At 65.4% G+C, this 56,959-nt stretch carries 51 protein-coding genes, 1 tRNA gene and 1 riboswitch (1 of these 53 cut by a window edge); of the genes, 28 read left to right on the forward strand and 24 right to left on the reverse strand.

Translation table 11 applies throughout. The features are described 5' to 3' along the window. The 6 genes from HV773_RS22115 to pyk all read right to left on the reverse strand — a co-directional run. Positions 1-1,001 carry the 5' portion of an L-threonylcarbamoyladenylate synthase gene (locus tag HV773_RS22115; protein WP_129562752.1) on the reverse strand. It extends 52 nt beyond the left edge of the window, so only the first 1,001 of its 1,053 coding nucleotides appear in the window; it begins with the start codon at positions 999-1,001; its stop codon lies beyond the left edge, outside the window. A 13-nt stretch (positions 1,002-1,014) separates the two neighbouring features. Next, entirely contained in the window at positions 1,015-2,232 is a 1,218-nt protein-coding gene (locus HV773_RS22120; protein WP_129562753.1) for a 5-(carboxyamino)imidazole ribonucleotide synthase, read from the reverse strand. 185 nt (positions 2,233-2,417) lie between these two features. Further along, positions 2,418-2,936, reverse strand: coding sequence for a 5-(carboxyamino)imidazole ribonucleotide mutase (gene purE, locus HV773_RS22125; RefSeq protein ID WP_028217826.1), 519 nt, complete (start codon positions 2,934-2,936; stop codon positions 2,418-2,420). 30 nt (positions 2,937-2,966) lie between these two features. Continuing rightward, positions 2,967-3,857: a phosphoribosylaminoimidazolesuccinocarboxamide synthase gene (locus HV773_RS22130; protein ID WP_129562754.1), complete on the reverse strand. Its 891-nt coding sequence runs from the start codon at positions 3,855-3,857 to the stop codon at positions 2,967-2,969. Positions 3,858-4,084: 227 nt separating this feature from the next. Continuing rightward, a complete protein-coding gene (fba, locus tag HV773_RS22135; RefSeq protein ID WP_129562755.1) occupies positions 4,085-5,149 on the reverse strand; it encodes a class II fructose-bisphosphate aldolase in 1,065 nt (354 codons plus the stop codon). Positions 5,150-5,557: 408 nt separating this feature from the next. Then, entirely contained in the window at positions 5,558-6,994 is a 1,437-nt protein-coding gene (pyk, locus tag HV773_RS22140; protein ID WP_129562756.1) for a pyruvate kinase, read from the reverse strand. Between pyk and HV773_RS22145 the strand changes: the two genes are divergently transcribed. Continuing rightward, positions 6,993-7,337 carry a hypothetical protein gene (locus HV773_RS22145; RefSeq protein ID WP_129562757.1) on the forward strand — a complete coding sequence of 115 codons (345 nt, stop codon included), beginning with the start codon at positions 6,993-6,995 and terminating at the stop codon, positions 7,335-7,337. The two genes, pyk and HV773_RS22145, sit on opposite strands and share 2 nt — an antisense overlap. Positions 7,338-7,393: 56 nt before the next feature. Here the strand turns inward: HV773_RS22145 and HV773_RS22150 are convergent, their stop codons facing one another. Continuing rightward, positions 7,394-8,593, reverse strand: a complete 1,200-nt coding sequence (locus HV773_RS22150) for a phosphoglycerate kinase (RefSeq protein ID WP_129562758.1) — start codon at positions 8,591-8,593, stop codon at positions 7,394-7,396. A 501-nt stretch (positions 8,594-9,094) separates the two neighbouring features. On the opposite strand from HV773_RS22150, the gene HV773_RS22155 reads away from it, so the two are divergent. The 5 genes from HV773_RS22155 (at position 9,095) to HV773_RS22175 (ending at position 13,197) form a co-directional block, all read left to right on the forward strand. Then, a complete protein-coding gene (locus tag HV773_RS22155; RefSeq protein ID WP_129562759.1) occupies positions 9,095-9,289 on the forward strand; it encodes a zinc-finger domain-containing protein in 195 nt (64 codons plus the stop codon). A gap of 338 nt (positions 9,290-9,627) precedes the next feature. Beyond that, positions 9,628-10,653, forward strand: coding sequence for a lipopolysaccharide heptosyltransferase II (gene waaF / locus HV773_RS22160; protein ID WP_129562760.1), 1,026 nt, complete (start codon positions 9,628-9,630; stop codon positions 10,651-10,653). A 307-nt stretch (positions 10,654-10,960) separates the two neighbouring features. Continuing rightward, entirely contained in the window at positions 10,961-11,407 is a 447-nt protein-coding gene (locus tag HV773_RS22165; protein WP_129562761.1) for a nuclear transport factor 2 family protein, read from the forward strand. A 70-nt stretch (positions 11,408-11,477) separates the two neighbouring features. Then, the gene (locus HV773_RS22170; protein WP_129562762.1) at positions 11,478-12,551 is read left to right on the forward strand and encodes a hydrolase; all 1,074 of its coding nucleotides are present in this window, start codon (positions 11,478-11,480) and stop codon (positions 12,549-12,551) included. Further along, positions 12,544-13,197: a DUF2946 family protein gene (locus HV773_RS22175; protein WP_129562763.1), complete on the forward strand. Its 654-nt coding sequence runs from the start codon at positions 12,544-12,546 to the stop codon at positions 13,195-13,197. The genes HV773_RS22170 and HV773_RS22175 overlap by 8 nt, the downstream gene beginning before the upstream one ends. A 15-nt stretch (positions 13,198-13,212) precedes the next feature. Here HV773_RS22175 and HV773_RS22180 read toward each other — a convergent pair whose 3' ends face one another. Further along, entirely contained in the window at positions 13,213-15,084 is a 1,872-nt protein-coding gene (locus tag HV773_RS22180) for a M48 family metalloprotease (protein WP_129563392.1), read from the reverse strand. Positions 15,085-15,437: 353 nt separating this feature from the next. On the opposite strand from HV773_RS22180, the gene moaC reads away from it, so the two are divergent. Further along, positions 15,438-15,917: a cyclic pyranopterin monophosphate synthase MoaC gene (gene moaC, locus HV773_RS22185; protein ID WP_129562764.1), complete on the forward strand. Its 480-nt coding sequence runs from the start codon at positions 15,438-15,440 to the stop codon at positions 15,915-15,917. A 97-nt stretch (positions 15,918-16,014) separates the two neighbouring features. Here the strand turns inward: moaC and HV773_RS22190 are convergent, their stop codons facing one another. The 8 genes from HV773_RS22190 to recA form a co-directional block, all read right to left on the reverse strand. Continuing rightward, entirely contained in the window at positions 16,015-17,838 is a 1,824-nt protein-coding gene (locus tag HV773_RS22190) for a PglL family O-oligosaccharyltransferase (RefSeq protein WP_129562765.1), read from the reverse strand. Positions 17,839-18,011: 173 nt separating this feature from the next. After that, positions 18,012-18,701: a pilin gene (locus HV773_RS22195; RefSeq protein WP_269467299.1), complete on the reverse strand. Its 690-nt coding sequence runs from the start codon at positions 18,699-18,701 to the stop codon at positions 18,012-18,014. 183 nt (positions 18,702-18,884) lie between these two features. After that, on the reverse strand, positions 18,885-19,595 hold the full coding sequence (locus tag HV773_RS22200; RefSeq protein ID WP_129562768.1) for a TerC family protein: 711 nt from the start codon (positions 19,593-19,595) through the stop codon (positions 18,885-18,887). Positions 19,596-19,811: 216 nt separating this feature from the next. Further along, positions 19,812-20,693, reverse strand: coding sequence for a succinate--CoA ligase subunit alpha (gene sucD / locus HV773_RS22205; RefSeq protein ID WP_035532387.1), 882 nt, complete (start codon positions 20,691-20,693; stop codon positions 19,812-19,814). Between the two features lie 94 nt (positions 20,694-20,787). Next, on the reverse strand, positions 20,788-21,954 hold the full coding sequence (gene sucC / locus HV773_RS22210; protein WP_129562769.1) for an ADP-forming succinate--CoA ligase subunit beta: 1,167 nt from the start codon (positions 21,952-21,954) through the stop codon (positions 20,788-20,790). Between the two features lie 50 nt (positions 21,955-22,004). Further along, positions 22,005-22,697, reverse strand: coding sequence for a DUF2889 domain-containing protein (locus HV773_RS22215; RefSeq protein ID WP_129562770.1), 693 nt, complete (start codon positions 22,695-22,697; stop codon positions 22,005-22,007). 155 nt (positions 22,698-22,852) lie between these two features. Continuing rightward, positions 22,853-23,683, reverse strand: a complete 831-nt coding sequence (gene recX, locus HV773_RS22220; protein ID WP_129562771.1) for a recombination regulator RecX — start codon at positions 23,681-23,683, stop codon at positions 22,853-22,855. 61 nt (positions 23,684-23,744) lie between these two features. Beyond that, positions 23,745-24,821, reverse strand: coding sequence for a recombinase RecA (recA, locus tag HV773_RS22225; RefSeq protein ID WP_129562772.1), 1,077 nt, complete (start codon positions 24,819-24,821; stop codon positions 23,745-23,747). Positions 24,822-25,095: 274 nt separating this feature from the next. Here recA and HV773_RS22230 point away from each other — a divergent pair, with 274 nt between their 5' ends. From HV773_RS22230 to HV773_RS22245, 4 genes are all read left to right on the forward strand, one after another. Next, complete coding sequence (locus HV773_RS22230) at positions 25,096-25,842, forward strand: response regulator transcription factor (RefSeq protein ID WP_129562773.1); 747 nt, start codon at positions 25,096-25,098, stop codon at positions 25,840-25,842. A gap of 12 nt (positions 25,843-25,854) precedes the next feature. Next, entirely contained in the window at positions 25,855-27,423 is a 1,569-nt protein-coding gene (locus HV773_RS22235) for a sensor histidine kinase (RefSeq protein ID WP_129562774.1), read from the forward strand. A 289-nt stretch (positions 27,424-27,712) separates the two neighbouring features. After that, on the forward strand, positions 27,713-29,371 hold the full coding sequence (locus HV773_RS22240) for an MFS transporter (RefSeq protein WP_129562775.1): 1,659 nt from the start codon (positions 27,713-27,715) through the stop codon (positions 29,369-29,371). Between the two features lie 115 nt (positions 29,372-29,486). Then, positions 29,487-29,563 (forward strand) — tRNA-Met (locus HV773_RS22245). Between the two features lie 101 nt (positions 29,564-29,664). On the opposite strand, the gene HV773_RS22250 is transcribed toward HV773_RS22245, so the two are convergent. Both HV773_RS22250 and HV773_RS22255 read right to left on the reverse strand, forming a co-directional pair. Next, complete coding sequence (locus HV773_RS22250) at positions 29,665-30,678, reverse strand: sensor domain-containing diguanylate cyclase (RefSeq protein ID WP_129562776.1); 1,014 nt, start codon at positions 30,676-30,678, stop codon at positions 29,665-29,667. 113 nt (positions 30,679-30,791) lie between these two features. Further along, positions 30,792-31,508 carry a FadR/GntR family transcriptional regulator gene (locus HV773_RS22255; protein ID WP_227875419.1) on the reverse strand — a complete coding sequence of 239 codons (717 nt, stop codon included), beginning with the start codon at positions 31,506-31,508 and terminating at the stop codon, positions 30,792-30,794. A 144-nt stretch (positions 31,509-31,652) separates the two neighbouring features. Between HV773_RS22255 and dgoD the strand changes: the two genes are divergently transcribed. Both dgoD and HV773_RS22265 read left to right on the forward strand, forming a co-directional pair. Then, on the forward strand, positions 31,653-32,801 hold the full coding sequence (gene dgoD, locus HV773_RS22260) for a galactonate dehydratase (protein ID WP_175196721.1): 1,149 nt from the start codon (positions 31,653-31,655) through the stop codon (positions 32,799-32,801). Positions 32,802-33,102: 301 nt separating this feature from the next. Next, positions 33,103-33,402 (forward strand): hypothetical protein, encoded by a 300-nt coding sequence (locus HV773_RS22265; protein WP_129562778.1) that lies wholly within the window; start codon positions 33,103-33,105, stop codon positions 33,400-33,402. A 65-nt stretch (positions 33,403-33,467) separates the two neighbouring features. Here HV773_RS22265 and HV773_RS22270 read toward each other — a convergent pair whose 3' ends face one another. Continuing rightward, complete coding sequence (locus HV773_RS22270; protein ID WP_129562779.1) at positions 33,468-34,394, reverse strand: copper resistance D family protein; 927 nt, start codon at positions 34,392-34,394, stop codon at positions 33,468-33,470. Between the two features lie 609 nt (positions 34,395-35,003). On the opposite strand from HV773_RS22270, the gene HV773_RS22275 reads away from it, so the two are divergent. From HV773_RS22275 to HV773_RS22290, 4 genes are all read left to right on the forward strand, one after another. After that, positions 35,004-35,759 carry a c-type cytochrome gene (locus HV773_RS22275; protein ID WP_129562780.1) on the forward strand — a complete coding sequence of 252 codons (756 nt, stop codon included), beginning with the start codon at positions 35,004-35,006 and terminating at the stop codon, positions 35,757-35,759. Between the two features lie 20 nt (positions 35,760-35,779). Then, positions 35,780-37,075, forward strand: coding sequence for a cytochrome c (locus HV773_RS22280; RefSeq protein ID WP_129562781.1), 1,296 nt, complete (start codon positions 35,780-35,782; stop codon positions 37,073-37,075). A 108-nt stretch (positions 37,076-37,183) separates the two neighbouring features. Further along, on the forward strand, positions 37,184-37,804 hold the full coding sequence (trhA, locus tag HV773_RS22285) for a PAQR family membrane homeostasis protein TrhA (protein ID WP_129562782.1): 621 nt from the start codon (positions 37,184-37,186) through the stop codon (positions 37,802-37,804). Positions 37,805-38,070: 266 nt separating this feature from the next. After that, complete coding sequence (locus tag HV773_RS22290; RefSeq protein WP_129562783.1) at positions 38,071-39,726, forward strand: DEAD/DEAH box helicase; 1,656 nt, start codon at positions 38,071-38,073, stop codon at positions 39,724-39,726. Positions 39,727-39,832: 106 nt separating this feature from the next. On the opposite strand, the gene HV773_RS22295 is transcribed toward HV773_RS22290, so the two are convergent. Further along, positions 39,833-40,636 (reverse strand): ferritin-like domain-containing protein, encoded by an 804-nt coding sequence (locus HV773_RS22295; RefSeq protein WP_129563395.1) that lies wholly within the window; start codon positions 40,634-40,636, stop codon positions 39,833-39,835. Between the two features lie 685 nt (positions 40,637-41,321). On the opposite strand from HV773_RS22295, the gene HV773_RS22300 reads away from it, so the two are divergent. Next, positions 41,322-41,519 carry a hypothetical protein gene (locus HV773_RS22300; RefSeq protein WP_028217863.1) on the forward strand — a complete coding sequence of 66 codons (198 nt, stop codon included), beginning with the start codon at positions 41,322-41,324 and terminating at the stop codon, positions 41,517-41,519. Between the two features lie 247 nt (positions 41,520-41,766). Here HV773_RS22300 and HV773_RS22305 read toward each other — a convergent pair whose 3' ends face one another. After that, a complete protein-coding gene (locus HV773_RS22305; RefSeq protein WP_129562785.1) occupies positions 41,767-42,147 on the reverse strand; it encodes a hypothetical protein in 381 nt (126 codons plus the stop codon). Positions 42,148-42,415: 268 nt separating this feature from the next. On the opposite strand from HV773_RS22305, the gene HV773_RS22310 reads away from it, so the two are divergent. Next, entirely contained in the window at positions 42,416-43,102 is a 687-nt protein-coding gene (locus tag HV773_RS22310; protein WP_129563396.1) for an HAD family hydrolase, read from the forward strand. Between the two features lie 123 nt (positions 43,103-43,225). Here the strand turns inward: HV773_RS22310 and ribB are convergent, their stop codons facing one another. Beyond that, positions 43,226-43,945 (reverse strand): 3,4-dihydroxy-2-butanone-4-phosphate synthase, encoded by a 720-nt coding sequence (ribB, locus tag HV773_RS22315; RefSeq protein ID WP_129562786.1) that lies wholly within the window; start codon positions 43,943-43,945, stop codon positions 43,226-43,228. A gap of 171 nt (positions 43,946-44,116) precedes the next feature. Further along, positions 44,117-44,283, reverse strand: a riboswitch (FMN riboswitch). Positions 44,284-44,378: 95 nt separating this feature from the next. Then, a complete protein-coding gene (locus HV773_RS22320) occupies positions 44,379-45,233 on the reverse strand; it encodes a helix-turn-helix domain-containing protein (RefSeq protein WP_129562787.1) in 855 nt (284 codons plus the stop codon). Between the two features lie 416 nt (positions 45,234-45,649). On the opposite strand from HV773_RS22320, the gene miaB reads away from it, so the two are divergent. From miaB to HV773_RS22340, 4 genes are read left to right on the forward strand one after another with little or no spacing between them, the layout of a single operon-like run. Further along, positions 45,650-47,023 (forward strand): tRNA (N6-isopentenyl adenosine(37)-C2)-methylthiotransferase MiaB, encoded by a 1,374-nt coding sequence (miaB, locus tag HV773_RS22325; RefSeq protein WP_129562788.1) that lies wholly within the window; start codon positions 45,650-45,652, stop codon positions 47,021-47,023. Between the two features lie 29 nt (positions 47,024-47,052). Beyond that, positions 47,053-48,147: a PhoH family protein gene (locus HV773_RS22330; protein WP_129562789.1), complete on the forward strand. Its 1,095-nt coding sequence runs from the start codon at positions 47,053-47,055 to the stop codon at positions 48,145-48,147. Between the two features lie 47 nt (positions 48,148-48,194). Continuing rightward, a complete protein-coding gene (ybeY, locus tag HV773_RS22335) occupies positions 48,195-48,656 on the forward strand; it encodes an rRNA maturation RNase YbeY (RefSeq protein WP_129562790.1) in 462 nt (153 codons plus the stop codon). Positions 48,657-48,693: 37 nt separating this feature from the next. Next, positions 48,694-49,389 (forward strand): gamma-glutamylcyclotransferase, encoded by a 696-nt coding sequence (locus tag HV773_RS22340; protein WP_129562791.1) that lies wholly within the window; start codon positions 48,694-48,696, stop codon positions 49,387-49,389. Between the two features lie 45 nt (positions 49,390-49,434). Here the strand turns inward: HV773_RS22340 and bamE are convergent, their stop codons facing one another. Next, positions 49,435-49,833 (reverse strand): outer membrane protein assembly factor BamE domain-containing protein, encoded by a 399-nt coding sequence (gene bamE, locus HV773_RS22345; protein ID WP_160113461.1) that lies wholly within the window; start codon positions 49,831-49,833, stop codon positions 49,435-49,437. 319 nt (positions 49,834-50,152) lie between these two features. On the opposite strand from bamE, the gene HV773_RS22350 reads away from it, so the two are divergent. The 5 genes from HV773_RS22350 (at position 50,153) to gmhB (ending at position 56,919) form a co-directional block, all read left to right on the forward strand. Beyond that, entirely contained in the window at positions 50,153-51,046 is an 894-nt protein-coding gene (locus HV773_RS22350; RefSeq protein ID WP_129562793.1) for a CorC family transporter, read from the forward strand. 239 nt (positions 51,047-51,285) lie between these two features. Further along, the gene (gene lnt / locus HV773_RS22355) at positions 51,286-52,974 is read left to right on the forward strand and encodes an apolipoprotein N-acyltransferase (protein ID WP_129562794.1); all 1,689 of its coding nucleotides are present in this window, start codon (positions 51,286-51,288) and stop codon (positions 52,972-52,974) included. 227 nt (positions 52,975-53,201) lie between these two features. Further along, positions 53,202-54,209: a glycine--tRNA ligase subunit alpha gene (gene glyQ / locus HV773_RS22360; RefSeq protein ID WP_084225857.1), complete on the forward strand. Its 1,008-nt coding sequence runs from the start codon at positions 53,202-53,204 to the stop codon at positions 54,207-54,209. A gap of 16 nt (positions 54,210-54,225) precedes the next feature. Beyond that, positions 54,226-56,325 (forward strand): glycine--tRNA ligase subunit beta, encoded by a 2,100-nt coding sequence (gene glyS / locus HV773_RS22365; protein ID WP_129562795.1) that lies wholly within the window; start codon positions 54,226-54,228, stop codon positions 56,323-56,325. A gap of 30 nt (positions 56,326-56,355) precedes the next feature. Beyond that, a complete protein-coding gene (gene gmhB / locus HV773_RS22370; RefSeq protein ID WP_129562796.1) occupies positions 56,356-56,919 on the forward strand; it encodes a D-glycero-beta-D-manno-heptose 1,7-bisphosphate 7-phosphatase in 564 nt (187 codons plus the stop codon). Positions 56,920-56,959 lie beyond the last annotated feature (40 nt).

The raw sequence follows: 56,959 nt of genomic DNA on the forward strand, positions 1-56,959 counted from the left end.
ACGGCAATCCACTCGATGGTCTCCGGAAGCTTCTCGATGAGAATGCGCGAGACGTTCGCGCGGTCGAGCGCGCGCAGCAGGCCATAGAGCTCGCGCGCATAGGCCTGCGGCTCTTCAGGCGCGGCCACGAAATGCACGTTCGCAGCGCTCGCCCACGCCCCGGCGCGCGAACCGCGCGCCACCAGCGCCACCGTTTCACCCGCGTCGCGCGCAGCGGCGAGCAGCGGCTCCAACGCCTCGAACGGCAGCAGCGCGAGCGGCGTGCGCGGCGCGTAGTGCGCCTTGAGCGTACCCGACGCGCGCGGCGCCGTGGCGTCCGAGCCATCGGGCAAGCGCGGCGCCTCGCCCAGCACGCGCGCGATGTCGTGCGGGCTCACGTGTCCGGGGCGCAGCAGCGCCGGGAAGCCGCGCGAGAGGTCGAGAATCGTCGACTCGATGCCGACGTCGCACGCCCCGCCATCGAGCACATGCACGGTCGCGCCGAACTCGTCGCGCACGTGCTGCGCCGTGGTCGGGCTCACATGGCCGAAGCGGTTTGCCGAAGGCGCCGCGACGCCGCCATGGCCACCGCGCCGCTTCGAAAACGCGGCCAGCAGTTGCTGCGCCACCGGATGCGACGGGCAACGCAGCCCCACCGAATCCTGGCCGCCGCTCACCGCATCGGGAATGCGCGGATGACGCTTGACGATCAGCGTGAGCGGGCCGGGCCAAAACACATCGACGAGCTTCTGCGCGGCCTCGGGCCACTCGGCGGCCCAGTATTGCGGATCGCCGCCCGGCGGCAGATGCACGATCACCGGATGATTCGCGGGCCGGCCCTTCGCGGCGTAGATGCGCGCGACGGCTTCGGGGCTCGCCGCGTCGCCGCCGAGCCCGTAGACCGTCTCGGTGGGAAACGCGACCAGCTCGCCCGCGTCGAGCAATGCGGCGGCGGCTTCGATCTCGGCTGCGGTTACTGCGGTTACCGCAGTTACGTTAGGGCCTGGCTGCTGATCAGACATGATGCGGCCCGGCTCAGCGCGTGGCGATGTGCAACAGACGCGCACAATCGCGCGCGGCTGAGCGCGCCTCGTCGAGCGTCGGTGCGGTGAAGTTCACGTGGCCCATCTTGCGGCCCGGACGCGCCTCTTCCTTGCCGTACAGATGCAGTCGCGCCGAGGGCATCGCCGCGACCTGGTCCCACGGCGGCGTGACGGGCGCAGCGCCCTTCTGCGCCTTGGTCTCGCCGGCGCCCACGGCAAACCACACGTCGCCGAGAATGTTGAGCATCACGGCCGGCGAGTGCTGGCGCGTGTCGCCGAGCGGCATGCCGGTCATCGCGCGCACCTGCTGCTCGAACTGGCTCGTGGCGCACGCATCGACCGTGTAGTGGCCGGAGTTGTGCGGGCGCGGCGCCATTTCGTTGGCGACGAGCGAGCCGTCTTCGAGGATGAAGAATTCCACGCACAGCACGCCCACATAGCCGAGCTTCGCCGCGATCTGGATCGCAGCCTGCTGCGCCTGCTGCACGAGCGCGGCGCTCGCGTCGGGCGCGGGCACGATGGTGTGCGAGAGCACGCCGTCACGATGCACGTTTTGCGCGAGCGGGTACACCACGCTCACGCCGCTCACCCCGCGCGCGATCAACGCGCTCACCTCGAACTTCAGCGGCAGGCGCTTTTCCAGCACGCACGGCACGCCGCCGAGCGAGGCATAGGCCTCGCGCACTTCTTCGGCGTTGGTCACGCGAATCTGGCCTTTGCCGTCGTAGCCCATGCGTGCGGTCTTGAGGATGCCCGGCAGCACGGCGGCGAGCGCTTCGTCGCCGATGGCGTCCAGCGCCTCGCGCGACTCGATCACCACGTGCGGCGCGACCGGCACGCCCGCCGCCGCGATAAAGCGCTTCTCGGCGATGCGGTCTTGTGCGACGGCCACGCAGCGGCCGGCGGGACTCACGAAGGTCGACTTCGCGAGCGCGTCGAGGCTCGCCGCGGGTACGTTCTCGAATTCGGTCGAGACGGCCGCGCACAGGCGCGCGAGTTCGGTGAGCGCGGCCGGGTCGTCGTAGGGCGCGCGGATATGGCGGTCGGCCACGGCGCCGGCGGGGCTCGTCGCATCGGGATCGAGCACCGCGACGCGATAGCCCATGGCCTGGGCGGCAAAGCAGAACATGCGGCCGAGCTGGCCGCCACCCACCATGCCCAGCCATGCGCCGGGCAGGATCGGTGAAACCGGAGAGTTGTCAGGAGTCATCTTCGTGGTCGGTCGCGGCTGGCCGCGGCGCGCGGGGAAGGCGCGCGGGCCAGACCGAGGTTTAACGTCGCAACGCAAAGAGGCGGGAGCGCTGCCCCGCCTCTTCGCATCTCGACGATGTCACTTGCCTGCTTCGCAGCGAGCAGGTGCTGCATCAAAGCGCCGTAATCAAAACGGCGCCGCGTTCAAAGCGCCGGCAGCACCATCGCATGCGCCGCTTCGTTCTGGCGCACGCGGAAGGCCGCGAGCTTGTTCGCGTATTCGGGATCGGTCACGCTCAGCATCGATACGGCGAACAGCGCCGCATTGGCCGCGCCCGCCTCGCCGATGGCGAAGGTCGCGACCGGCACGCCCTTGGGCATCTGCACGATCGAGTGAAGCGAGTCCACGCCCTTCAGATACTTGCTGACCGCCGGCACGCCGAGCACCGGCACCGTGGTCTTGGCCGCCAGCATGCCGGGCAGGTGCGCCGCGCCGCCCGCGCCCGCGATGATCGCGCGCAGGCCGCGCTCACGCGCTTTTTCCGCGTACTCGAACATTTCGTCGGGCATGCGGTGCGCCGAAACCACCTTGGCCTCGTACGCGACGCCGAATTCCTGCAGGATCGCGACCGCGTGCTTCATCGTGTCCCAGTCGGAGCTGGAGCCCATCAACACGCCGACGAGCGGCGCCGCATGCTGGTGAGCCGTCTGAACTTCACTCATTGTGCTTCCTTCTTCCCTCTTTGCGCTGCTTTACGCGAGCTTCTGGCCCGTGAGGCGTTCGAGCGCCTCCTGATACTTCGCCGACGTCTTCGCCAGCACGTCGTCGGGCAGCTTCGGCGCCGGCGGCTCTTTCTTCCAGTCCTGGGTTTCGAGCCAGTCGCGCACGAACTGCTTGTCGAACGACGGCGGATTCGAGCCCACCTGGTACTGGTCGGCAGGCCAGAAACGCGACGAATCGGCGGTCAGCGCCTCGTCCATCAGATAGAGCTGGCCGTGGTTGTCCAGACCGAACTCGAACTTGGTGTCGGCGATGATGATGCCGCGCGTGGCCGCGTAATCGGCGGCTTCCTTGTACAGCTTGATCGAAATCTCTTTGATGGTGCGCGAGAGCTCGGTGCCGATGCGGCGCTCCATCTCTTCGTAGGTGATGTTTTCGTCGTGGTGGCCCATTTCAGCCTTGGCTGCCGGCGTGAAGATCGGCTCGGGCAGCTTCTGCGCGTTCTGCAGGCCCGGCGGCAGTTCCACGCCGCACACGGCGCCGGTTGCCTGATAGTCCTTCCAGCCGCTGCCGGCCAGATAGCCGCGCACCACGGCTTCCACGAGGATCGGCTCGAGGCGCTTGACCACCACGGCGCGGCCCTTGACCTGATCGACTTCGTCGGCGGCCACGACCGTCTCGGGCGCGACGCCCGTGAGGTGGTTCGGCACGACGTGCTTGAGCTTCTCGAACCAGAAGTCGGCCATCTGGTTGAGCACCTCGCCCTTGCGCGGAATCGGCTCGCCCATGATGACGTCGAACGCCGAAAGGCGGTCGGTCGTGACGATCAGCAGCTTGTCGTCGCCCACGGCGTAGTTGTCGCGGACCTTGCCGCGGCCGAGGAGCGGCAGCGAGCGGAGCGTGGATTCGTAGAGGGTAGACATCGTCGTGATTCGCTAAAAGGACAATCGAAAACGGGCAGATCCGGGCAATATCGCGGCCACGGATCGCGGAATCAGTCCCCGGCGGGGAGCCGGAATCTGAAAGTATTGCGAGGGTAAACCAAAACTAATCAGAAATCCCGGAAAAGCCCATCGCCGTTCCCCCAAAACAGGCGGAAACGGCGATGTTTTTACGACTTCAGGATAGCCGCGCCAGCGCGGCGATCCTTTTAGCGGACGATCTGCGCGAGTTCGCCCGACTTGTACTTTTCGGCGATCTTGTCGAGCGAGACCGGCTTGATCTTGCCAGCCTGGCCTTCGCAGCCGAACGCGAGGAAGCGGTCCACGCAGACCTTCTTGGCGGCTTCGCGAGCCGGCTTCAGGTAGTCGCGCGGGTCGAACTTCGACGGGTTCTCGAACATGTAGCGACGGATCGCGCCCGTGATCGCCAGACGAAGGTCGGTGTCGATGTTGATCTTGCGCACGCCGTGACGGATGCCTTCCTGGATCTCTTCGACCGGCACGCCGTAGGTTTCCTTCATGTCGCCGCCGAATTCGCGGATTTCCGCGAGCAGCTCTTGCGGCACCGACGACGAACCGTGCATCACGAGGTGCGTGTTCGGAATGCGTGCGTGGATTTCCTTGATGCGCTGGATCGACAGGATGTCGCCCGTGGGCTTCTTGGAGAACTTGTACGCGCCGTGCGAGGTGCCGATGGCGATAGCCAGCGCGTCGCACTGCGTGAGCTTCACGAAGTCGGCGGCCTGCTCCGGATCGGTCAGGAGCTGCTCGCGCGTCATGGTGCCTTCGGCGCCGTGACCGTCTTCCTTGTCGCCCTTCATCGTCTCGAGCGAGCCGAGCACGCCCAGTTCCGCTTCCACGGTGACGCCGATCGAGTGCGCCATTTCGACGACCTTGCGCGAGACATCGACGTTGTACTCGTACGAAGCGACCGTCTTGCCGTCGGCTTCGAGCGAGCCGTCCATCATCACGCTCGAGAAACCGCTGCGGATGGCTGCCATGCAGACCGCCGGCGACTGGCCGTGGTCCTGGTGCATCACCACCGGAATATGCGGATACGACTCGATCGCGGCTTCGATCAGGTGGCGCAGGAACGGCTCGCCCGCATATTTGCGCGCGCCTGCCGAGGCCTGCATGATCACCGGCGAACCGACCTGGCTGGCGGCTTCCATGATGGCCTGGACTTGTTCCAGGTTGTTCACGTTGAACGCCGGCAGGCCATAGCCGTTTTCAGCGGCGTGGTCGAGCAGTTGACGCATTGAAACGAGAGGCATTGTTGCTACTCCTTTGATTTAAAACGAATTGCTTCGTGCCGCCGGCCGTCTTATGCGACCGGTCGAGGATGGCCTGGCGGCCACCGCCCGCGCGCCAAGCTGCGGGCTCAATTGCGTGATTTTATCGCGAAGCCACTACGTTCCCGCCGCCAAAAAAACGAACTGGCATGAAATTAGCGTATCAGGACGTCAAATCGGCGAGAAGATGCAAAAAGAGTTGACAGCCCGCGCACTGCCTCGCCGTCGCGCGGGCCGCGAATACAGCAAAAAGCGGCTTGGATCGCGCCTGACTAGCACCTGATTGGCACCTGATTGGCACCGTTAAGATACCAATTAAATACCAGCATCAGGCGCTGATCCCTTGCCCGCGCAAACCTCGAAAATAAAGCGAAAAAATTCGCCGCGACTTTAGAAGACGTCGCCGACCCGCACGATCTTCAGCGTGTTGGTGCCGCCAGGCTGGCCCATCGGCTCGCCCACCGTCAGCACGACCATGTCGCCGCGCGCCGCGTAGCCCTTGCTCACCACTACTTCGATAGCCTGCTGGAGCGCCGTGTCGCGGTCGTTGCTGGTGTCCAGATGCAGCGGCGTGACATTGCGGTAGAGCGACATCGCCCGCTCGCTGCCGGTGCGCGGCGTGAGCGCGAAGATCGGCACATGGGTCCAGTGGCGCGACATCCAGAGCGCGGTCGAGCCCGAATCCGTAAGCGCGACGATAGCCTTCGCGCCCAGGTGATAGGCCGTGAACAGCGCGCCCATGGCGATCGACTGGTCGATGCGCGTGAAAGTGCGGTCGAGGAAATCCTTGTCGAGCTCGCTGTGCTCCGACTTCTCCGCTTCCACGCAGATCGCGGCCATGGCCTCGATGGTCTCCACGGGGTACTTGCCTGCCGCCGATTCGGCCGAGAGCATCACGGCGTCGGTGCCGTCGAGCACGGCGTTGGCCACGTCCGAGACTTCGGCGCGGGTGGGCACCGGCGCATGGATCATCGACTCCATCATCTGCGTGGCCGTGATCACGAGCTTGTTCGAGTCGCGTGCCATGCGGATCATGCGCTTTTGCAGCGCCGGCACCGCCGCGTTGCCCACTTCCACAGCGAGATCGCCGCGCGCGACCATGATGCCGTCCGACGAATCGAGAATTTCCTGCAGTGCCGGAATCGCTTCGGCGCGCTCGATCTTCGCGATCATCTTCGGCTTGATGCCGTAGGGCGCGCCCGCGATGTTCGCGAGCTGGCGCGCCATTTCCATGTCGGTGGCGTTCTTCGGGAACGACACGGCCACGAAGTCCGCGCCGAGCGACATCGCCGTGCGGATGTCCTCCATGTCCTTCGCGGTGAGCGCGGGCGCCGTAAGGCCGCCGCCCTGGCGGTTGATGCCCTTGTTGTTCGACAGGTCGCCGCCCACGCGCACGGTGGTGTGGATCTCGCTGCCGATCACGCGCACCACGTCGAGCACGATCAGGCCATCGTTGAGCAGCAGCACGTCGGCGGGCTTCAGGTCGCGCGGCAGATCCTTGTAGTCGAGGCCGACACGCTCGTCGTTACCCAGCTCGCACTCGGCGTCGAGGATGAAGGGCTTGCCCGGCTCGAGCGTCGTCTTGCCGTTCTCGAACTTGCCCACGCGAATCTTCGGGCCTTGCAGGTCGGCCATGATCGCGACTTCGCGGCCGGACTGGCGCGCGCATTCCCGCACCATTTCGGCGCGCTGACGGTGATCGTCCGCGGTGCCATGCGAGAAGTTCAGACGCACCACGTCCAATCCCGCACGGATCATTTTCTGCAGGATGTCCGGCGTGCTGGAAGCCGGACCGATGGTGGCAACAATCTTGGTGGCGCGATGCATGAGTCTCCTCGTCTGGATAGGACCGCTGGAAAAACCGTTGTTGCGAGATGTGCTGGCCGGCTCCAACGCCAATGCGGCGGGGCCGGAACGCGCACCGGTCAGACCCGGCGTCGCTTTCTTGGAGGGCTCGGCGCCAGTCGGCTGGACTGGCGCGGCGTTGCTTGCGCCGGTGTTGCCGGCGTTACTGATGTTCGTGCTCGCGAGCGGTGCAGGCTCGCGCTCTGGCGCGGCGGCGGGCGTCGCGTTCGTCCGCGCCTTGCCTGCGAGGGACGCTGCGCGCCCCTGCTCTTTTGCAACTTTCGCGGCCCCGGCTGCACCGCGCGGCTTGGCCGCACTGGCGTGAGGAGACTCGTTGGCGGCGGCCTTTGCCACCTTCCCGGCCGGGGCGCGCGGCGCCACTTAACCTGCCGCCCGGGTTTCGAGCACTTCCACGGCCGGCAGCTTCTTGCCTTCGAGGAATTCGAGGAAAGCGCCGCCGCCGGTCGAGATATAGCTGATCTTGTCGGCAATGTCGTACTTCGCAATGGCTGCGAGCGTGTCGCCGCCGCCGGCGATCGAGAACGCGCCCGAATTCGCAATGGCGCTCGCGAGCGTCTTCGTGCCGTTGCCGAACTGGTCGAACTCGAACACGCCGACCGGACCGTTCCACACCACCGTGCCGGCCTGCGCGAGCTGCGCGGCGAGCGCATTGGCCGTGACCGGGCCGATGTCGAGGATCATGTCGTCGTCGGCCACGTCGGCCACGTTCTTCGTCTCGGCCTTGGCCGTCGGCGAGAATTCCTTGGCGGTCACGACGTCGGTCGGGATCGGCACCGAGGCGCCGCGCGCACGCGCCGCTTCGATGATGGCCTTCGCTTCATCGACGAGATCGGCTTCGGCGAGCGACTTGCCGATCTTCAGGCCGGCCGCGAGCATGAACGTGTTGGCGATGCCGCCGCCGACGATCAACTGGTCGACCTTTTCGGCCAGCGACTTGAGGATAGTGAGCTTGGTCGAGACCTTCGAGCCCGCGACGATCGCCACGAGCGGGCGCTTGGGCGCGCCGAGCGCCTTGCCGAGCGCGTCGAGTTCGGCCGCCAGCAGCGGGCCCGCGCAGGCGATGCCCGCGTACTTCGCGATGCCGTAGGTGGTGGCTTCGGCGCGGTGCGCGGTGCCGAAAGCATCGTTCACGTAGATGTCGCAGAGCTGCGCCATTTTCTGCGCGAGCTCGTCGGAATTCTTCTTTTCGCCCTTGTTGACGCGGCAGTTCTCGAGCAGGACCACGTTGCCCGGCGCAACATTCACGCCGTTCTCGACCCAGTTCGCAACCAGCGGCACGTCGCGGCCGAGCAGCTCGGCGAGACGCTTGGCAACCGGCGCGAGCGAATCTTCAGGCTTGAATTCGCCTTCGGTCGGGCGGCCCAGGTGCGAAGTGACCATGACGGCCGCGCCGGCGTCGAGCGCCGCCTTGATGGCCGGCACAGACGCTCGCACGCGAGTGTCTTCGGTGATGTTGCCCTGGTCGTCCTGCGGCACGTTCAGGTCGGCGCGGATAAACACCCGCTTGCCCTTGAGCTTGCCTTCGGAAATCAGGTCGGAAAGACGCAGAACCTTGTTCATGGAGATTTCATCTTGATGGTGGGAAGGCGGTGGCAAAACGATGCGGGCGCCGAATGCAACGCGTGCCCGGGTGCCCTGGGTGACAGGGGTGACCGACACATGCAATCGGGGACAAAGGCGCGAGGGCGCGGCGCGGGATCCGCGCGGCTGCCCTCTGCCGGCCCTGTGACAGGCCGCGGCGCCGCTGCGGGTCGCTGCTCGGCGCCGGGCGCGAGGCCAGCATCGATTTGCGAGATCGGTATTTTAGCCGATAGCCAGGTTGATCTGAGCCGTGCATCGGCGAATGTCGCGTATTTGCATGACTGCCGCGCAGACCTTACGGGACCTTACAGCGCCAGCACATGCGCCAGCGAGCGCGCTTGCGGCGCACAAATGACGCTAAAATGGCACCCTTTGCCCCGCGCGCGCCCGAAGAGTTCGCGTTTGGGGCGTGCGGCGCGACAGCCGGCTGCCCCCGGCCTGTGCCCGATCGATACACCGGATACAAAGAGAATCATCCTCATGAGCGAACTCAAGGAAATGCCCCTGGTCGAGTTGACGGCCAAGGACCTGCCCGCGTATTGCCCGAATCCGTCGATGCCGCGCTGGAGCAATCATCCGCGTGTCTTTCTCGACGTGACCCACGGCGAAGCGAAGTGCCCTTATTGCAGCACGCGCTACAAGCTGCGCGACGGCGAGGTCGTGCACGGCCACTGACGGCTACTGTCGGCATGAAGCTGCACGGTTAGCGCGGTTCATGCGCACGGCCGTAACGTGAGGACGAGCGGCCCAGGCCGCCGCATTCCGGGCGCTCAGCGCCGCAGAAGAAGCCGTGCCAGCGAGAGCACCCGATGCTGCCCGCGCCGGCACGCGGCGTGCTCCTCGCGCCTGCCGCCACTGGTGCATCGTCCGCCACGCGGGCCGCTCGGGCGGCCCGCAGCCTTCCGGCGCGCTTGTCGCGCCGATCACCTAACCGCGTTTCGCGCGCACGCCCCGGCCCAAGGTTGCCGGACCGCGCACGAAATCCCTGCCCTTTTTCCGGACCCTGACTCCCGATGCGCCGCGCGCTGGTAATTGCACCGAATTGGATCGGTGACGCACTGATGGCGCAGCCGCTTCTTTCGCGGCTCGTAAAACTGCATCCGCGCATCGATATCGATGCGATTGCGCCCACCTGGGTCGCGCCCGTGCTCGAGCGCATGCCCGAGATACGCGACGTCTACGCCACCGACCTCGCCCATGGCAAGCTGCAGTTGCTGCGCCGCTGGCAGTTGGCCGGCGACCTGCGCGCAGAGCGCTACGACGCGGTCTATGTGCTGCCGAATTCGCTCAAGTCCGCGCTGATCCCGTGGCTCGCGAACATTCCGCTGCGCATCGGCTACACAGGCGAGAGCCGCTACGGCTTCCTGAACGTGCGCCACGCGAATCCGCCCAAGGACGAGCGCCCGCCAATGGTCAAGCACTACGCCGCGCTCGCCTACGCACCCGGCGCAAGCGTGCCCGAAGATCTGCCGCTGCCGCGCCTCGAAGCGGACCCGAACGAAGCCTCGCGCGTCTCGGCCCGCTTCAATCTCGACACGCGCGTGCCGTTGCTGGTGTTCTGCCCCGGCGCCGAATACGGTCCCGCCAAGCGCTGGCCGCCCGAGCACTTCGCGGCGCTCGCGCGCATGATCGGGCAGTCGTTCCCGTACACGCAGATCGTCGCGCTCGGCTCGCCCAAGGACGCCCCGCTCGCCCAGGCGATCGCCGACAAAGCCCCGAACGTGCGCAACCTGTGCGGCCAGACCGCGCTCGGCGAAGCCTGCGCGCTCATCTCGCGCGCAAGTGCCGTGGTCACCAACGACTCGGGTCTCATGCACGTCGCCGCCGCGCTGCGCCGGCCGCTCGTGGCGATCTACGGATCGACGGATCCGCGCCACACGCCGCCCTTGTCCGAGCTCGCAAAGGTACAATGGCTGCACCTCGAATGCAGTCCCTGCTTCGCGCGCGAGTGTCCGCTCGGGCATCTGAACTGCCTGCGCGAACTGAGCCCGGAACAGGTCTTCGACGATTTGCGCGGTATGCTGGTCGCCCAGCGCTAGCAGCACTGAACCCGGCGGCAAGCGCGCCGCGCGTGCCGCGCGCGGTTTCCCTTCGGCCCGCCCGCGGGCTGCCGGCGCCCGGCAAGCCTCACGCGCCTCATGGGCTTCGCGCCGTGGATGTGCGGCACGCCACTGACACCATGCATCAAGCGCGCGCCCAATTCAGGTATCGCGCAACGAAGCGGGGCGTCACAGGCCTGTCTCGCGACGGTTTCATGATGCGTCGGCGCACACCGACGCATCTGAATCGAAGCAAACGCCGAAGCCAATGCCAACCCGCGCAAGAAGCGCATCAGATCAACGAGCCATGCCACGTTTTGCCCACATCTTCGAAGCCGCCGCGGACACCCTCAACGCGTACTATCAGGCCGTCGCGGAGGTCAACATCGACGCGTTGATGGGCCTGTGGATCGACGAGGAGTTCGTGAGCTGCATCAGCGCCCAAGGCTCGCATCTGCACGGCCTGTCCGACATTCGCGTCGGTCTCGCCGCGGAGCTAGAAGCCGCGCCGGTGTCGATCGAGCCGCTCGACATCCGCGTCTACGACAGCCTGGGCACGGTGGTCTACGCCATCGTGGAGGCGCATCGCCCTGTGGATCCGAATGCGATTCCGGCGATGGTCTTCACAACTTATGTGATGGTGCATGAGCGCGGCGAGTGGCGCATCGCGCACATTCACGCGAGCCGTATGCCCGACGAAGCCGCGAGCCAGTTCTCAGCAAAACTGCGCCACGGCCAGGGCGCGCTGCATTGACGAAGGCAGGCGCGGTGCCAGCAGGACAGCGGTAAAAGCAAGGGCCAAGCGCGGTAGAAAGGGGACGGCCATGAGCACGACAAGCGAAAAAACGGCGCTACGGCGAACCGGCAACGAAGCGGCAAGACACCCTGCCGCGTCTATCCTGAACGGCGCAAGCGGCCACGCGCACGCGGGCTCGACCTACCAGGCGCCCTTCTGGCTGCCGGGCGCGCACCTCCAGACCATCATCCCCGCGCTGTTCTCGCGCCTGCCCATGCCCGCCTATCGGCGCGAACGCTGGGACACGCCCGACGGCGACTTCATCGAACTCGACTGGGCCGACGCGCCGAACGCGCCACCGAATGCGCCGCTGTTCGTGCTCTTTCACGGTCTGGAAGGCAGTTCCGGCTCGCACTACGCCCGCGCGTTCGCCGCTGCAGCCCATGCGCGCGGCTGGCACGCGGTCATCCCGCACTTTCGCAGTTGCAGCGGGCCGATGAACCTCATGCCGCGCTTCTACCACCTCGCCGACGCCGCCGAAGTCGACTGGGTCCTGCGCCGCCTCGCCGCGCGCCACGCCGGCCCGCTCGTGGCGGCGGGTGTTTCGCTCGGCGGCAACGTGCTGCTGCACTGGCTCGCGCAGCAACGCGAGGACGCAAAAATCGTGAGCGCCGCCGCCGCGATCTCGGCGCCGCTCGACGTGCACGCAGGCGGCAAGATGCTCGCGAACGGCTTCGGCATGGTCTACACGCGCAGCTTCCTGAAGACGCTCAAGGTGAAGGCGCTGCAAAAGCTCGAACAGTATCCGGGCTTGTTCGATGCGCAAGCGGTGCTGGCGACCCGCAACATGTACGAATTCGACGACGTCGTGACCGCACCGCTGCATGGCTTCAAGAGCGCGTACGACTACTACACCCGCGCGACGGTGCGCCCAAAGCTCGGCGAGATTGCCGTGCCCACGCTCGTCATCAACGCGCGCAACGACCCGTTCCTGCCCGGCGACGTACTGCCCGCGCGCCACGAAGTGAGCGCCGCGGTCGAGCTCGAGCAGCCCGAAGCCGGCGGCCACGTCGGCTTCATGACGGGGCCGTTTCCGGGCCGCTGCGACTGGCTCGCGCAGCGCGTGACCCGTTATCTCTCGCTCGGCTCGACTCATGGATGAAATCGTCAAACAGGCGCTCGCTCGCTGGCCCAATGTTCCCCATTGCACCGGCTGGTTGCTGCTCGACGCGCGCGGCCACTGGCGCCTGCGCGATGAAGCCGACCAGGCCCAGGGCGCGCCGGGCACGCCGATCCGGCATGAGGCGCTCATCGGCTTCATCAACCGCAACTATGCGCGCGACGCCAAGGGCCAGTGGTTCTTCCAGAACGGACCGCAACGCGTCTATGTCGAGCTCGAATACACGCCGTGGGTCGTGCGCCTCGCCAGCGCGAACGGCGGCTCACTGACGCTCGCCGATCAAGCGGGCCAGCCCTTCGAGCCGGCCGCCGTGTACGTCGACGAGCATGGCAGCGTGCTGTTCGAAGCCGCGCGGGAGTCGGCTGCGGAATCGATCACGAAATCGGCCACTGAAAGCGCCGATGCAGCCGCGGACCCGCATGCGCGCGTGGCCCTGCTGCACGATCACGATCTCGACTACTTCACGGAGCATGCGACGCTAGCCGAGGACGGCGAGAGCGGCACATTTCACTGGCGCGCCGACGCCGCGCTGCCCTTGCAGTCCATCGCGCGCGCGGAAGTGCCGGCACGCTTCGCTTTCGTACGGAGTCCGGAACAAGCGGAAAAGGCAGAAAAGGCTGCTGGCTGAGCCGGACCGACGCGCTCACCCATCGTCTTTCTCGTCCGCGCGCTCTTGCTTGTAGCGCGCCTCGAAATCGTGCAGGCGCGCATCGATCGTCGACAAATCGTAGAACCCCACCGACTTCATGTCGCGCGCTTCCTTGAGCTGCCGGATCGCCGACGGCCACGCGCCGTCGAGCGCGAACTTCTCCGCGAGCGCGCGCCGCTGCGTGAGCAGGTCGCCCAGCCCCGCGCTCGACTGAGCGAGATACTGCCACCATGCCCCCTCACGCGGCTCGGACTCGGTCTCGCGACGCGCGAGCATCTGCGCCTCCTTGAAGCGGCGCGCGTCGATCAGTGCCTGCAACAGACCGTCGGTGGCCGCATGCGACGCGGGCCACGCCGCATGTGCGGCCTGCGCGAGCCGCACCGCTTCGTCGGCGTGGCCCGCGCGCCGCGCGATCTCGGCGGCCAGCACGTCGAGGCTCGGCGAGCTGCGGATTTTGCCGCCCCCGCTGCTGCCCCCACGGCTGCCGTCCGCCGCCTCGAAGCGGGCGAACGACGCGCGCGCATTCGCAAGCGACGCCACCGCATCGTCGTAGCGCTCGACGCGCATTTGCGCATAGGCAATGCCATACCAGTTCGCCGCCACGTTGAGCGCGACGCGATCGTCGATCTCGACGCGCAGGCGCGCAATCTCATCGAGGTAGTCGCCGCGCAAACGGTCCTGGAGCACTCGCACGCGCGCGCGCACGAAACCGTATTCGGGCGACTGGCGCGGCTGCCGGTAAGCCGCGCGGCGAGCGCGATCCTCCATGTCGGCGATGCGCGAGATGGTGAGCGGGTGCGTGCGCGCGTAGGCCGGCACGCCAGTGTCGCCCAGCGACGCGCGTTCGAGCCGCTCGAAGAACGCCACCATGCCCCAGGGATCGTAGCCAGCGCCCGCCAGCAGCTTGAAGCCGACGCGGTCCGCCTCATGCTCGGCGGCGCGCGAGAAGCGCAACTGGCTGTCGACGGCGTAGGCCTGGCTGCCTATGGCGATCGCACTGCCGAGGTCGCCGCTGCGTGCCAGCACGCCCGCGAGAATGCCGAACAAAATGCCCGCGAGCGCGGCATAGCCCGAGCGCTCGTTCTGCGAAAGCATGCGCGCGATGTGCCGCTGGAGCACGTGGCCCATTTCGTGGCCGAGCACGGAAGCCAGCTCCGACTCGGTCTGCGTGGCCACGATCAGCCCCGTGTTCACACCGATGAAGCCGCCCGGCAGCGAGAACGCATTGATCTGCCCATCGCGCATGGCGAACAGATCGAAGTCCGGCCGATATCCGCCGATGAACTGCGCCGCCGCCGAAGCCGAAAGGCGCTCCGCCACCGAATTGAGATAGTCGTGCACGAGCCAGTCGCCGACGTAGTCGGGATCGCGCCGGATCTCGCGCATCACGCGCTCGCCGATGCGGCGCTCGGCCTGCGGCGTGAGCTTGCCGCCCGAGCCGTCGCCGAGGTCGGGCAGTTGCGGGACCCAGGCGGGCGTACGCGCACCGGCGTTGCCGCGTGCGCCCGAGATGCCTGAGGAGTCGGCGAATTGCCCTGATCCGGACGTGCCGAAACGGCTCTGCGCACCGCCATACGTGCCGAATACGCCCTGCGTGATCGAGGCTGGAATGGCGAAGCCGGCTTCATCGTCGAGCGGGCCGCTCACGAGCGCGGGCGCATTGGGGGCAAGCGTAGCGACGCCCGGCCTAGCGACGGCGCCCGGCCTGGCCGCCCCCGTGGCGGGCGCACTCGCCGCATGAAGATCGAGCACGGCCGCGCGCGCAGACGACGCCCCCGCCCCACCGCCCGGCGCCTGCGAGTGCGCTTGCGGCGTAACGGCGAGCGACGTGCACAACCACGCAGCAAGCAGCCGTTTCAGATGCATTGATGACAGGATCGAAGAATGCAGGACGCTGGCCTGGCGGCAGGAATTCATCTTGTGCCGCCTGCGCCGACTGGCCGATTGTAGCCCGGTGCGAGAGCCCCGGAAGCTGCACGATCCCAATGGAAGCGCAGCCGCAATAATGCGCGAGAGCCATCGCCGGGTCGCCACGCTCCGCGATCGACCGGATGCTCACACGGAGCCGAAGATCTTCTTTCGCTTAAGATATCGACGTGAAAGATTCACTCCGAGCTTACAATGCCAGAACCTTGGCGCAGCACCTGCCTCGATAGCAAATACACGGCACGTCGAGCAAAATCTTGCTAATTCGCGCCCCCATCACGAAAGAACCCACCATGCCTGAACTCACGCATTTCGACGCCGCAGGCGACGCGCACATGGTCGACGTCGGCGGCAAGGCCGAGACCCGACGCATCGCCGTGGCGAGCGGCACGATCCGCATGCTGCCCGCCACCTTCGCGCTGGTGCGCGACGGCAACGCGAAGAAAGGCGATGTGATTGGCATTGCGCGCATCGCCGCGATCCAGGGCGCCAAACGCACCTCGGATTTGATTCCGCTGTGCCATCCGCTCGCGATCACGCGCGTGAAGGTCGATTTCGTGCTTGATGACGCGCTGCCTGGCGTGCATTGCACGGCGCAAGTGGAGACGCTGGGCCGCACAGGTGTGGAGATGGAAGCGCTGACCGCCGTTCAGGTAGGCCTCTTGACGGTCTACGACATGTGCAAGGCGGTGGATCGCGGCATGACGATCACCGATGTGCGCGTGCTGGAGAAGCACGGCGGGAAGTCGGGAGATTGGGTAGCGGCGGGGTAATGCGAAGTCAAGGCGGAATTAAGGCAACGTCCAAACGCTGAGCGCGTTCGTTGGCCCGCGCAGCGGCGAGCCGGAGCTCAGCCGCCGCACCTGATAATCAATCGTCCGAATCGTCGTCCGCATCGTTCGATTCTTGCTGGACCTTCGTAGCCGGCATGCCGTACTTCTTCACCAGCGCTGCCTTGAAGCCCGCGAGCGCCGGCTCGCCGTCGCAAAGACTGTAGAGCGAGGCCATTTGCGTGGGCCAGTCATGCAGTTCCTGCGCAAAGATCTTCAGGCGCTCTACGGTATCGAACGCGCCATCCTGATTCCCATCGAGCGCCTGCAGCACCGCATAGCGGCGCAGCACGGTCTCGCCCGGCAGCAGCGCAATCGCGCGCTCGTGCGCGGCGAGCTTGGTGGCGAGATCCTGAGCGTCGATCGGCATGAGCGTCGCCATGCCGTAATTGCCCCACGCGCGGAACAGGAACGACGGCTGCGCCGCATATTCCTCGGCGGGACGCGAACCGTAGTACAGCACCTCGGCGCGGTTATAGTCGCGCACCACCGGCCACAGCGAGGCAATGCCGCCGAACACGAGCACTGCATAAACGGCGCGCGTGAGGTTCGGCGGCACGAAACGTAGCGGCTTCGTCTCCAGCAGGCCGAATACGAACATCGCGGGCAGCAGGAAGAACATGTACTGCTGCGGATACTCGACGAGCGCATGCATGACCAGCGCGCCAATCAACGCAAAACCGAAAATGCGCTCGGCCGTGTGCGGCGCACGCAGTGCGCGCACGAACCAGGCAACGAGCCCAATTACGACGATCGCGCAGCCCAGCACACCCGTCTTGGCGAGCAAGTCGATGAAGATATCGTGCGAGTTGTTGGCGATCTCGACGCCGCCCAGCGTGCGCGCGAGCTCGAACTGATGGATCGGGAAATCGCCCCAGCCCACGCCCAGCAGCGGATGCGTCTTGAACATCGTCCAGCCGTAGCGCCACAGCGCGATGCGCGGCGCGATCTGGCCGGCGTCCTTGAAGCGGTCGGCCGCCGACTGGTCGAGCAGCAGCCCGTAGTGGACGTTGGCCCAGCGCACGAGCCCATTTACGGCGAAGAAAATCACGAACAGCACGATGGGTACGACCCAGGCCCGCGCGTTGCCGACTCGCGCGCCCGCACCGCCCGCCTCGTCGTCGGCCCGCACGCCGCGCGTTGCGGACAGTGCCATCCAGAGCCCCGCGACGACGATCACAGCCATCTGCAGCCACGGGCCGCGCGACACGGTAAGCGCGAGGCCGCCTGAGTAGACGACCGAAAGCACGACCCACAACAGGACGTTCAGGCGACGCGTCTGCACGAGATACAGCGCCGCTGCCGTCGCGAACGCGATGTAGGTCGCGAGGTGGTTGGCCTGCGCCATGTTGCCGAACGGCCGCCGGTCGAACCGCACGTTGTAGGCAACGACGAGCGGCGTGACCTTCGTTTCGAGATGCAGCAGTTGAATGACCTGGCAGAACACTGCGAACAGGCCGCCGATCACGAGCGCCCAGGCGCCCCACACCATCGCCGTGCGCGTGAGGTTCACGCGCGTGATGCCATAGCCCGCGTGGACGGCCATGCAGGCGGCCAGCAGATAGCCCACGCCCAGCCAGTTCATCGACGGTTGCTCGATCGGCAGCGCGAGGGTTTGCACGACAAGCAGCAAACCGAAGGCGAGCGGCACAAGCGCGACCGCCGGCGAAGCAAAGTCGCGCGCCGGCCGCGCGGAGCGCACCAGCAACCAGACCCCGGCGCCGACCATCAGATACAGTGCCAGCGCCGTGAATTCGGAATAGAACGTGGGGATGGGATACGTGTGGACGACGACCGCATACGGCAGGATCAGTGCAACGGCCAGCAGGACGAACGTAAGGTAACGCGCAAAAGGAGAAGGCATGGGAATGGGGGGCGTCGGCAACCGGCGCACTATACAAAACTTTTCCCTCCCTGTGCGGAAGGTAGACGAATGAAATCCCCCGCATGCGCCAGACATCGCGCGCCGGACGCTCTCCCGGCGGCCGGCGCGCGAATTGTTGCCCCTCACGCGGGCTTCACAAGTACCTCACGCTCTCAAGCCCGGCACTCCGGCGGCGCGAGGTTGGCTGGCAGCGTAGCCGCCTCGACAGGCACCGGACCCACACCCGGTTCGCCAAGCGAAGAGGCCGACTTGCCGCCCGCGAAGCATTCCCAGGTGAGCGTGCCACCCTGCACGCTGCCTTGCGCGAGCGCCACGCGCGCAGTGGGCGATTCGGCGTTGTCGGGCACCGACGGTACGAGCACGATCGTGTTGCTGCCATCGGGCGCGATGCGCGTGGTGAACACCACGGTGATCTGCCCGGTTGTATCGTCCACCTTCACGGACTCTACGTTGCGCGTGGCCGGTGGCACCGTGTAGCCCGCGCCGAATGCATTGCCGCTTGCGGCGTTCTCGGCCACCGCAAGCCGCGCCGCGGAAGCCAGCGAGAGACCCTCGCCTACCCGGCTGCGCGCAAGATAGTCCTGATAGGCGGGAATGGCATACGCGGCGATCACGCCGACGATGGCCAGCACGATCATCAATTCGATGAGCGTGAAACCAGGCGCGGCCCAGCGTCTCGCAAGACGCACGAACGCGCGGCAGGACTGCACAAGCGAAGCTGCGGCGTGCGTGGCATGGGTGGCCAACGAATGCCGGGGCACGGCGGATGCGGCGGACGCCGCACACGGCCCGGCAAGGCGAGGCGCGCTCGGGCTGGAAAGGGATGGGGATACGGTCATCATCAGGGCTCCTGAAACGAGAAACGCCTGCTCACGAAACAGTGAACAGGCGCTTCGATCGTATCGGCGCCCCCGTTGGCGCAGCAGTCGGCCGGATGGCTTAGGCCCGGCGCTGTCGGAGTATCGGCTTGGGCGCCGGCCCTCGCAATGGTCCGGTCAGCGCCCGGCGGAACTCCGGCATGACGCTCAATGCGAGCCCTGCGCGCGCCGCTCATTGCGGCGCTTGAGCAGATGCCCGACCACCACCACCAGAATCGCGCACGCCACACTCATGCCATATTCGGCGGCGGGCGTATCGAGCAGCGGCCAGCGGTCTCCGGCCGGGTCGTTGATGATCAGCCCGCCCGCGATCCAGCCGAGCAGCGCCGCGCCCAGCGTCACCACCACGGGATAGCGGTCGAGCAGCCTGAGCACGAGCTGGCTGCCCCACACGATCAGCGGAATGCTCACCATCAGGCCGAAGATAACGAGCGCGATGCGGTGGCGCGGGTCGGCGGCTTCGGCCGCGCCCGCGATGGCCACGACGTTGTCGAGGCTCATCACCGCATCGGCGACGATGATGGTCTTGATCGCGCTGATCAGCTTGTCGGAGGGCTTCACATTGGCATGTTCGAGATGCGAAGGCGCGAGCAGGCGCACGCCGATCCACAGCAGCAACAGGCCGCCGGTGAACTTCAGATACGGCACGTTGAGCAGCACGACCGCAAAAGCGATCAACACGACGCGCAGCACGATCGCACCGACCGTGCCCCAAACAATGCCGCGCAAACGCTGCTGCGCCGGCAGGTCGCGGCAGGCGAGCGCGATCACCACGGCGTTGTCTCCGCCGAGCAGGATGTCGATGACGATGATCTGAAAAACAGCGCCCCAGTGGAGCGACGTGAAAAACTCAAGCATGAAAGCGGCGGAAAACCGTGAATGACTGCGACAAGGCGCGGCCGGCGGGAAAAACAGCCGCGCCAGAAAAAAAAGCGAGGGAGCCATGACTGACTTCCTCGCTTCTGTCCGGAAACCTCGTGAAAGGGTTCCGCAAGCATATCAAAAACCGCTGGCCACCCGCGCATCACAGCACACGCGGGCGCGCAGCCAATTTTGAAATTTACAGCATCGAAATTACAGAATCGACTTCAGCAGACGACCCATTTCCGACGGGTTGCGCGTCACCTTGATGCCGCAGCCGTCCATGATTTCCAGCTTCGCGTCGGCCGTATCCGCACCGCCCGAGATCAGCGCGCCGGCGTGGCCCATGCGCTTGCCCGGAGGCGCCGTGACGCCCGCGATGAAGCCAACCACCGGCTTCTTCATGTTGTCCTTGATCCAGTAAGCGGCGTTGGCTTCGTCCGGACCGCCAATCTCGCCGATCATGATCACGGCGTCCGTATCCGGATCGTCGTTGAACATCTTCATGACGTCGATGTGCTTCAGACCGTTGATCGGGTCGCCGCCGATACCGACTGCCGACGACTGGCCGAGGCCGAGCGCCGTCAGTTGGCCCACCGCTTCGTACGTGAGCGTGCCCGAACGCGACACGACGCCGATGCGGCCCTTCTTGTGGATGTGACCCGGCATGATGCCGATCTTCAGCTCGTCCGGCGTGATCGTGCCGGGGCAGTTCGGGCCGAGGAGCAGCGTCTTGCGGCCTTCGCGGCGCATACGGTCCTTGACTTCGATCATGTCGCGGACGGGGATGCCTTCCGTGATGCAGATCGCGAGATCGAGATCGGCCTCGACGGCTTCCCAGATCGCAGCGGCTGCGCCTGCGGGCGGCACGTAGATGACCGAAACGGTCGCGCCGGTGGCTTCCTTCGCTTCACGCACGTTCGCGTAAATAGGAATGCCCTCGAAGTCCTCGCCGGCCTTCTTCGGGTTCACGCCCGCGACGAACGCTTCGCGGCCGTTGGCGTATTCACGGCATGCGCGCGTGTGGAACTGACCGGTCTTGCCGGTAATGCCCTGCGTGATGACCTTGGTGTCTTTGTTGATCAGAATCGACATGTATTGACCTCTGTTCGTTTGGCGTCGCGCGTCGCGTCAGCCGGGGAAACCCAAGCCTCCGCGCCGGCACGATGCCACTCGTATCCGCTGAAAATTACTTGCCTTCGGTAGCCGCGACGACCTTCCGCGCAGCCTCTTCCATGCTGTCCGCCGAAATGATCGGCAGGCCCGAATCGGCCAGCATCTTCTTGCCGAGGTCCTCGTTCGTGCCCTTCATGCGCACGACGAGCGGCACATTCAGGTTCACGGCCTTCGAACCGGCGATCACGCCTTCCGCGATCACGTCGCAGCGCATGATGCCGCCGAAGATGTTCACGAGGATCGCCTTCAGGCCCGGGTTCTTGAGCATGAGCTTGAACGCTTCGGTGACCTTCTCGGTCGTGGCGCCGCCGCCGACGTCCAGGAAGTTCGCCGGCTCGCCGCCGAACAGCTTGATGGTGTCCATCGTCGCCATTGCGAGGCCTGCGCCGTTCACGAGACAGCCGATGTTGCCGTCGAGCGAGATGTACGCGAGATCGAACTTCGAGGCTTCGACTTCAGCCGGATCTTCTTCGTCCAGGTCGCGGTAAGCGACGATTTCCGGGTGGCGGAACAGCGCGTTCGAATCGAAGTTGAACTTCGCGTCGAGTGCGATGACCTTGCCGTCGCCGCTGACGTTCAGCGGGTTGATTTCGGCCAGCGACGCATCGGTTTCCCAGAATGCCTTGTACAGGCCTTGCAGGATCGCGCGAGCTTGCGGAATCGAAGCAGCCGGCACGCCGATTTTCGCGGCGAGGTCGTCGGCTTGGGCGTCGAGCAGACCGGTCGACGGCTCGACGATGACCTTGTGGATCAGTTCCGGATGCTTTTCCGCAACTTCTTCGATGTCCATGCCGCCTTCGCTCGAACCCATCAGAACGATCTTTTGCGACACGCGGTCAACGACGAGGCTGACATACAGTTCCTGCTTGATGTCGGCGCCTTCTTCGATCAGCAGACGGTTGACGCGCTGGCCTTCCGGACCGGTCTGGTGCGTGACGAGCTGCATGCCGAGGATCTGGCTCGCGTATTCGCGAACCTGTTCCAGCGACTTCGCCACCTTCACACCACCACCCTTGCCGCGGCCGCCCGCGTGAATCTGCGCCTTGACGACCCACACCGGACCGCCCAGCTCTTGAGCGGCCTTGACCGCGTCGTCCACCGAAAACACCGGGATGCCGCGCGGTACCGCGACTCCGAATTTCCGCAGGATTTCCTTACCCTGGTACTCGTGAATCTTCATGCGTGATTCCTTCAGTCTGAGAGTTGGAGTGAACTTCGATTCCGCTGTTGTTATTCATGCGCGAGAACGCCGGCCCTGCCCTCTTGGCTCAGGCCTGGGTCGTCGCGCACGCTGGAGGCTGACGCGCCACGCTCTATTGAACGCGGCACATGGCCATACCAGCGCGGATAAAACTGCTTCACCGCCTCGCCGTCGAACCGCAGCGCATGGCAGCGGCCGAGCTGGAAAGGCGGCTTTTCGCCGGCGGCTTCGCCGTCGGCGGTCTTGCTCGGTTCCTGCCCGGACTCTTCGCCGGGTGTTCCACTCGATACATCCCACACCGCTCCGACAAACGCCTGAATAGCGACGGTCGGCAACACGCCCAGCATTTCGGTGAGGTGCGTGCAACCGACCGTGCCGGCGAGCAATTGGCCCGCTTCGCGGCGAAAGTTCTTGAGGAGATTGAGCCCAATAAGGGCCCGATAGGCGGGATGAGCGTTCTGGCACTGACCGTCGTACGGCACCCAGTCGGACGACGCTTCAGCGTCGACGACGTTGAGCTTGCGATCGATCGTGATGCGGAGCCAGAGTTCATGGATCGGCAGACCGTTGGGCCGCACACCGGCGGCGAGTGGCACGTCGCGTGGCTTATGGTCGGTCAAGCACGCGTCGATGTCCCACAGGCCGTCTTCGCGCTCATAGGCGACCGCCCGGATAGCGCGCTGATGACGCAACTGGCGAGGCGCTGGCGAAGAAAGCGGCATGCTAGTAGAGGTAAGACCGGACAGGAAAACCGCTCGATTTTAGCATACCGAGTATTTGAGACAGCGATGAACCCACAGTGCCCGGCGGGGCTAGGCCACGGCTGATTTTTGAGCCGGCCGGATCAGTTTTCGGTCAGTTTCCTGTCGGTTTCCTGTTATTCGCCCTCGAAGCTGTCTTCGATGCCCTTCAAAATCTTGCCGATAATCGACATCGAAAAGCCTCGCGCGGCCAGAAAGCGCGCCTGACGCGCACGCTCGGCGGGCGTCTCGGGCAACTGGCCGTACTTCTTCTGCCAGACGGCGCGGGCCCGGGCGAGTTCCGTTTCGCGCAATTGCGCGTTCACTTCTTCAATGAGTTCGTCGCCCACGGCATGACGCTTGAGTTCGCTGACGATGCGCCCCGCCCCCACTCGCGCGGCGCGGCGGTACACGACGCTTTCCGCAAAGCGCGCGTCGGAGAGCCAGCCTTCGCGTTCGAGCGCGTCGAGCAGTGCTTCGAGCTCGTCGGCGTTTTCGGTGAAGGGCATGAGCTTGCGCGAAAGCTCCGCGCGGCTGTATTCGCGGCGCGAGAGATAGCCGAGCGCACGGCCCTTGAGGGAGCGCTCGGGGCGCTGCCTGCCAGGCGCTTCGTTCGTGCGTGAGTTTCGCGAGTTTCTCGAAGCGCGTGAGGTGGAGGTGCGCTCAAAGCGGTCGGTTTGAGGCTCGGCCTCTTCGTGCTGCGCTCCGCGACCGGTTTCGTTCGGCGCTTCAGGCGATCCTTCTGCGGGCGCATCGAAAAATGCCTCGAACGGCACTTCGAATACCGCCCCGCCGCCATCGTGCAGATCGTGACGGGGCTCTGAATGCGCAAAGCCGCGAGCGCTCGCATGAGCGTCGCGGCTTTGGGTGTCGGTACGTGGCGAGCCAACGCGGCGCGTGATGCGCCGTGCGTCACGCGGGTGTTCCGCCTCGTCCGAAGTAGAAGGCGTTGATGCCTTATGCGGCATCGAAGCGGACCCACCCTTGCGCATCACGGTCGTGCTGACTCTCTGGTGCCGACTTCGGGACTTATTCTTCGCCCGCGACTTCGACTTCGCCGGAGTCGTTGACGCCGTCCGGCATCGTGCTCACGCCGAGCGATTCGCGAATGCGGTTTTCGATCTCGCGAGCGATGTCCGCATTCTCGCGCAGGAATTCGCGTGCGTTGTCCTTGCCCTGGCCGATGCGTTCGCCGTTATAGCTGTACCACGCGCCCGCCTTGTCCACGATCTTGGCCTGCACGCCGAGGTCGATGATTTCGCCCTGACGCGAGATGCCTTCGCCATAAAGAATGTCGAATATGGCTTCGCGGAACGGCGGCGCAACCTTGTTCTTGACGACCTTCACGCGCGTTTCGCTGCCGATCACTTCGTCGTTCTTCTTGATCGAACCGATACGGCGAATGTCCAGACGCACCGACGCGTAGAACTTGAGCGCGTTGCCGCCCGTGGTGGTTTCCGGGTTGCCGAACATCACGCCGATCTTCATGCGAATCTGGTTAATGAAGATCACCATGCAGTTCGTCTTCTTGATCGTGCCGGTGAGCTTGCGCAGCGCCTGCGACATCAGACGCGCCTGCAGACCCGGCAGCGAGTCGCCCATTTCGCCTTCGATTTCGGCCTTCGGCACGAGCGCCGCGACCGAGTCGATCACGATCATGTCGATCGAGCCCGAGCGCACGAGAGCATCCGTGATTTCGAGCGCCTGCTCGCCCGTGTCCGGCTGCGAGATGAGCAGTTCCGGCACGTTCACGCCGAGCTTGGACGCGTACTGTACGTCGAGCGCGTGTTCCGCGTCGATGAACGCTGCCGTGCCGCCGAGCTTCTGCAATTCGGCGATCACTTGCAGCGTGAGCGTGGTCTTGCCCGACGATTCCGGACCGTAAATCTCGACCACCCGGCCACGCGGCAGACCGCCCACGCCGAGCGCGATGTCGAGGCCGAGCGAACCGGTGGAGACCACCTGGATGTCTTCGACCGCGTCGCCGTCGCCGAGTCGCATGATCGACCCTTTGCCGAACTGCTTTTCGATCTGCGCGAGCGCGGCAGCCAGTGCCTTGCTCTTTTCAGCAGTCAGCCCAGCCGAGCCTTTCTTGCTATCTTCCATGAATCGTCCTTTGCTATGATGAACGGCGTCTGGTGACGATGCGCGCGTGCTTTTGCGCACATGCGCCTGAACGCAGACACTGTATAAAAAAACAGTAGTTTTGGCAAGCCCGTTTTTGGCCGATTTGAGCCAACGCGCGTGCCGAAACCGCGAATTTTCGGAGACCGCCGCCCGACGCTGCCCGGGCCCGCCCCCTGCCGGGAGCGCTGCGCGCGCCGCACACGCCGCGCCGCACAAGGGGCATCAAGGCGCTACGAGGGCGACGCTGGCGCATATGCGAATTCTCATTGCCGAAGACGACAGCATACTCGCGGACGGTCTCGTCCGATCACTCCGCCAGGCGGGCTATGCCGTTGATCACGTGCGTCACGGCGTGGACGCCGATACAGCATTGTCGATGCAGTCGTTCGACCTCCTGATCCTCGATCTCGGCCTGCCGAAAATGCCGGGCCTCGAAGTGCTGCGCCGCTTGCGCGCGCGCAATTCCAACCTTCCTGTGCTGATCCTCACCGCCGCCGACAGCGTGGACGAACGCGTAAAAGGCCTCGATCTCGGCGCCGACGACTACATGGCCAAGCCCTTCGCGCTCAACGAGCTGGAAGCGCGCGTGCGTGCGCTCACGCGCCGTGGCGCGGGCGGCGGCCCCACGGTCGTGCGCCACGGCGCGCTGGCATTCGACCAGGTCGGGCGCGTGGCGCGCATCAACGACCAGGTGCTCGATCTCTCCGCGCGCGAACTCGGCGTGCTCGAAGTGCTGCTGCAGCGGCTCGGGCGGCTCGTCTCGAAGGAACAGCTCGTCGACCATCTGTGCGAATGGGGCGAGGAAGTGAGCAACAACGCGATCGAGGTCTACGTACACCGGCTGCGCAAGAAGCTCGAAACGGGCGGCGTGCGCATTGTGACCGTGCGCGGCCTCGGATACTGCCTCGAAAAAGAAGCGAATCCGGCGAACGCGAGTACAAGTACCCCGGCGGACGCCGCCGCGCCCCCCGCGATGCCCGCCAGCCACTACTACAAGTAGCCAGGCGCGACGATGGCAGAGCCCGCTCCCGCCGCCCCGCCCGGCGCGCTCGACGACGAAGCGCGCGACGCCCGCTATGCCAACCCCTTCGCCCCGCCCGACGAGGCCGAAGCCGCCGCCGCGCGCCCGCGCTCGCTGTTCGGCGAGATTCTCGACTGGATGCTCGCGCCGCTCCTGCTGCTCTGGCCGATGAGCATCGCGGTCACCTATCTCGTCGCCAAGTCGATCGCCAATGGCCCATTCGACCGCGCGCTCGAAACCGACGCCTACGTGCTCGCGCGCCAGATCCATCCGGTCAACGGCGTGGCGGAGCTCTCGCTGCCCGACTCCACGCGCGACTTTCTGCGCGCAGACAACGTCGACAGCGTGTTCTACCAGGTGCTCGGCAGCCGGGGCGAACTGGTGAGCGGCGACCGCGAAATGCCATTGCCGCGCGACGACGACCGCCCGCCCGCCGGCCTCGTGGAGTTCCGCGACGACATGCTGCACGGCATCGATATCCGCGTGGCCTATACGACGGTCGAACTGCCGAACCTGGCGGGCTCGCAGCCCGTGCTCGTACAGGTGGCCGAAACGCTCGACAAGCGACGCCAGCTTGCCAACGACATCATCAAGGGCGTGATCCTGCCGCAGTTCGTGATCCTGCCGCTCGCGATCCTGCTCGTCTGGTTCGGCCTCTCGCGCGGCCTCGCGCCGCTGCACGCGCTGCAATCGAACATGCGCATGCGCCGCCCCGACGACCTCTCGCCGCTCGAAGCGCGCCGCGCGCCGCCCGAAATCGAGCCGCTCGTCACCTCGTTCAACGACCTGCTCACGCGCCTCGAACAGAACATGCAGTTGCAGAAGCGCTTTATCGCCGATGCCGCGCACCAGATGAAGACGCCGCTCGCGGGCCTGCGCACCCAGGCCGAGCTGGCGCTGCGCCAGGACGCAAGCGCCGAGGTGCACCGCTCGCTCGAACAGATCGCCACGAGTTCAGAGCACGCCGCGCGACTCGTCACCCAACTGCTCGCGCTCGCGCGCGCCGAGAACCGGATGTCGGGGCAGATTTTCGCGCCCGTCGACATCGCCGATGTGGCCCGTCACGCGGTGCGCGACTGGGTGCAGCCCGCACTCGCCAAGCAGATGGACCTCGGTTACGAAGGCCCGGAGCACGAAGCGAACGATGAAAACGGCGAGCACGGCACGCAAGACCGCGCCGCGCCGGTGCAGGTCGACGGCAATCCCGTGATGCTGCGCGAGATGCTGTCGAACCTGATCGACAATGCGATCCGCTACACGCCCGCCGGCGGCCGCATCACGGTGCGCGTGCGGCCCGAACCCGCCGCGCCCGTGGTGCATCTGGAGGTAGAGGACACCGGCATCGGCATTCCGGCGGCCGAGCGCGAGCGCGTGCTCGAACGCTTCTATCGCATCCTTGGGCGCGACGGCGACGGTAGCGGCCTCGGACTCGCGATCGTGCGCGAGATTGCCACGATGCACGGCGGCACGCTCACCATCGACGACAACGTCTATCAACTCGAACCGCGCCTCGCCGGCACCCTGGTGCGCGTGACACTGCGTCTGCGCGGCGCAAGCTGACGGCAAAGCGGACGAAAAACGGGATGGGACTTACCCTTAGCCGGCGCATACCCGCTCCGCATGAATTCAATAGATATCGGCACTTAGAGATGCATTAGCCGACATTCAGCGCAAGTTGATGAAAATTGAATAACAACAAGACATCCCAAACGCGCCACGGAAAAGCGTCCCCGCCGTCAGAACCCCGTAAGTTTCCATTCCAATAATGCTCCGCAGGACCGCACGAGCCCGAGATCGCCGGGCGGGCGGGCCATACCGACAAGCCGGCATATCAAAAATGGAGACACATATGGCAACCGTTGGCGGACAAGTCTCACACGCGCCGATGACCAGCGACGAAAAACGCGTGATCTTTGCGTCGTCGCTCGGCACCGTGTTCGAGTGGTACGACTTCTACCTGGCCGGCTCGCTCGCGGCCTACATCAGCAAAAGCTTCTTCTCCGGCGTGAACCCCACCGCGGGCTTCATCTTCACGCTGCTCGGCTTTGCGGCAGGCTTCGCGGTGCGGCCGTTCGGCGCAATCGTGTTTGGGCGCCTCGGCGACCTCGTGGGCCGCAAGCACACGTTCCTCGTCACCATCGTCATCATGGGTCTGTCCACCTTCGTGGTGGGCTTCCTGCCGGGCTACGCATCGATCGGCATCGCCGCGCCGGTGATCTTCATCGGCATGCGCCTGTTGCAGGGCCTCGCGCTCGGCGGCGAGTACGGCGGCGCGGCCACCTATGTAGCCGAACATGCACCGCCCGGACGCCGCGGCTTCTACACCGCGTGGATCCAGACCACGGCGACGCTCGGCCTGTTCCTCTCGCTGCTCGTGATCCTCGGCGTGCGCACGACGGTGGGCGAAGAGGCGTTCGGCGCATGGGCGTGGCGCATTCCGTTCGTCGCCTCGATCCTGCTGCTCGCGATTTCGGTGTGGATCCGCCTGCAACTCGACGAATCGCCGGCGTTCAAGCGCATCAAGGCCGAAGGCAAAATCTCGAAGGCGCCGCTCTCCGAAGCGTTCGGCCAGTGGAAGAACCTGAAGGTCGTGATCCTCGCGCTGATCGGCGTGACAGCGGGCCAGGCCGTGGTCTGGTACACGGGCCAGTTCTACGCGCTCTTCTTCCTCACGCAGACGCTCAAGGTCGACGGCGCAAGCTCCAACATCCTGATCGCGCTGGCGCTCCTGATCGGCACGCCGTTCTTCCTGTTCTTCGGCGCGCTCTCGGACAAGATCGGCCGCAAGCCGATCATCATGGCCGGCTGCCTGATTGCGGCGCTCACCTACTTCCCGCTCTTCAAGGCGCTCACGCACTTCGCGAACCCGGCGCTCGAAGCCGCCACGGCGCGCGCGCCGATCGTGGTGATCGCGAACCCGGACGAATGCTCGTTCCAGTTCAACCCGGTGGGCACCTCGAAGTTCACGAGCTCGTGTGACATCGCCAAGAGCGCGCTCTCTAAGGCAGGCCTGAACTACTCGAACGTAGCCGCGCCGGCGGGCACGCTCGCGCAGATCAAGGTGGGCGACACGACCATCGACACGTTCGACGGCAAAGCTGCGGGAGCGAAGGAGGCCGGAGCCACGTTCGAGAAGACGCTTTCAGGCGCGCTTAAATCAGCGGGCTACCCGGCCAAGGCCGATCCGGCGCAGCTCAACTGGCCAATGACCGTGGCGATCCTGACCATCCTCGTGATCTTCGTGACGATGGTGTACGGGCCAATCGCGGCGATGCTGGTGGAGATGTTCCCGACGCGAATCCGCTATACATCAATGTCGCTGCCCTATCACATCGGCAACGGCTGGTTCGGCGGCTTCCTGCCGGCGACAGCCTTCGCAATCGTGGCGGCCAAGGGCGATATCTACTCGGGGCTCTGGTATCCGATCATCATCGCGCTCGCGACTTGCGTGATTGGCGTGCTGTTTGTGAAAGAGACCAAGGACTCGGATATCTATGCGCAGGATTGATGCGCTGATTTGGGTGCGCTGATGGGCCGGCGCAAGCCGGTTCTGAGAATCTTGAAAAAAGATGCCGATGGGGGGTTGACAGCTTCGACCGGCACCTTCATAATTCTTCTTCTTAGGCGAATTAGCTCAGCCGGTTAGAGCGACGGAATCATAATCCGCAGGTCCGGGGTTCGAATCCCTGATTCGCCACCAAATGCGAAAGCCCGGTAGATCTTTGATCTGCCGGGCTTTTTCACTTGGCGCAGGCGAAAAAGCTACCCGGGCCATGCATTCCGATTCGGCCCGCGACCGCCTCATCCCACCGCCTTCCTCCCCCGCTTCGCCTCATACATCGCCTGATCGGCGTGATCGATCAGGCACGTCATCTCCACGCCATCCTCGGGTAACAACGCGAACCCAACACTCACACCCAGCTCAATCATCCGCCCCTCGAACTCGAACGGTTCGCCCACTTTCTGCGCAATGCGCCGGCTATGCGCCTCGGCATCTGTCCGCGTGCCGATGCCGGGAAGAATCATCGCGAATTCGTCGCCGCCCACGCGCGCGGCGGTATCCACCCGGCGGCAGTTTTTCGCGATGCGCGCCGCCGTCTCCTTGATGGCCGCGTCGCCAGCCCGGTGGCCATAGCGGTCGTTGATCGGCTTCAGGCCGTCCATGTCGAGATTGAGCACGCCCAACCTACCCGCCGAGCGCGTCGCCAGATCGACCGACTGGCGCAGACGGTCGTAGAACAGCGCACGGTTCGGCAAGCCTGTGAGCGCGTCGTGCGTCGCTTGCAGATACAACTCGCTCGTCTCGTGGCGCGCGGCATGAAACATCGCGGCCGCGATCAGGCCGGAGATCAGCGAAAGCGCTTCAATATCGGCTTCATCGAATGCGTCCACTTCGGGCGCCACTACCTTCAGCACGCCCACGGTGGTTTCCAGGTGCTTGAGCGGCGTGACGATCATCGAGCGCAGCCCCGCGCGCCGGCACGCTTCGCGATCCACGCGCGAGTCGCTTTCCGAGTCGTCGCAGCGCAGGATTTCGCCCGTGCTCACGCACAGCCCGGAGAGGCTCGTTTCGCGCGCGAGACGCAAGCCCAGCATGTTCTCGACGCTACCCGAGGCCGCGCGATACACCATCTCGTGACCTTCGGCGAGTTCGACCACTGCGCCCTGCGCGCCGGTCAGTTGCTCGGCGCGTTGCGCGACGAAGGCCATCACGCCGCCGAGATCCAGTCCCAGCTTCGCGATATCCGATTGCGCGCGGATGATTTCGAGGAGCGTTGCGTTGTCCAGGGTCGAGGCGCCGGTTGAGATTTTCATTGCGACGAACGATTGCGAAATGAGCCGGATGGCACTGCGTAAGCGCACCTGACAGCATTGAAAGGCACAGGTCTGATCTATAGCAGGATAGCAAACCCTGGCTGTCACACCTCTCAGCCTTCGATGCGCTCGCGCGTCACGCGCAGCAGCCCGGCCATCGCGGCGCTCGCCGCCTGTGCATCACGGCGGGCAATCGCCTCGAACACCACCGTGTGGTCGGGCAGCGCGGCGTTGAACACGTCGGCGCGTTTCGCGTTCACACGCAACTGACCTTCGAGCGTGCGTTCGATCAGCGTGCCGAGCGGCACCAGCAGTTCATTGCGGCACGCCGCCAGCACCGCCAGGTGAAAGCGCAAGTCGGCGCGCACCCATTCGTCGACGTTGCGCGCTTCGGCCATTGCGGTGTGGGCATTTGCGAGCCGCTCGAACGCCGGGGCATCGTGTGCGCTCGCAGCCAATCCCGCCGCGAACGGCTCGATCATCTCGCGCATCTCCTGGAGCTTGAGCGCGAACGCAAGCGGTGGCGCGACGCGCGCGTACCAGTCGAGCAGGTCGGCGTCCAGCAGATTCCATGCCGCGCGCTCGCGCACCCGCGTGCCCACCTTCGGACGCGACTCCACGAGTCCCTTCGAGGTCAGCGTGCGCAACGCCTCGCGCAACACCGTGCGGCTCACGTCGAAGGCCGCCATGAGGTCAGCCTCGCGGGGCAGTATCTCGGCGGGCGCGTAGTCGCCGCGCAGAATCGCGCTGCCGAGTTCGAACGCCACGGTTCCATGCAGATCGCGCTGAATTGCCGTTCTCCTGGTGTTATGTCCGCCGTAAAAGCCCAGATACTGGGAGCTCACGTCAAATAATACTATTAATAGCACTTAAAGGCGATTTTTGCAGTAGCATGGGCTCCTCAACATATTGAAATGTCGATGTGGCCACGCGCCGCGCTACTGATTGGCTTTGCATGGGATGGGAGACCCCGCATGAAAATTACCAAGCTCGAAACCTTCGTCGTGCCGCCGCGCTGGTGCTTTCTCAAGATCGAGACGGACGAGGGCATCGTCGGTTGGGGCGAGCCTGTGGTCGAAGGCCGCGCGCACACGGTCGCGGCCGCGGTCGACGAACTCGCCGACTATCTGATCGGCAAGGACCCGCTGCTCATCGAAGATCACTGGCAGGTGATGTATCGCGCGGGCTTCTATCGCGGCGGTCCCATCTCGATGAGCGCGATCGCGGGCGTGGACCAGGCGCTCTGGGACATTAAGGGCAAGCATCATGGCGTGCCCGTGCATGCGCTGCTCGGCGGCCAGGTGCGCGACAAGATCAAGGTCTATTCGTGGATCGGCGGCGACCGTCCGAGCGACGTCGCGAACAACGCGCGCGCCGTGGTCGAGCGCGGCTTCAAGGCCGTCAAGATGAACGGCTCGGAAGAGCTGCAGATCATCGACACCAACGACCGCGTCCAAGGCGTGATCAACAACGTCGCGGCGGTGCGCGAGGCGGTGGGGCCGAACGTCGGCATCGGCGTGGACTTTCATGGCCGCGTGCACAAGCCGATGGCCAAGGTGCTCGCGAAGGAGCTCGATCCGTACAAGCTGATGTTCATCGAAGAGCCGGTGCTCTCGGAAAACGTCGAGGCGCTGCGCGACATCGTCAATCAAACGAGCACGCCGATCGCGCTGGGCGAGCGTCTGTACTCGCGCTGGGATTTCAAGCACATCCTCGCGGGCGGCTATGTGGACATCGTCCAGCCCGATGCCTCGCACGCGGGCGGCATCACCGAGTGCCGCAAGATCGCCGCGATGGCCGAGACTTACGACGTCGCGCTCGCGCTGCACTGCCCGCTCGGGCCCATTGCGCTCGCGACCTGTCTGCAGATCGACGCGGTGAGCTACAACGCGTTCATCCAGGAGCAGAGCCTCGGCATCCACTACAACAAGGGCAACGATCTGCTCGACTACATCAGGAATCCCGAGGTCTTCAAATACGAGGACGGCTTCGTGTCGATTCCACAAGGCCCGGGCCTCGGCATCGAAGTCAATGAGGAGAAGGTGCGCGAGATGGCGAAGACGGGACATCGCTGGCGCAACCCGGTCTGGCGTCATGAGGACGGCAGCGTCGCCGAGTGGTGATCGTGATGTCTATGCGCGTTATGTGACGCGCTCGCTGCGGCGCGTTTCAGCGCCGTAACGTTTGAGGCCGTTTCGCGGCGCCAAAGCCGCAACGTGCCTTCGGGCGGGTTCTGCGAATGGCGCTTTCGCACATAACGAAAGCGCTTGCGAACGCCCGTCATGCATAGTCCCGCGCGCTTCGCATCCTGCCCGCGCACCACGCGCCGCGCCATCTGGCCCTCGCTGGCCTGCTCCTTGCTGAATTTCCTGCGGCACTCATGCCCGCCCGATACCTGGCCTATACCTGGCCGCAGGGATTCACATGGAAGCAATGCTCCCCGACTATCTGATCCGCGAACAGGCCGCCGTCGGCGCTTTGGTCGTTTTTGGCCTGATTCGCGTGATCGCTGCCGCCGTCGCGTGCACGCGCGGCTGGCGCATCCTCGTTGTCGAGCAGAGCCTGATCGGCGTTGCGGTGCTGTGGTGTGCGCCGCAACTCGTCGAGCTGATCGCTCACCCTTCGTCGGTGCTCGCACTCGCCGAACTCGAAGGCAGGGCTATCGGCTGCGCTATCGCCCTCTTCTTCTCGCCCATCCTCAGTCACCGGCTCGGCTACGAATGAGGCTGCGCTAACGCTCGAACGAAGGCGCACGTGCGATGCATGAACGCCTTCCTTGGTCCGACGTTTCAGCCCTGCAACACATAGCCCGGCACGCTGTGCGCAAGCACGGCCGCGACGATGAGCACCGCCATCATCACCAGCGCTTCGAGATGCAGCACATTGACGAAGCGGCGCGCCGCGACTGTCGATGCCGCACGGCGCAGTTCGGGCATGACCACGAGGCGGTTGAAGCCGCCCAGCAACATGGCCAGCACGACGAGCACGAGCTTGGCGATCAGCACGTGGCCCCATGTGGTCGTCACGAGCGCTTCGGGCGATCCGCCGGTGCCGCGCAGGGCATTGAACACGCCCGTCGCGAGCACCAGCCCCACCGCGAACAGCGCCACATTCGACACTTGCCCCGCCGTGCGGATCAGCACGCCGCGCGCCGTCGATGCGCCGAGCGCCGGCAGCACGGCCAGTCCGCCGGCCATCACGATGCCGCTCCATGCGCTCGCGCTGAGCACGTGCAGCGTCTGCACACCGAGCGCCGCCGAGGCGAAGCCGGCATCGGCGGCATGACCGAGTCCCGCGCGCCCGGCGGCCGTGGCGATGAGCGCGAGCCACAGTACGCCGTCACGCGCCGCACTGGCCGGCATCAGCGCCATGACGGCCACCACCAGCGCGCCCACGAATGCAATGCTCCACGCGTGGCCCACGTGCGTTTGCGCGAGCACGGTCGGCACGACGCCGAATGAGCCGGGCAGCGTCCCGCCGCTGATCGACGCGCTTTCGTACAACAGCCACATGACAAGCGCGAGCACCAGCACGAGCGAGCCCGCCCGCAACGATGTTTGCGCGCGCAGCCATGCGGGCCGCGCCGGCGCAACCGCGGTGCGGGCATCCTTCTCGAGCCATGCGCCATAGAGCGTCGAGCCCAGCGCGAATGCATAGGCGATGTTCACGAGGGCGGCCATCGCGACCTGTCCGATCCACAGCCAGTCAGCTTTCATCGGACCACGTCCTCCGGGCATTCACGACATATGGGGAGCGGTGCGAGCTCTGCGGCGCGCGGCTGCGGCATCGAGTAGGAAAGTGCAATTGGAGTCATCGAGACGAGTGGCAAGGAAACAACAAGAAAACAAGGTGAAGTCAACATCGACGTTGGCGAAACGAGGCACGCGCTCCGGTGGCGCGCGTGCATGCCGTTTCGAGACGTGCCTGCTTCGATAGCCACGGCGTCAATCGGTTCAACCGTGAACGATTCACGAACCAGCCACGAACCAGCCACGAATCAGCCGAGAACGACTGGCGAACACACTGTACGCATGCGCGGCACGCACCGATGCGCATGGCATGCAGTGAGGCGCAAGCAGGGTCAATCCCGAGTCGCGGATCGGCCAACAGGTGCAGAATCATAACCGGCGACGTTGCGACTCTCTGCCGCAATCGCGTTCGGGCAAGCCCGTGCAGGCGGGTCGATAGCGCGCGTGGCAAATAGTCACTATCAGGTCGCGATGATAGAATCTGCTGCGTCGCCGCAGCGCGCACGGTCTTCGGTTTTAAGCGCGCGCAGCCTACAAGCCGGGTCGTTCGAAGCCTGGTCAGGTCCACGATAAAGAATGGAGTCGCGCGTGTCCCCAAGACGTATCTCCAGACCGCTCAATACGCTCGCCGCGCCACTGTTGGCCGCCTTGCTGTTCGGCACGACCGGTATCTTCAGCGCAGCGTCCGCCCAGACCCCGCAGCCCAAAGCCCCCGACACGATTGCAGCGCGCGTGCAGGGCTGTACCGCATGCCACGGCACGCACGGCCAGGGGACCGACAACGATTACTTCCCGCGCCTCGCTGGCAAACCGGCGGAGTATCTGTACAACCAGCTGATGAATTTTCGCGAGGGTCGCCGCAAGTACCCTCCGATGAATTACCTGGTCACGTATCTCTCCGACGACTACCTGCACGAGATCGCGACGTATTTCTCGCAGCAGCGACCGCCCTACCCGCCGCCGTCGAAGTCGACGGTCTCCGAAAGCACGCTCAAGCGCGGCCGCGAGATCGTGCTGCATGGCGACCCGGCAAAGCAGGTGCCCGCGTGCGCGGCCTGCCACGGCGCGAAGCTCACCGGCATGGAGCCCGCGATTCCGGGCCTCGTCGGCCTGCATTCGGACTACATCAGCGCGCAGATCGGCGCCTGGCGTTCGGGCTCGCGCCACGCCAAAATGCCCGACTGCATGCATGAGATCGCCACGCGGCTCACCGACGACGACGTGAACTCGGTTGCAGCCTGGCTCTCGACGCAAAGCGCACCGCAAAATCCCGTGCCGGCACCAGCTGGCTCGTTGAAGACGCCGCTTGCATGCGGCAGCGAACCGCAATAGGCGCCGGGGGAGACAGCCATATGAACCGCAAGTCCCTGTTCGCACTTTCCGCAGTCGTCGTCACCGCCGCCGCCGCGCTCGTGCCCGTGCTGTGGACCGGCACCGACTATCTGCGCAATAGCTCGGCGCGTGCAGCCACGCCCGCCGATCAGTCCGAACTCATCAAGAAGGGCGAGCTGCTCGCCCGCGCCGGCGACTGCGTGGCCTGCCACACGGTGCGCGGCGGCAAGACCTTCGCGGGCGGCCTGCCGATGGCGACGCCGTTCGGCACGCTCTATACGCCGAACATCACACCCGACGACAAATACGGCATCGGCAAATGGACCGCCGACGACTTCTATCGCGCCATGCACACGGGCCGCTCGAAGGACGGCAGCCTGCTCTATCCGGCCTTCCCGTTCACGAGCTACACGAAGGTGACGCGCGCGGATTCAGACGCGATCTACGCATACCTGCGCTCGGTGGAGCCGGTGAGCGTGCCGAGCCGTCCGCACGAGCTCAAGTTCCCGTTCAACAACCGCAACCTGCTGATCGGCTGGCGCACGCTGTTCTTCCGTGAAGGCGAGTACAAAGCCGACCCCACCAAGTCGGTCGAATGGAACCGCGGCGCGTATCTGGTCGAAGGCCTCGGCCACTGCGCCATGTGCCACACGTCCATCAACATGATGGGCGGGCCGGTCAACTCGTCGGCGTTCGCGGGCGGCCTGATCCCGCTGCAGAACTGGTACGCGCCGTCGCTCACCTCTAGTGAAGGCGGCCTCGGCGACTGGGACATCAAGGAGATTTCGAGCCTTCTGAAAACCGGCGTCTCGGAACGCGGCGCGGTATTCGGTCCGATGGCGGACGTCGTCCATAACAGTCTGCAATATCTCTCCGACGAGGATATCCAGGCGATGGCGACCTACCTCAAGACGATTCCACAAAAGAAGGAAGCGCCTGAGAACATGCAGATGGAAACATCCGAAGCGTTCGGAGGCGAACTCTTACAGCAAGGTCAGAAGATCTACCATGACCAGTGTGCAAAGTGCCACGCGGAAAACGGCCTCGGCATGCCGCCGAACTTCCCGCCGCTCGCGAACAACCAGTCGATCCAGATGAAATCGGCGGTGAATCCGATCCGCATGGTGCTCAACGGCGGCTATCCGCCCAGCACACAGGGCAATGCACGCCCCTACGGCATGCCGCCGTTCGCGCAATCGCTGTCCAATCAGGAGGTGGCGGCGGTGGTGACGTTCATCCGCATGACGTGGGGCAACAAGGGCACGCCGGTGTCTCCGCAACAGGTGGCCGATCTGCGCTCCGCGCCGCTCGACTGACGTCAGCCTGCTATAGTGGCGTCTGCCTGATAAAGGGCGCAGCCGGCAAAACGCCGCCGGCTGCGCCCTTCGCTATTGTTAGGGCAAGAAGAACAAGGAGTAGCCGTCATGAACCCGGGTGAGCGTCTGAACAGCATTACGCACCTCGTTGGCGCGTTGCTGTCGGTCGCGGCGCTGGTTTCGCTCGTGACGCTCGGCGCGCTCGATCACGACGCGTACAAGGTCGTGAGCTTCGCCGTCTATGGCGCCATGTTGTGCGCGTTGTACACCGTTTCCACGCTGTATCACGGCGTGCGCGGGCCGCGCATCAAGGCCGTGCTGCAGAAGTGCGATCATGCCGCAATCTATCTGCTGATCGCGGGCAGCTATACTCCGTTCTCGCTTGTCACGCTGCGCGGGCCGTGGGGCTGGTCGCTGTTCGGCGTGAGCTGGGGGCTCGCCGTGTTCGGCATCGTGCAGGAACTCACGATCGGGCGCCGCACGCGCATGCTCTCGATGGTGCTGTACGTGATCATGGGCTGGCTCGCGCTGGTCGCAGCCGGGCCGCTCCTCGGCGCGCTGCCGACCGCTGGCACCGCGTGGTTGCTGGCAGGCGGCATCATCTATAGCGCCGGTATTTATTTTTTCGTCAACGACGAACGCATCCGGCACGGACATGGTATCTGGCATCTGTTCGTGCTCGCCGGGAGCGTCTGTCAATTCGTGAGCGTCGCGGCCTACGTCGCGTGATGCGCCACCGGCGCATTTACCCACCGCACCAGGGCACACGAAGCCCATGCGAAGACCATCGCGCGGCGGCCGCAGTGTCCGCGGCCGCGCGATGCAACTTTACGCCAGCAGGCGGGTCTGCATAGACCGTCGACACCCGGCGCGCGCACTGGCGCGCCGTCCGAATGAACGCGAGCGGGCGCAACCGCATCTCGCGCGCCGCGCCGTGCTGATACCTCGGCCAGCAGCGCCTTGCCGCTCGCGCCACCGCAATACAACAGGTCTTTATGTCTTTTGATTCCCTCGGCTTGTCCGAACCGCTGGTCCGCGCCGTCAACGAACTGGGCTACACCACGCCCACGCCTATCCAGTTGCAAGCCATTCCCGCCGTGCTGAACGGCGGCGACCTGCTCGCCGGCGCCCAGACCGGCACCGGCAAGACCGCTGGCTTCACGCTGCCCATCCTGCAGCGTCTGTCCGAGATGCCGCCTGCTGCGTCGGGCAAGCGCGTCGTGCGCGCGCTCATTCTCACGCCCACGCGCGAGCTAGCCGCCCAGGTCGAGGAAAGCGTGCGCGCCTACGGCAAGTATCTGAAGCTCAAGTCGACGGTGATGTTCGGCGGCGTGGGCATCAATCCGCAGATCGACGCGCTCAAGCGCGGCGTGGACATCGTGGTCGCAACACCTGGCCGCCTGCTCGATCACATGCAGCAGAAGACCATCGACCTCGCGCATCTCGAGATCCTCGTGCTCGACGAAGCCGACCGCATGCTCGACATGGGCTTCATCCACGACATCAAGCGCGTGCTTGCGAAACTGCCGCCCAAGCGCCAGAACCTGCTCTTCTCGGCCACCTTCGCCGACGAGATCAAGGCGCTCGCCGACAGCCTGCTCGACTCGCCCGCGCTCATCGAAGTCGCGCGCCGCAACACCACCGCGGAAACCGTCGCGCAGAAGATCTACCCCGTCGATCGCGACCGCAAGCGCGACCTGCTGACGCATCTGATCCGCCAGCACAACTGGTTCCAGGTGCTCGTGTTCACGCGCACCAAGCACGGCGCGAACCGCCTTGCCGAGCAACTCACGAAGGACGACATCAGCGCGCTCGCGATCCACGGCAACAAGAGCCAGTCGGCCCGCACGCGCGCCTTGAGCGAGTTCAAGGACGGCACGCTGCAGGTGCTCGTGGCGACCGACATCGCCGCGCGCGGCATCGACATTGACCAGTTGCCGCACGTGGTCAACTACGACCTGCCGAACGTGCCCGAGGACTACGTGCACCGCATCGGCCGCACCGGCCGCGCGGGTGCGACGGGTGAAGCGGTCTCACTCGTCTGCGTGGACGAGCACCAGCTTCTGAAGGACATCGAAAAGCTCATCAAGCGCGCGGTGCCGCAAGAGGTCATTGCGGGCTTCGAGCCGGACCCGAACGCGAAGCCCGAGCCGATCCTGCGCCGTGGCCAGCAGCAAGGTCGTGGGCAGCGTCAAGGGCAAGGCCAGGGGCGCGCTGCCTCGGGCAATGCAGGCAATGCCGCGGCGGCCAAGCCCGCACAGGGACGTGACGGACGTGATACGCGTGGCGGCAACCGCGAGGGTGGCCGCGACGGGAACCGTGCGCAAGCGGCCAATGGTGGTGGAAATCGCGCCAATGGCGGCAGCAATCATGGCGGCAACAGCAGTGGCAACGGCGGCGGCCAGCGCCCGGCCAAGCCCGCCGCGCCCAACGGCGTGCGCACGGCCAAGCCGGTGAAGCAGCAAAGCGCGAATCACGGCGCGCCGGGCAGCCGTGGCGAGCACACGCGCCGGGAAAGCCAGCGCGGTGTGTCGCACGAAAGCGCACTGGGCCGCCCGCAACGCAAGCCGCAATCGAATCCGGGCGCATTGCTCGGCGGCCGCCCGGGTGGAAGCTCGCGCCGCGACGGCAACGGCCAGCGCGACCGTTAATTGCCGTTAGTCGCCGCTAGTCGCTGAACGTACAAAGGCCCGCTGTTTAGCGGGCCTTTTGCATTTTCGACCTGACGTCAAGTCGGACAATCGCAAAGACAGCGCTTCAGCGGAAGAACACGTGCTGCGTGATCTTCGCGAGCGGGTAGTGCACGCCCGGCTGAATTTTCGCGGGAATATCGAGCGGCTTGAGCAGCATCTTCACGCACATGTCGGCGGAAAGATTGTGGCGCACGAGCTTGTTCACGCGCGCCGTCAGTTCGCGGTTGTAGGCGAGATCCTTCACGCGGTCGGGATAGCGAACCGCGAACACGTGACGCAAGGCGATCTCCGAGTCCTCGTTCTTGATCTCCATCACACGACGCATGAGCGCGCCGAGCACGGCGAGGCGCCCATGGCCTTCGACCTGGTTGTACTTCTTGAAGTAGCGGAAAAAGTGCTTGTAGTGGCGCACTTCGTCGCTGCGGATGTTGTCGGTGATTTCCTTGAGCACCGGCTCGTCCGAGCATTCGCCGATCGCTCGATAAAGCGTGGCCGTGCCCGTTTCCACCACGCAGCGCGCGACCATTTCCAGCGCGCGCGTGCGCTCGAACTCCTCGAACGAACAGGTCTTCGAATACTCGTCGATGAAGTTCCGGAACGCCGTGTCCCAGTCGAATTCGGGCCAGACATACTGGATGTAGGTCTTCAGCGCGCGGCCATGCTGAAGCTCCTCATGCTCCCACTCGGTGTTGAGCCACTCGGAGACCTCCGGATCGCCGTTGAAAAAGATGCTGAGGTTGCTCGTGTACAGGTCCGAACCGCTTTCAATGAACGACGACGCGCACAGCAGCAACAGCAGGTCTTCGTTGGCACGGGCACGCTGACAGTCGATCCGCGTGAGGTCGATATCTTCGATTCGCCAGGGCATCACGTGGCGAGGCTCAGTGTTGTTGCGCATTCTGTCTTGCTCCAAAGCGGCCCCTTTTCGCGCGGCGCGCCACCGGGTGGCAACCCGGTCTTGCGTTCCCGCCGCGTAGTGAAAGGCACCAACCGTGATTACTTCATCTTAGATGTTGTTCGCGAAGCTGCCGTCTGAGAGCACAGACCGCTCCCGCTTGCCGCAGTTCCAGGAAGAGTCGACTTGTAAGGCGCCTGGCAGCGCATCGTCATGTCATCATCTGGCGCTCATGCACGCGGCAGCAGTGGCATGGGAGCGCATCCGCGCGTCGGGCGCCCCTGCGCATGCGCAGCACGGCACCGCCGCACATTCCCGCGCTGCGGCAAGAACTTGAAGTGAAATCAAGGATCTGCGCGCACAGCGCGACCGCCGCGGCAGGCACGGAATGTCAAACAGAATATTTTCGGAGAGTGATTTGTACAACGCAGGGCGGTTGACTACACTCCAGTTCCCCGGCGCCGATCCGGGCTGGATGATGTTTGCGTTGTTTGTCGCTACTTTGCAGAACCGGTGACGCAGGACAGCAAACGGACCGCTCATCTGGCACCCGCGTCGGGCCGTTGCAGGCTTTCGCTCACACCCACCGCATGATTGTCGTCACGCCGCCCAGCGGGCCGCGATCGACGACCTCTGATGCGGCAACACGGAGAGAACGATGCTGAGTCCGCATGAATTCGCCACCCTGCTGCTAGTGAAGGACGCCCCCAACCAGATCGACATGGAACGCGAAGAACTGGACGCCCTCCTCGAACGACAGCTCGTCCAGTTGGAGCGCCTCGCCTCAGGTCTCCAGCAGTGGCGACTGACAGAAATCGGCGACTCCGCGTTGCGCGCCATCAAGCGATTTTCTTAGTGGATGGAACCGGCACGCGGCGCGCGCGCCGGCCGGCTTCCTTTCGCTGATGCTTTGCTAATTTCTCTCGACCTGCGCGGGCGCCGGAACCGTCCGCCAGCGAGATGTGTCGAGACCTTCCCCGATGCAGGCGCACGGCTGTAGACGTACGCCTGCAGTGCATGGTCACGCGGACCCGCGCGCTTCATGCCCGCGTGACCATTTTTTTCGCACCTGCTCTAACGAGAGATGTGCGGCTACGCCGCGCTCAGCCCCCGCGCAGCGTGGGATCGACCGATGCGCGCCATGACAGCGCCAAGGCGCGCTGCTCGTTGAGATACGCCACCCATTGATCGCGCGCCTGCGCGTTCGCGCCCGCACCGTGCGCGGCGTACTGCTGCACAAGACCGGCCTGGAAGCTGCAGAACTGCGCCTGCGGTAGCTTGCCGTGACGATTCGCCACCCAGGCGTCGTAGACAGCCGAATAGACGGCCGGCGTGTCGGCGCCGTAGTCGGCTTGCTGAGCGCCGCACATCTGCTGCAATTGGGCGAACGGCGGCGCGCTCCCGCCCAGGAGTCCCGGCGCGCCGGCGCATCCGGCACACCCAATGGCAAGCACCGCTGCACCAATCATTGCAAGTCCACGCATAGCCTTCCCCTCGTCTTTATTCGCCTGATGTCCCTGACTTCCGCCTGTTCTTGCGGCGTTCGATCACACCGGCTATTGTCGCATCGCGCGGCGCGCACCACATCCTGGCCGCGCAGGCCCTGCTTCACGGGAAAGCGAGGGTCGCCGCAGCCGTGGGCCGGCCCGCGCAAAAGCACGTATCATGACGTTTTCAACCTTCCCGCCTTGCCCGGCCACGCGCGCTGCATCTGGCCCGGCCGCCCAGCTCTTCCGCCCTTTCGTCTTGCGCATGATCGACCATCTCATCTGCGACTGCGACGGCGTACTCGTCGACAGCGAAGTCATCGCCGACCACGTCCTCTTCGATACGCTCAGCCGCACCTTTCCCGGCATCGACTTCCGCGCCGCCGTGGCCACGGCGTTCGGCCAGCAGACCTCGCGCTTTCTCGCCGACGTCGCGGCGCGCTTCGATCTCACGCTGCCCGAGCATTTTCTCGAAACGATCGAACACAACTGCGAAATCGCCATCGCCGAATCGGTGAGCCCGATCAACGGCGTGCGCGACGCGCTGCGCCAGCTCACGCTGCCGGCCGCCGTCGTGTCGAACAGCCGGCTCACGCGCGTGCACGCGTCGGTGCGGCGCGCCGGGCTCGATGCGATCTTCGGCGAGCGCATCTTCAGCGCCGAGCAGGTCGAGCGGCCCAAGCCTTACCCGGACGTTTATCTGCACGCGGCGCTCGCGCTCGGCGTGGAACCGGAGCGCTGCCTCGTCGTCGAGGACAGCCTCTCGGGCCTGAACGCCGCGCGCGCGGCCGGCATGAAGACGATCGCGTTCGTCGGCGCGAGCCATATTCCGTCGGGCTATGCCGACGTGCTGCGTGAGATGGGCATCACGCGCATCATGAAGCATATGGATGAGCTGCCTGAGCTAGTCGAGGCAGGCGTGCGCGGGGAATTCGGCGATCAACAGTCGTAGTTGCTCGCCTGAGCGCAAGCGCGTAACGCGGCGCACGCGCACAAAACGACAAACGGCGTGTGAGCCATCAGGCCCACACGCCGTTTTCACTACCGAATCTGGATCGACGATGACCCAGGCGCCTTACGCAGGCTCGGCGCAGCGCTCGCGCGCCAGCGCAAGCGATTCGCGGAACGCCACCAGTTCGGCGATCGTCAGCATCGGCAGGTTGTGCCGCTTCGCAAAATCATCGACCTGCTGGCCGCGCGCCATCGTGCCGTCCGGGTTCATCAGCTCGCACAGCACGCCGGCGGGCGCGAGGCCCGCGAGCGCGGCCAGATCGACGGTGCCTTCGGTGTGGCCGCGGCGCGCCAGCACGCCGCCCGGCTGCGCGCGCAGCGGAAACACGTGGCCAGGGCGCACGATGTCGGCGGGCTGAGCATTCGGGGCGATGGCGGCGCGGATCGTCGTCACGCGGTCGGCGGCGGACACGCCCGTGCTCACGCCATCGCGCGCCTCGATCGACACCGTGAACGCGGTGCGGTTGCGGCTCTCGTTGTGCGCGACCATGGGCGGCAGCTCGAGCGCGCGCACTTTCTCGTCGGACAGGCACAGGCACACGATGCCGCTGCATTCGCGGATGAAAAGCGCCATCGTCTCCGGGGTGAGGCGCTCGGCGGCCAGCACCAGATCGGCTTCGTCTTCGCGGTCGTGGTCGTCCTGGAGCACGACCGGACGGCCTTCGCGCATGGCTTGCAGCGCGGCGGCAATGCGCGGCGGCACCGGTTCGGTGTCGAGCAGGGGAAGATCTTCGATGGCGTCGAGCGGCAGCTCGACCGATACAGCATTGCGGGTAAAGGACATGTGAAACGCTCCTCGCAAGAGTTGGGCGAAAAACGTTTCAGGGCATTGCAAACAGACAGGAATTCCCGGCGCACGGCATCAGGCGCGCGTGCCGGAGCGCGACGCCGGAACGTCGCGCGCGAGGCCCGCGCGGACAGACAAGCCGCGGCGGTTGGGCAAACATGACCATCTGCACATCTTCTTCCATCCGGACTATGACCGTCGGCCCTGGCATCGCACCAGATCTGCTGACCCCGCGCGAAAGGCTTCGCGCAGGCGCTCGCGGGCTCGTCGGCCTTGCCTTTCGGCGCGGCCGGCATACCGCCGGTGGGGAATTTCACCCCGCCCTGAAGACGCACTGATTGCCGGTTGAACCGGCTGGCAAAGGATACAGCAGAGTGCGCCGTTGTGCAGCGCGGTAAAACCAGTAGACAAGCGCCGCGCGATATCGCCCTTATATCGGCTGCACAGACGCAGCCGGCCGGGTGTCCCCGGCGTTCCGGATCTCGCCCGCCAGCGGCACGGCCCAGCGCGGCGGCGTTTCGGCGTTGAGCGTCACGCGAAAGACGCGCGCCTCGGTGTCGCCGGGGTTGCGCAGGCTGTGCGGCTGATCCGCATCGAAGACGATCGCATCGCCTGTCGCGAGCAGTTGGCGCCGGTCATGCACGCTCACCTCGAGCGTGCCTTCGCTCACCACGAGGTTCACCGTCGTGCCCGGCGCGCGGCGCGTGCCCGGCTCGGTATGCAGCGGCGCGATGCGCAGTTCGTGAAATTCGGCGGCAGCAGGACCGTCCTCGGGATAGAGCGCGCGCGCCGAGTAGCGGCCATCGGCGCTCACACGACGCGACGCGCGGTCGGCGGGCAGGTGCTCGAACCCGCTCACCGCATGCCGCCGCAGGAACGCCGACACCGAGACCTTGAGCGCCGCCGCCACCTTGCAGAGAACCTTGATCGACGGCACGCTGCGCGCGGACTCCACCTGCGCGAGCATCGCGCGCGAAACGCCCGAGGCGCGAGCGAGCGCGTCGAGCGAGAACTGGCGCTCTGCGCGCAGCCGCGCGAGGTTCACGCCGACGAGATATTCGAGCGTGTCGAAAGCGCCATCGACACGCGCGGCAGCACCAGATTGCGCCGATGGAAGGTCAGCCAGGGACCGCGCATTGGTGTCGCCGGCGATTCGATCCGCGCGAAAGTCGGCAATGGAAGGATCGTCAGCGAGACGATTCGCACTCCGATGCGTAACGAGACGATCGGTGCGATCAGCACGATCGGCCTGCGCGTCCCTCACGAACGCGAGCGTTGAATGCATGGCATGCCTCCGAAGCGCGCCGCCAGGCGGCGCAAGAGCTTGAACGGAGGCCAGACTAGCATCGCGTCCGGCCACGCCCAACGAAGTTATCTTCACACCGATATCAGCATTGCGGAGTGCGGTTTCGGGAATGCTTTTGCCCTCCGGCGATATGCGTGCGCGCCCTATCCCGACAACGCATGAGGCTATAATGGTGGATTACGCTGAAAGCACCTGAAAGCACGATTTGCACCGCGAATTGGCGGCAAAAATACGCAAAAGCACGTGAATCGGCACGCGAATCGCGCCTACTGAGATGTGCCACGGCCCAGGCGGCCCGGCCACCTGTTCAGCCCCTTTATCACCGTAGTCCCGAAGTGCACGAGTGCATCAACCGGACGACGCCCCCAGGTAAACCACTGCGAACGGCGACCCCGATGACCAAGAAAGTTTATGTAAAGACCTTTGGCTGCCAGATGAACGAGTACGACTCCGACAAAATGGTCGACGTGCTCGGCGCCGCTGAAGGCCTCGTCAAAACCGACACGCCCGAAGATGCGGACGTGATTCTCTTCAACACCTGCTCGGTGCGCGAAAAGGCCCAGGAGAAGGTGTTCTCCGACCTCGGCCGCGTACGCGAGTTGAAGGAAGCGAACCCGAACCTGCTGATCGGCGTGGGCGGCTGCGTGGCAAGCCAGGAAGGCGCGGCCATCGTGCAGCGCGCGCCGTACGTGGACCTCGTGTTCGGTCCGCAAACCCTGCACCGCCTGCCGCAGATGATCGACGCGCGCCGCGCCTCGGGCCGCGCGCAGGTCGACATCTCGTTCCCCGAAATCGAGAAGTTCGACCATCTGCCGCCCGCGCGCGTGGAAGGCCCGAGCGCGTTCGTCTCGATCATGGAAGGCTGCTCGAAGTACTGCAGCTACTGCGTCGTGCCGTACACGCGCGGCGAAGAAGTCTCGCGCCCGCTCGACGACGTGCTGACCGAAATCGCCGGCCTCGCCGACCAGGGCGTGCGCGAAGTCACGCTGCTCGGCCAGAACGTCAATGCCTACCGGGGCGCGCTCACGCAAGGTGCGCACGACATCGCCGACTTCGCCACGCTGATCGAATACGTCGCCGACATTCCCGGCATCGAGCGCATCCGCTACACCACCTCGCACCCGAAGGAATTCACGCAGCGCCTGATCGACGCCTACGCGAAGGTGCCCAAGCTCGTGAGCCATCTGCATCTGCCGGTGCAGCACGGCTCGGACCGCGTGCTCATGGCGATGAAGCGCGGCTACACGGTGCTCGAATACAAGTCGGTCATCCGCAAGCTGCGCGCGATTCGTCCGGACCTGTCGCTCTCCACGGACATCATCGTGGGCTTCCCCGGCGAGACCGAAGACGACTTCGAGAAGACCATGGCGCTCGTGGAAGAGATGAAGTACGACACGAGCTTCTCGTTCATCTACAGCCCGCGCCCGGGCACGCCCGCCGCGAATCTGCACGACGATACGCCGCGCGAAGTCAAGTTGAAGCGCCTCCAGCATCTGCAAGCCACGATCGAAGAGAACGTGCAGCGCATCAGCCAATCGATGGTCGGCCGGGTCGAGCGCATTCTCGTGGAAGGTCCGTCGCGCAAAGACCCTAGCGAACTCTCGGGCCGCACCGAGAACAACCGCGTCGTCAACTTCCCGGCGCCGCTTGCCTCGCACGCGCGCCTGATCGGCCAGATGATCGACGTGAAGATCAACCACGCCTATCCGCACTCGCTGCGCGGCGAACTCGTGCTCGCGCACGAGGACACTTCGGCGCTCCCGCATTGAGCGGCGCCTGAACGGAGTTCACTGATACCTTGAAGCCCAATCAGCAGCATCTGGAATTCAACGCGCCGCGCGACGACAATGCGCGGCTCGCGAACCTCTGCGGCCCGCTCGACGAAAACCTGCGGCAGATCGAGCAGGCGCTCGACGTGACTCTCGCGCGGCGCGGCCATCGCATCTCGATTCGCGGTCGCGGCGCGAAACTCGCGCTCGCCGCGCTCGAAAACTTCTACAACCGGGCGCGCGACCCGCTCTCCGTCGACGACATCCAGCTCGCGCTGGTCGAGGCGCGCCATCCTGCCAACGATGCGCGCGCGAGCGGCAACGGCGGCATGCGGGCGAACGGCATCAACGACGCAGCCGAAATCGACCCGCGTTTCCGTGGCGACCCCGATCACCCATTCGACGAGCCCGCGCGCGATGACGTCGATGTCGAGGAGCTCGGCCCGAAGCTCTACACGCGACGCGCCGACCTGCGCGGCCGCACGCCGGCACAGCGCGAGTACCTCAAGCAGATCATCTCGCACGACGTGACCTTCGGCGTCGGGCCGGCGGGCACCGGCAAGACCTATCTCGCGGTGGCCTGCGCCGTGGACGCGCTCGAGCGCGATCAAGTCAAGCGCATCGTGCTCACGCGCCCCGCCGTGGAAGCCGGCGAGCGCCTCGGCTTCCTGCCGGGCGATCTCGCACAGAAGGTGGACCCGTATCTGCGCCCGTTGTACGACGCGCTTTACGACCTGCTCGGCTTCGACAAGACCGCGAAGATGTTCGAGCGCCAGATGATCGAAATCGCGCCGCTCGCGTACATGCGCGGACGCACGCTCAATCACGCGTTCATCATCCTCGACGAGGCGCAGAACACCACGCCCGAGCAGATGAAGATGTTCCTGACGCGTATCGGCTTCGGCTCGAAGGCCGTCGTGACCGGCGACACCACCCAGGTGGACCTGCCGCGCGGCCACAAGAGCGGGTTGATCGAAGCGCAGCAGGTGCTCGCCAACGTGCGCGGCATCGCGCTCACGCGCTTCACGAGCGCGGACGTCGTGCGCCATCCGCTCGTCGCGCGTATCGTCGAGGCTTATGACGCGCATTCGAAGAAGGATGAAAGCGGCGGCGACGCGCGCTGATGCGCGGGATCGAGTCCGAATTTGAGCCGATAAAGAAACACGCACTCATGGCCCGCGCACCGAAACTCAAACTGAACGTGCAGTTCCCCGCCGCGAAGGCGTTTCCCGAGCACAAAGCCGCGCTGCCACGGGCCACCGTGGCGGCGTGGATAAAGGCCGCGCTATTCGCCGACGCCGAACTGACCGTGCGCTTCGTCGACGCCGAGGAAGGCCGCACGCTCAACCGCACGTATCGCGGCAAGGACTACGCAACCAACGTCCTCACGTTCGCCTACGCCGAAAGCGAGGAAGATCCCGTGACGGGCGACCTGATCCTCTGCTGCCCGGTGGTGGAGAAGGAAGCCGCCGAACAGGGCAAGCCGCTTTCGTCGCACTACGCGCACCTGCTCGTGCACGGCACGCTGCACGCGCAAGGCTACGATCACGAGGACGACGCGGAAGCCGAGGAGATGGAGGGCATCGAAACCGAAGTGCTCAACTCGCTCGGCTTTCCCGATCCGTACAAGTAAGGCCACACGCCCCCCCTTTGGCCCGAGCCCGTCAGACATGAACGACAAGCGCGCGAACGATTCCAGTGTTGTTGCCGAACTGCTGGTTGAGGGAGCGCCCTCTGGCGGAGCGCAAGGGCCCTGCCCCGTCTATCCGCCGTCGCTAGGCGAGTCGCGCCTGCTTAGCGAAGACGAACTGCACGCATCGCTCGACCATACGCTCCAGCAATGGGACCGCATGAGCGACATCTGGCTGTTCGGCTATGGCTCGCTAATCTGGAACCCGGGCCTGCCAACCGTCGAAAACGTGCGCTCGCGCGTGCACGGCTACCATCGCGGGCTGTATCTATGGTCGCGCGTGAATCGCGGCACGCCCGAGCAGCCAGGCCTCGTGCTCGCGCTCGATCGTGGCGGCTCGTGCGCCGGCGTGGCGTTCCGCCTGGCCGCCGACGGCGTCATGCCGCATCTGGAAGCGCTGTGGCGCCGCGAAATGCCGATGGGTTCGTACCGACCGGCCTGGCTGCCCTGCTCCCTCTCCGATGGCCGGCGCGTCGCGGCGCTCGCCTTCGTCATGCGCCGCGATGTGCCCACCTACACGGGCAAGCTCGGCGAAGACACGGTGCGCCAGGTGTTCGGCTGCGCGTCGGGCCGCTACGGTACGACGCTCGACTACGTGCGGCGCACCGTCGAGGCCCTGCGCGAGAGCGGCATGCCCGACCGGGCGCTGGAGCGGTTGCTCGCGCGCTGCGCATAGATAAACCGGACAGACTCGGCCGACTCGCGGCGCACCCGGCAGTCCTTAGTTCGTAGGCAGGATGCCCTGCTTGACCTCTTCCTTGGTCGCCTGCATCGAGTAATTTTTCACCACGCCGCTGTCATCAAAGAACACGACAAGCTCCTTCTTGTCGACGTCAGCACCCGACGTAAGCATGTTGACGACCGGCACGAAGTTGATCGCTTTCGCCGTCGAACGCGTATAGCGGTAACGCCACAACTCATTGCCGCTGTCCGTGAACGACGTCTCGGTGGGATCGCCGAATGCGGCCCGAATATCGTCCTTCGTACTCTTGCCACGCGTGATTTTGGTGCTCACCGTCGAGGCACTTTCGTCCTTCAGTTGCTGGACGCCCTGGCTGGCACACCCGCCCAGCACGCCAGCACACAAGACGGACACCACGAAAATTCTTTTGATCGCCACGACTTCACCCCGTATGGAATTGTCTGTTTAATGAAAGTTGCGGCAGTAATGTAAAGTCGTCTCGGAACGCACTCGGTGCAGGAATTTGGGGCTGGCTGGCAACCGTGACACATGACAACGCCATCAGCCAATTCGCCCTCGTCCGATTGAAATCTGGATGAATGCCTGATCACATCACGGCCCACGGGCGCTGCCGGGCACCACGATCCAGGGTAGCATTGATTTGCGCGAGCGCGGCATGAGAGCGCCACACGCATGCTGTATCCTTTCCTATCCGCAACAGCGCGCCCAGCCATCAAGAGGCCCAGGGCGCACCACCATGAACGACTCTTATCCCAGTCGACGACAAACCGGCAAACCTCAGGAAAAGCGCTCCCTGCTCGAGCGGCTGACCGACTTCATCTCGCCCGAACCCGATTCGCGCAGCGAGCTTCTCGAAATCCTCCAGGACGCGCACGAGCGCAATCTGATCGACGCGGATTCGCTTTCGATGATCGAAGGCGTGTTCCAGGTGTCCGAACTCTGCGCGCGCGACATCATGGTGCCGCGCGCGCAGATGGACGCGATCAATATCGCCGAGAGCCCCGACGAATTCATCCCCTTCGTGCTGGACAAGGCGCACTCGCGTTATCCGGTCTACGAAGGCAACCGCGACAACGTGATCGGCGTGCTGCTCGCGAAAGATCTGCTGCGCTACTACGCGGAAGAAGAGTTCGACGTGCGCGGCATGCTGCGCCCGGCCGTGTTCATCCCCGAGTCCAAGCGCCTGAATGTGCTGCTGCACGACTTTCGCCAGAACCGCAATCACATCGCCATCGTGGTGGACGAATACGGCGGCGTGGCCGGCCTCATCACGATCGAGGACGTGCTCGAGCAGATCGTCGGCGACATCGAGGACGAATACGACTTCGACGAGGAAAGCGGCAACATCATCGCCTCGCCCGACGGGCGCTTCCGCGTGCGCGCGCTCACCGAAATCGAGCAGTTCAACGAGACGTTCGGCACCCATTTCTCGGACGAGGAAGTCGACACCATCGGCGGGTTCGTCACGAATCACTTCGGACACGTGCCGCATCGCGGCGAAAAGGTCCGCATCGACGACCTGATCTTCGAGGTGCTGCGCGCCGACGCCCGCCAGGTGCACATGCTGCTAGTGCGCCGCGATCCGCTCGCGGGCCAGCGCGAATCCGCGTTGCAGCCGCAGGGCACTTGAGGCTCAACGCGTGCACGCTTTGAACGACGCCGGCCTGCGGGCCGGCGTTGTGCTTTTTAAACCGGCGCAGTGCGATCGAACCCCAAACCTCACCACCCAACTCGCCCCCGGCGCCACACGATGCCGACGCGTGAAGATGCTATCGTTGCGCTCGCTGCGCACACGACGTGCGCAGCTAACGTTTTGCAACCCGCGCCCCGCGCGCTCCTGCAGTCGGACTGCAGCGCCCAAGCACACCCATGGCTGAACCGATCGATTCCCGCACGCGCGACAGCGCGCGCGCCGCAGACACCTCCATCGCCGCGCGACGCGCGCTGCCCGCCTGGCATTACGTAGCCGCCGCCGCGCTTGGCGCGCTCAACACGTTCTCGTTCGCGCCCACGCCACACGGCGGCTGGCTTGAAATCGCGATCCTCGCGGGCTTTTACTTCTGGCTCACGCGCACCACGGGCTGGAAAAGCGCGCTCTTCACCGGCTGGGCGTTCGGCTTCGGCAACTTCGTGAGCGGCGTCTGGTGGCTCTACGTGAGCATGCACTTCTATGGCGGCATGCCCGCCGCGCTCGCAGGCGCGGCGCTCGTGCTCTTCTCGCTCTACCTCGGGCTCTATCCGGCGCTCGCCGCGCTGGTCTGGTCGTTTTGCGCGGGACACGCAAAGAACGGACGCACCCTGCCGTTTTCGCCGACTTGGCATGGCGCGTTTGCCTTCGCGAGCGCATGGGCACTCGGCGAATGGGCGCGCGGTTATGTCTTCACCGGCTTTCCATGGCTTTCGAGCGGCTACGCGCAGGTGGACGGGCCGTTCGCCGGATTCGCGCCGATCGTCGGCGTCTATGGCGTGGGCTGGGTGCTCGCGCTCGTCGCGGCGCTTGTCGTGCAGGCGCTTGTGAACGTGTGCAAGGCGCGGCCCGACGCGCTCGCGGAGCCCGCGGGCGGCGGCGCGGCGCGCGGCGCCACCGGCTCAGTGGCCACGCCGGTCATCGCCACCGTTGCCGTGATCGCCGCAGGCCTGCTGCTGCCGCTAGTCAACTGGACGCACCCCGAAAACACCCCGCTGAACGTGCGCCTGCTGCAAGGCAACGTGAAGCAGGAAATGAAGTTCTCCGAATCCGGCCTTGATGAATCACTCGCCGAATTCCAGCGGCTCATCACCGAAAAGCCCGCCGACCTCGTCATCACGCCCGAGACTGCGATTCCGGTGCTGCTGCAGGAAATGCCCGAAAAATTCGGCCGCGATATCCGCGCGTTCGCCGACGGCACCGGCACCGCGATCCTGTTCGGCGCCGTGGGCGGCACGATCACGCCGGACCGGCGCGTAGTCGACTACACCAACAGCCTGTTCGGCATCACGCCCGGCCAGAACGGCCTGTACCGCTACGACAAGCATCACCTCGTGCCCTTCGGCGAATTCGTGCCGTGGGGCTTCCACTGGTTCGTGAACCTCATGAACATCCCGCTCGGCGACTTCGCGCGCGGCGCCCCCGTGCAGCCGCCGTTCCTCGTGCACAACCAGCCCGTCGCCGTCGACATCTGCTACGAAGACATCTTCGGCGAGGAAATCGCGCGCACCGTGCGCGAGAATCCGACCTCGCCGGGCATCCTCATCAACTCGACGAACCTCGCGTGGTTCGGCGACACCATAGCGCTCGACCAGCATCTGCAAATCGCGCGCATGCGCTCGCTCGAAACCGGCCGGCCGATGCTGCGCGCGACCAATACGGGCGCCACCGCCGCCATCGATGCGCACGGCAACGTAATCGCGCGCTTGCCCGCCTTCACCGTGGGCTCGCTCGACGTGCGCGTGGAAGGCACCCAGGGCTTCACGCCCTACGTGAGAAGCGGCAACAACACGGTGATCGCCGTGTCGCTGGTGTTGCTCGCGTTCGGCTTCGCATTCGGGCCGGCCCGGCCCAGTCGCAAGAAGGCTTGATGCGCCAAAATGCGTCCCGAACCCCGCGCCGGTCTCAACGCTGCGCCAATCCGGTAAAATTCAAGGTTTCAGCACCGGGCCGCCCCTCCTGACCGGGGGCCGGGACCGCGACACGCAAGGAACGCCCGCCACGCGCGGCATGCCACGCGCGGCCACACCCGGCCGCGCGTGGCGGACCTTGCCGCCGCGGCCCACGCCGTTCGCCCTAAAAGACACTGCAGGCACACATGCTCACGTTTCAGCAAATCATCCTGACGCTCCAGTCTTACTGGGACAAGCAGGGCTGCGCGCTGCTCCAGCCGATCGACATGGAAGTCGGCGCCGGCACCTCGCACGTCCACACCTTCCTGCGCGCAATCGGCCCCGAGCCGTGGCGCGCGGCCTACGTGCAGCCGTCGCGCCGCCCGAAGGACGGCCGCTACGGCGAGAACCCGAACCGCCTGCAGCACTACTACCAGTACCAGGTGGTGCTCAAGCCCGCGCCGGAAAACATCCTCGACCTGTACCTCGGCTCGCTCGAAGCGCTCGGCTTCGACCTGAAGCAGAACGACGTGCGCTTCGTCGAGGACGACTGGGAGAACCCCACGCTCGGCGCGTGGGGCCTCGGCTGGGAAGTCTGGCTCAACGGCATGGAAGTCACGCAGTTCACGTACTTCCAGCAAGTGGGCGGCATCGACTGCAAGCCGGTGCTTGGCGAAATCACCTACGGCCTCGAACGTCTCGCGATGTACCTGCAAAAAGTCGAGAACGTCTACGACCTGATCTGGACCGAGTGGGAAGAGGAAGGCCCGAACGGCCCCGAACTGCGCCGCCTCACCTACGGCGACGTCTACCACCAGAACGAAGTCGAGCAATCGACCTACAACTTCGAGCACGCGAACGTCGACCTGCTGTTCACGTTCTTCAACGCGTACGAAAGCGAAGCGAAGCGCATGATCGAGCTCCAGCTCGCACTGCCCGCGTACGAACTCGTGCTCAAGGCCGGTCACACGTTCAACCTGCTCGACGCGCGCGGCGCGATCTCCGTGACGGAGCGCGCGGCGTATATCGGCCGCATTCGCGCGCTTTCGCGCAGCGTCGCGCAGTCGTACTACGAATCGCGCGAGAAGCTTGGCTTCCCGATGCTCGGCAATCCGGTGCACGGCGTACCGGGCTTGACCACCGACGAACAGGATGCCGCGATGCCCGCCTGGGCGCCGCCGCTGAAGGTCGAACGCAAGTTCGACGAGGCATGACCGGATCTCCAGAACAATGACGCAAGCTCATCACGCCACCCTCCTCGTCGAACTGCTGACCGAGGAACTGCCGCCGAAGGCCCTCGCGCGCCTCGGCGACACATTCGCCGAAGGCATCGCGCAGCGCCTCGCCGCGCGCGACCTGATCGAAGGCGACCTCTCGTTCGAACGCTACGCCACGCCGCGCCGTCTCGCCGTGACGATCAAGAACGTGCGCAACGTCGCGCCCGAAAAGCAGGTGCGCGAAAAAGTGCTGCCGGTTTCGGTCGCGCTCGACGCCAACGGCCAGCCCACCGCGCCGCTCGCGAAAAAGCTCGCCGCGCTCGGCTTTGCCGACTTCCCGGTTAGCGACCTCGAACGCGCGAGCGACGGCAAGAACGAAGCGTTCTTCCTGCGCTACTCGGCGCCGGGCGCCACGCTCGCCGACGGCCTGCAGGCCGTGCTCGACGAAACACTCGGCAAGCTGCCGATCCCGAAGGTCATGACGTACCAGCGGCCCGACGGCAGCAACGTGCAGTTCGTGCGTCCGGTGCACCGCCTCACGGTGCTGCACGGCGAGCAGATCGTGCCGGTCACCGCGTTCGGCATCGACGCGGGCGACACCACGCGCGGCCACCGCTTCCTCTCGCACGGCAACGTCGCGATCACGCGCGCCGACGACTACGCACACACGCTGCAGCACAAGGGCCGTGTGATCGCGAGCTACGCGGACCGCCGCGAATCCATCCGCGAACAGCTCATCGAGCAAGCCGGCGACGACAAGGTCGTCATGCCCGACGCGCTGCTCGACGAGGTGAATTCGCTCGTCGAATGGCCCGTCGTGTACGCGTGCAAGTTCGAGGACGAATTCCTGCAAGTGCCGCAGGAATGCCTGATCCTCACGATGCAGACGAACCAGAAGTACTTCGCGCTCACCGACGCCGCAGGCCGCCTGCGCTCGCGCTTCCTGATCGTCTCGAACATCGAGACCGAAACGCCGGGCGAAATCGTCGAAGGCAACGAGCGCGTCGTGCGCCCGCGACTCGCCGACGCCAAGTTCTTCTTCGAGCAGGACAAGAAGAAGCCGCTGGCCGACCGCGTACCGCTGCTCGCGAACGTGGTCTATCACAACAAGCTCGGCTCGACGCTGCAGCGCGTGCAGCGCCTCGAAGCACTCGCGGGCGCCATCGCCATGATGTGCGGCGCGAACATCGCGCTCGCCGAACGCGGCGCGCGCCTCGCCAAGGCCGACCTGTTGACCGACATGGTGGGCGAGTTCCCCGAGCTGCAAGGCACGATGGGCACCTACTACGCGCGCCACGACGGCGAGGCCGAAGAAGTGGCGCTCGCGTGCTCCGAGCACTACCAGCCGCGCTTCTCCGGCGACGCGCTGCCGGGCACGGTCACGGGCACCATCGTCGCGCTCGCGGACAAGCTCGAAACGCTCGTGGGCATCTGGGGCATCGGCCTCGCGCCGACCGGCGAGAAGGATCCGTTCGCGCTGCGCCGCCACGCGCTGGGCGTGCTGCGCATTCTCGTCGAGAAGCAACTGCCGCTCGACCTCGTCGAACTGCTGCGCACGACCTACTCGCAATTCGCGGGCATCGAAGCAGTAGCGGAATCGACCCAAGCAATCTACGAATTCAGCATGGACCGCCTGCGCGGCATGCTGCGCGAACGCGGCTACGCGGCGCAGGAAATCGACGCGGTGCTCGCGATGAACCCCACGCGCCTCGACGACATCGTCGCGCGCCTCGACGCCGTGCGCGAATTCGCGGCGCTCGAGGAAGCGGCCTCGCTCGCGGCGGCCAACAAGCGCATCTCGAACATTCTCAAGAAGTCCGAAGGCGCCGTGGACGCGAACGTGCAGAGCACGCTCTTCGTGGAAAGCGCGGAAAAAGCACTCTTCGCGCAGCTCGAACAAGTCGCGCCGCGCGTGCAGACGCAACTGGCCGCGCGCGAGTACACGGGCGCGCTCACGGCGCTTGCCGCACTGCGCGAAACCGTCGACACGTTCTTTAACGACGTGATGGTGAATGCCGAAGACCCCGCGCTGCGTGCCAACCGCCTCGCGCTGCTCAAGGCATTGCATCGCCAGATGAACAGCGTTGCCGACATCTCGCGCCTCGCGGCGTGACGGCGTCGTGACACTCTACTGAGCGACGCCATGCCGACCAGCAACAGCCGCAAACTCGTGATCCTCGACCGCGACGGCGTGATCAACGTCGACTCTGACGCGTTCATCAAGTCCGTGGACGAATGGATCGCGCTGCCGGGCAGTCTCGAAGCGATCGCCCGCCTGAACCAGGCGGGCTACCGCGTCGCCGTTGCGACGAACCAGTCCGGCATCGGCCGGGGCCTGTTCGACACGACGGCGCTCAACGAGATGCACGCGAAGATGCAACGCCAGGCCGCCGCCGTGGGCGGACGCGTCGACGCCGTATTCTTCTGCCCGCACACCGCGCAGGACCATTGCGACTGCCGCAAGCCCAAGCCCGGCATGCTCAAGATGATCGCCGAGCGCTTCGAGATCGTTCCTGCGGATACGCCCGTGGTGGGCGATTCGCTGCGCGACCTCCAGGCCGGCGCGGTGCTCGGCTTTCCCACGCACCTCGTGCTCACAGGCAAGGGCAAGAAAACACTCGCAACGGGCGGCCTGCCCGACGGCACGAAAGTGCACGACGACCTGCGCGCGTTCGTGCTCGACTTCCTCGCGAACGAGCCGGCTTAACCCGGCACTGTCGCCCTGCCCCCGAACGGTCCAACCGATA

It is taken from the genome of Paraburkholderia caffeinitolerans, from assembly GCF_902859945.1.
Lineage (GTDB): Bacteria > Pseudomonadota > Gammaproteobacteria > Burkholderiales > Burkholderiaceae > Paraburkholderia > Paraburkholderia caffeinitolerans.

What these genes read in the sequence shown, in the direction of transcription:
- HV773_RS22120 (WP_129562753.1), bottom strand. Translation starts at nt 2,232, where the DNA reads ATGACTCCTGACAACTCTCCGGTTTCACCGATCCTGCCCGGCGCATGG.
- purE (WP_028217826.1), bottom strand. Translation starts at nt 2,936, where the DNA reads ATGAGTGAAGTTCAGACGGCTCACCAGCATGCGGCGCCGCTCGTCGGC.
- HV773_RS22130 (WP_129562754.1), bottom strand. Translation starts at nt 3,857, where the DNA reads ATGTCTACCCTCTACGAATCCACGCTCCGCTCGCTGCCGCTCCTCGGC.
- fba (WP_129562755.1), bottom strand. Translation starts at nt 5,149, where the DNA reads ATGCCTCTCGTTTCAATGCGTCAACTGCTCGACCACGCCGCTGAAAAC.
- HV773_RS22145 (WP_129562757.1), top strand. Translation starts at nt 6,993, where the DNA reads ATGAGTCTCCTCGTCTGGATAGGACCGCTGGAAAAACCGTTGTTGCGA.
- pyk (WP_129562756.1), bottom strand. Translation starts at nt 6,994, where the DNA reads ATGCATCGCGCCACCAAGATTGTTGCCACCATCGGTCCGGCTTCCAGC.
- HV773_RS22150 (WP_129562758.1), bottom strand. Translation starts at nt 8,593, where the DNA reads ATGAACAAGGTTCTGCGTCTTTCCGACCTGATTTCCGAAGGCAAGCTC.
- HV773_RS22155 (WP_129562759.1), top strand. Translation starts at nt 9,095, where the DNA reads ATGAGCGAACTCAAGGAAATGCCCCTGGTCGAGTTGACGGCCAAGGAC.
- waaF (WP_129562760.1), top strand. Translation starts at nt 9,628, where the DNA reads ATGCGCCGCGCGCTGGTAATTGCACCGAATTGGATCGGTGACGCACTG.
- HV773_RS22165 (WP_129562761.1), top strand. Translation starts at nt 10,961, where the DNA reads ATGCCACGTTTTGCCCACATCTTCGAAGCCGCCGCGGACACCCTCAAC.
- HV773_RS22170 (WP_129562762.1), top strand. Translation starts at nt 11,478, where the DNA reads ATGAGCACGACAAGCGAAAAAACGGCGCTACGGCGAACCGGCAACGAA.
- HV773_RS22175 (WP_129562763.1), top strand. Translation starts at nt 12,544, where the DNA reads ATGGATGAAATCGTCAAACAGGCGCTCGCTCGCTGGCCCAATGTTCCC.
- HV773_RS22180 (WP_129563392.1), bottom strand. Translation starts at nt 15,084, where the DNA reads ATGCATCTGAAACGGCTGCTTGCTGCGTGGTTGTGCACGTCGCTCGCC.
- moaC (WP_129562764.1), top strand. Translation starts at nt 15,438, where the DNA reads ATGCCTGAACTCACGCATTTCGACGCCGCAGGCGACGCGCACATGGTC.
- HV773_RS22190 (WP_129562765.1), bottom strand. Translation starts at nt 17,838, where the DNA reads ATGCCTTCTCCTTTTGCGCGTTACCTTACGTTCGTCCTGCTGGCCGTT.
- HV773_RS22195 (WP_269467299.1), bottom strand. Translation starts at nt 18,701, where the DNA reads ATGATGACCGTATCCCCATCCCTTTCCAGCCCGAGCGCGCCTCGCCTT.
- HV773_RS22200 (WP_129562768.1), bottom strand. Translation starts at nt 19,595, where the DNA reads ATGCTTGAGTTTTTCACGTCGCTCCACTGGGGCGCTGTTTTTCAGATC.
- sucD (WP_035532387.1), bottom strand. Translation starts at nt 20,693, where the DNA reads ATGTCGATTCTGATCAACAAAGACACCAAGGTCATCACGCAGGGCATT.
- sucC (WP_129562769.1), bottom strand. Translation starts at nt 21,954, where the DNA reads ATGAAGATTCACGAGTACCAGGGTAAGGAAATCCTGCGGAAATTCGGA.
- HV773_RS22215 (WP_129562770.1), bottom strand. Translation starts at nt 22,697, where the DNA reads ATGCCGCTTTCTTCGCCAGCGCCTCGCCAGTTGCGTCATCAGCGCGCT.
- recX (WP_129562771.1), bottom strand. Translation starts at nt 23,683, where the DNA reads ATGCCGCATAAGGCATCAACGCCTTCTACTTCGGACGAGGCGGAACAC.
- recA (WP_129562772.1), bottom strand. Translation starts at nt 24,821, where the DNA reads ATGGAAGATAGCAAGAAAGGCTCGGCTGGGCTGACTGCTGAAAAGAGC.
- HV773_RS22230 (WP_129562773.1), top strand. Translation starts at nt 25,096, where the DNA reads ATGCGAATTCTCATTGCCGAAGACGACAGCATACTCGCGGACGGTCTC.
- HV773_RS22235 (WP_129562774.1), top strand. Translation starts at nt 25,855, where the DNA reads ATGGCAGAGCCCGCTCCCGCCGCCCCGCCCGGCGCGCTCGACGACGAA.
- HV773_RS22240 (WP_129562775.1), top strand. Translation starts at nt 27,713, where the DNA reads ATGGCAACCGTTGGCGGACAAGTCTCACACGCGCCGATGACCAGCGAC.
- HV773_RS22250 (WP_129562776.1), bottom strand. Translation starts at nt 30,678, where the DNA reads ATGAAAATCTCAACCGGCGCCTCGACCCTGGACAACGCAACGCTCCTC.
- dgoD (WP_175196721.1), top strand. Translation starts at nt 31,653, where the DNA reads ATGAAAATTACCAAGCTCGAAACCTTCGTCGTGCCGCCGCGCTGGTGC.
- HV773_RS22265 (WP_129562778.1), top strand. Translation starts at nt 33,103, where the DNA reads ATGGAAGCAATGCTCCCCGACTATCTGATCCGCGAACAGGCCGCCGTC.
- HV773_RS22270 (WP_129562779.1), bottom strand. Translation starts at nt 34,394, where the DNA reads ATGAAAGCTGACTGGCTGTGGATCGGACAGGTCGCGATGGCCGCCCTC.
- HV773_RS22275 (WP_129562780.1), top strand. Translation starts at nt 35,004, where the DNA reads ATGGAGTCGCGCGTGTCCCCAAGACGTATCTCCAGACCGCTCAATACG.
- HV773_RS22280 (WP_129562781.1), top strand. Translation starts at nt 35,780, where the DNA reads ATGAACCGCAAGTCCCTGTTCGCACTTTCCGCAGTCGTCGTCACCGCC.
- trhA (WP_129562782.1), top strand. Translation starts at nt 37,184, where the DNA reads ATGAACCCGGGTGAGCGTCTGAACAGCATTACGCACCTCGTTGGCGCG.
- HV773_RS22290 (WP_129562783.1), top strand. Translation starts at nt 38,071, where the DNA reads ATGTCTTTTGATTCCCTCGGCTTGTCCGAACCGCTGGTCCGCGCCGTC.
- HV773_RS22295 (WP_129563395.1), bottom strand. Translation starts at nt 40,636, where the DNA reads ATGCCCTGGCGAATCGAAGATATCGACCTCACGCGGATCGACTGTCAG.
- HV773_RS22300 (WP_028217863.1), top strand. Translation starts at nt 41,322, where the DNA reads ATGCTGAGTCCGCATGAATTCGCCACCCTGCTGCTAGTGAAGGACGCC.
- HV773_RS22305 (WP_129562785.1), bottom strand. Translation starts at nt 42,147, where the DNA reads ATGCGTGGACTTGCAATGATTGGTGCAGCGGTGCTTGCCATTGGGTGT.
- HV773_RS22310 (WP_129563396.1), top strand. Translation starts at nt 42,416, where the DNA reads ATGATCGACCATCTCATCTGCGACTGCGACGGCGTACTCGTCGACAGC.
- ribB (WP_129562786.1), bottom strand. Translation starts at nt 43,945, where the DNA reads ATGTCCTTTACCCGCAATGCTGTATCGGTCGAGCTGCCGCTCGACGCC.
- HV773_RS22320 (WP_129562787.1), bottom strand. Translation starts at nt 45,233, where the DNA reads ATGCATTCAACGCTCGCGTTCGTGAGGGACGCGCAGGCCGATCGTGCT.
- miaB (WP_129562788.1), top strand. Translation starts at nt 45,650, where the DNA reads ATGACCAAGAAAGTTTATGTAAAGACCTTTGGCTGCCAGATGAACGAG.
- ybeY (WP_129562790.1), top strand. Translation starts at nt 48,195, where the DNA reads ATGGCCCGCGCACCGAAACTCAAACTGAACGTGCAGTTCCCCGCCGCG.
- HV773_RS22340 (WP_129562791.1), top strand. Translation starts at nt 48,694, where the DNA reads ATGAACGACAAGCGCGCGAACGATTCCAGTGTTGTTGCCGAACTGCTG.
- HV773_RS22350 (WP_129562793.1), top strand. Translation starts at nt 50,153, where the DNA reads ATGAACGACTCTTATCCCAGTCGACGACAAACCGGCAAACCTCAGGAA.
- lnt (WP_129562794.1), top strand. Translation starts at nt 51,286, where the DNA reads ATGGCTGAACCGATCGATTCCCGCACGCGCGACAGCGCGCGCGCCGCA.
- glyQ (WP_084225857.1), top strand. Translation starts at nt 53,202, where the DNA reads ATGCTCACGTTTCAGCAAATCATCCTGACGCTCCAGTCTTACTGGGAC.
- glyS (WP_129562795.1), top strand. Translation starts at nt 54,226, where the DNA reads ATGACGCAAGCTCATCACGCCACCCTCCTCGTCGAACTGCTGACCGAG.
- gmhB (WP_129562796.1), top strand. Translation starts at nt 56,356, where the DNA reads ATGCCGACCAGCAACAGCCGCAAACTCGTGATCCTCGACCGCGACGGC.